This window comes from Lipingzhangella rawalii, assembly GCF_031628175.1.
Classification (GTDB): domain Bacteria; phylum Actinomycetota; class Actinomycetes; order Streptosporangiales; family Streptosporangiaceae; genus Lipingzhangella_A; species Lipingzhangella_A rawalii.
Map to the genome: position 1 here is coordinate 47,797 of NZ_JAVLVT010000008.1, position 57,671 is coordinate 105,467.

The window sequence follows — 57,671 nt, forward strand, 5'->3', positions numbered from 1 at the left end:
ACGCCACCCCCGACACTGACCTGCATAAACGAGGTTGTGTGAGTTCTGTGAGTTCTGCGCGGGGAGTGCGCACCAGCGAGGTCCGTAGGGGGTTCCACGGGCAGGTCCCCACCGCTGTCCGTAGACTGGTGCGCACCAACCCGAGACGAGAACCGAGGTCGACGTCAATGGGGTCAGTCACTCAGCGCGTAGAGGACGCCATCCGCGAACTCGTGGCATCCGGCGCACTCGGACCAAACGGGAAACTGCCGTCCGAACGGACGTTGTCGCACGACCTTGACGCTGGTCGGACCACGGTGCGCCTGGTACTCAGCAAGCTCGCGGCTGAAGGGATCATTCGGAGCGAACACGGCCGTGGGTACTTCGCTACAGGAGACGAGAGCATACGACGTGAGGATTCCTCCGAAGACAGTGGACTTCGCCCCTGGATAATCCGGGGTGAACGCACCATCTACGACAACCGTTGGGTTCGGCTAACGCTCATGGACGTAGAACCCCCCGGTGTGGAGCGCTTCGAACACCACGTCGTGAGGTTGCACCACGTTGCCATCGCGGCCGTTGTCGATGATCATGACCGGGTACTCATGCTCTGGCGGTACCGGTTCGTGCCCGACAAGTGGGGCTGGGAACTCCCAGGGGGCAACGTGGATGCTGGAGAAGATGCTGGGAAGACCGCTGCCCGTGAGGTCGAGGAAGAAACCGGATGGCGCCCAAATGGACCGTTGCAGCATCTCGTGACCTTCCAACCCATGGTCGGAATGGTCGACTCCCCGCACGACATCTATCTGGGCGAAGGCGCGCACTATACAGCGCCCCCAAGCGATGTCGAGGAGTCTGGTCACGTCGCTTGGATACCACTGGCAGATGTTCCAGAAATGATCGAACGTGACGAGCTGCTAGGTTCGGGAACCCTGGTCGCACTCCTGCATATCCTCGCTACACGTAAGCTCCTCACGCCTGACCAGTGAGACGCTCAATACGGTTTCGTTGTCGAACAGAACCAGTGCGATTGGCCAATAGTCTCGCTTTACCTAGCTGATCAGTGGCCTCGGAGTACTGACCCCACCGCAGGTGCGCCTGAGCCAGGTCAACGCGCAATCCGGCTTCGGCGCGAGTGAAGGTTGAATCCAAAGCATCGAGTGCTGCGTACAGTTCACCAACCGCCCCCGAGTCACCCACAAGCGCCAGAGAATGTCCCTTCCAGCGCAAGAGGTGTTCTTGCGTCAGGAAGATGCTGGGCATGTCCGGGTCGCGTAGCAAGCCGTCACCCGGCATGTACTGCTCCGCTGAGTCCAGTGCAGCCCGGCACTCGGGCTCCTGGCCGCACTGAGCATGGAACTCAGCCTTGGCCGCAAAGAGCCAGGAGGCCACGCGTGGCGGGACCTCAGACCCGGAGATGCGTAGTGCCTCGGTCACGAGTTCCACGGAAAGGTCAGGCTTCCCCGCATCTGAGAGTACATACGCCTGCTCTCCCATCGCATGCGCTAGATAGGCTGGTTTTCCAGATTCTCGGGCAGCGCTCTTGGCCTGCTCATAGTGCCGCCAAGCGCGTTCAGTCGCCCCGACATCGAGCGCTTGCCATGCCGCCAGTGTCGATGCTCCGGCCAAGGATTCTGCGATGGGCTGTCGCACGCTCGGAAGGACTGCGAAGGACAAGGAGTCCGTGAGGGTGTTGATGTGGGCAGTCATTTGATCGACAAGCTGAGCTGCTCCCATTTGGCGGTCAACGGTGCGGAGTAGCTCGGTCTGTTGGTTGAGTGTCTCCACGACGGAACTCGGTATGGAGTGCGTCGACTCGATCCGCTCAATTAGCTCACGATACCCGTCAACAGCGGGAACGCCAGGGCTCACCTCTTCGTAGAGCTCTTCGTCAGTCATCCCGAGGATCGAACGGAGGATCGCTGTATAGGGCGGCCCTACGGTCCGCTTCCCGTTCTCCCATTCCGAGACGTAGACACGAAGGCTTGCTGTTCCTGCTATCGGAGTTGCTTTGCTCCGTGCATAACGCTCGATCTCGCTTATCAGCCTGTTCTGCGACCAGCCACGTGAGGATCGCGCTTGACGTATTCGCTTCGACATGTTCCCCATCCCTTCGTTCGCAACTATGCGCCCAGTCGCGAGGAATCGCCAAACATCCAGCTCAGCAAGGGTTAACAGCGTCCCGTTAACGGTTGTTGGCTTCCGGAGTCCGTGGGATCTGGCGAAGCTGAGTCCATGAAAGTTCATCGGAGACCGCCAGAACCCTTGACACTGGTGCGCACCAGTTGGTGTACTACTGGTGCGCACCAGATAGGAGTCCCTGCTTCTATAGCCGCCGGCAGGGCCTCCCTACTCGGCGAAGGAGATGTCATGACTGTTGTGGTTGACCGGCCGACCTCTGCCCCGTCCGTCCCGATGGGTGAGCAGGTTGTTCGCCCGCTGACGGGTAAGGGGCTGGAACGCTACCTAGCCACGTGCGACGAGAACGAACTGCGCCAGTTGGTGCGGGAACTGACCCTGGACCAGGTTGACCTACTGGAACGGTTCGTTCCCAACGATGTGCAGGTGGAGGCCGACTACAGCGCCCTGACCGGTGAGGACGAGCCAGAGTACTTCGTTGCGGAGGAGCCTGTTTCTGCTGCCACAGAGCGACTGTCCCCTACCGGTGCTGGTGTCGAGGTCAACGTCGCCGACGCGTGAATTCGCCCCCGGCACAGTGCCCAATCCGCCAAGATCCGTCACTGCGCCGGGGCCTTCGCGTCACTGACGAAACAGCACGCTAGGACTCCATCTTGCCTTATCGCAGCCTCGATTCCCAGATCAGAGCACGCCCACGCGTGCGGCTGTCCCCTGCGAGACCACGGCGTCCCGTGAGGGTGGGCAGAGGTGCCCACCCCGGTGCCCAGCACCTGCCCACCCCGGGTCAACCGACACCCGCGCGGTTGCCCACCCGGGAGTTCCCCTTCCCGACTCACCACTCGGGGCGCATAGCCGCCACACAGCCCCGACACGCCCCCACCAGAACGGAGGAGACCATGCCCCCGACAACACCACCCAAGAGGCTTTACCGCATCGCTGAGGCCGCCCAGATCCTCTCGCTGGGACGCACGCAGATCTTCAAGGAGATCGCGCACGGGCGGCTCCGGGCCGTCGGCTGCGGCAAGACCCGTCGCATCCCCGCAGAAGCCATCGAGGACTACGTCGAACTACTCACGAAGGAAGCGGAGGCCGCCTGATGTCTGACCCCGAGGTCCCCAGCGAATGGCTGACGATCCCGGAGGTGCGCGAGGTGCTCCAGCTGTCCCTCGACGAATGGAACGAGCTGGACACCCAGGACCAGACCCCTGCCGGGGTGATCTGGCCCGACAACGTGATCCGCATCAGCCTGCACATGTTCGACCGTTGGATCGACTCCCTAACTATCGACCCCACCGAAGGGGAGGCATAAAGGTGGGTAAGAGCAGGCGCGCTGCGAAAGGCCGGTCATCCATCTACTACAGCGAGCGCGACGGTTGGTGGCACGGCTGGGTGTACATGGGTGTCAAAGATGATGGGTCACCGGATCGACGCCACCGCATGGCTGAGTCCGAGACTAGGGTCACCGAAAAGGTTCAGGAACTGGAAAGGGAGCGGGATAAAGGTACTCCCACCAAGCCAGGGCGTCCCCCTACGGTCGCAGACTGGATGACCACCTATCTCGACACCATCTGTGCCCCTCAGGTTGCCTCAGGCAAGATGGCGCCACGCACTCTTGATGACTACTGGAGCAAGACACGGAACTGGATCGTTCCTCGTCTGGGCAAGCACCGCCTTGACCGGCTCACCCCAGAGCATCTGGAACGCATGTATGCGGTGATGTTCGAAGTTGGCAAGGCGCCTTCCCATGTGCTCAAGGTGCACAGGATCCTGTCACGCGCTCTCGATATCGCTCACCGACGTGGGGCTGTATCCCGCAACATCGCCAAGCTCGTGGACGCTCCTCGCGCAGGGGGCGACGACAACGAAGTAGAGGCCTTCAGTCAAGAGGAAGTACGCGCCATCCTTCGGGAAGCCGCGAAACTCCCCAACGGGGAACGCTGGACCATTGGGCTTGCGCTTGGTCTACGCCAAGGTGAATCCCTCGGACTGTGTTGGAAGTACATCGACCTGGATCGTTGTGAAGTCCGGGTGTGGTGGCAGATTCAGCGCAACGCCTGGAAGCACGGTTGCCCCGACCCCGTGAAGTGCACCGAAGGCAAGCACCGGCGGGCGTGCCCGAAGGATTGCCAGCGGCACCGTCACAAGCCCGACTGTCCAGCCGGGTGCACCCGGAAGCGCCACGTCTGTCCCCCGGTGCCGAATCCATGTCCCCGGAACTGCACTGGTCACGCTCGAAGCTGCCCGCAACGTGTCGGGGGCGGGCTGGTGTTCCGACGGCCCAAGGGCAAGAGTCGCCGTACCGTGCCGTTCCCCGCTGAGTTGGTTCCACTACTCCAGGAGCATCGGGCAAGACAGGACGCTGTGCGAATTGCCGCCGGAGAGCAATGGCAGGACCACGACTTGGTGTTCTGTCGGGAGGACGGGCGCCCCATCGACCCTCGCCACGATTGGGAGGAGTGGAAGGGGCTGCTACGGCGAGCGGGAGTGCGGGACGCGCGGGTGCATGACGGGCGACACAGCACCGGTGCACTCCTGATTGAGCAAGGAGTCAACATGCGTACCGTCCAAGAGATCCTCGGGCACTCCGACATCCGAGTCACACAGCGTTATACACACGTAGCGTCCCCGGTCGCTCGGGAAGCCGCTCGCCAGATGGGCAGTGCGCTGTTCGGCCGCACCGACGCGAACTAACTGCAACTAGAACTGCAACTAGAGACGAACCAGGGCGCCCCCGAATCACGGGAACGCCCTGGTCAGCGGAGAGCCGCCTAGGGGAGTCGAACCCCTGACCTACGCATTACGAGTGCGTCGCTCTGACCGACTGAGCTAAGGCGGCGTTGCCGCGCCCAGTCTAACCCCTTGCGGAGGGTGCCCGGTTCCGTTCCGGCCACGACGATCCGTAGCGGTCCCGCGCCGCGGTGCTTCGCACCGGTGTTCACTGTGCGGGGCAGGTCACCCCCTCCTCGGGAGCAACACCGTCCAGAATGTAGGCGTCCACCTGCTCGTCCACACAGCCGTTTCCGGTGCCGTAGGCGGTGTGCCCATCCCCGTCATAGGTCAGCAGCACCCCGGAGTCCAGATCGTCGGCGAGTTCCTCGGACCAGGAGTAGGGGGTGGCCGAGTCGCGGGTGGTGCCCACCACCACAATGTCTGACGCGCCCTGGCCGGTCAGCTCGGCCGGGGACCGGTCGACCCCCACCGGCCACTCCGAGCAGATCAGCGCGCCCCACACCAGGGAGGCGCCGAACAGGGGGGCCTCCGCGGCCGCATCCTGCGCGGCCTGTTCCACCTCGGCCACCGACTCGGGGCTGGGCCGGTCCGCACAGTTCACGGCGTTCAACGCGGCCACCATGTTGGTGTAGTTGCCTCCCGGCTGCCGGTTGTACATCCGGTCCGCGAGCTCCAGCAGCCCAGCGCCATCCCCCGCGTAGGCACTGTCCAGGGCCGAACGCACCTGCGGCCAGCTCTGTTCGCTGTACAGCGAGGACGCCAGCCCCAGCTCCACCCGGGCCCCGTTCACCATCCGGTCGTCACCCTCCGGGCCGGGGAGTGGCTCCTCGCGGGCGTCGGCGATCAGCTCCCCGAGCTCGTCCACACCTTCCGGCACGGTATCGGCGGACAGAGGGCAGTCGGCCCGGTCGAGGCAATCCTCCAGGAACGCCTCCAGCGCGGTGTGGAACCCGCTGGCCTGCTGCGCACTCATCTGCACGTTGGTCAGCGTGGGATCCACCGCCCCGTCCAGAACCAGCGCACGCACCTGCTCGGGAAACAGCTCCGCGTAGTGGGCACCGATCAGGGTGCCGTAGGACTTCCCCAGGTAGGTGAGGCCCTCGTCGCCGAGGACCGCCCGCAGCACGTCCATATCCCGGGCCACATTGTCCGTGCCCAGGTGTTCCAGCAGGTCTCCGGCATTGTCGACGCAGCTGTCCACGAACTCCGAGATGCGCTGCTCCAGCTCCTGGCGGCTCTCGGAGGTGAGCGCGCCCGGAGAGTCCGGATCGGCGGGCTCCAGCTCGGCCCCCAGGTAGGCGTCCAGCTCCGACTCCTCCAGGCACTCGATCGGGTCGCTCTCGCCGACGCCGCGCGGGTCGAAACCCACCACGTCGAAGTTCTCCCGAACGTCCGGGCTGATCACGTGCGCGGCTGCGGCGGCATACTCGGTGCCGGAGCCACCCGGACCCCCGGGGTTGACCAGCAACGAACCCTCCGGGGCTTCGTCCTGCGCCGGCAGGCGCGTCAACGCGAGATGCAGTGTCTGGCCCTCGGGCTCGTCGTAGTCCAACGGCACCTCGACCTGGGCACACTCCAGCTCGCCCCCGCACTCCTCCCAGGTGAGGTCTTGCTCGTGGAACTCCCGCACCCCGGCCGCCTGGCCGGAGTCGTGCTGCTGTCCCTGGGCCTCATCCCCGCGCGGGTCACATCCGGTCCCGGCGAGCAGGACGGTCAGGGCAACACCCACGGAACCTATGGACACTCCGGCGCCGGCTCCGGCCGGACGCGTCGAGACGCTGTGGCGCATCCCGCCACTCTAGCCCCACGAATCGCCCCGTTTCGGGGGTTTCCCAGATTTGGGAACCGGCCAGCCTCGGCCTCGGGGATGCTGCCGCAGCTGCACGCCGGGGGCATCACCAGGCGCCTACCCCAGGTACAGCGCGGCCATGAGCGCTTCCAGGGCGATCTGGGGCTGGCCGTTGGCGGCGATGCGTCGACGGCACTCCATGATCGCGTCCAGGCGGCGCAGGGTGGCCTCCGGGCTGCTGCGCCGCGCCAGCTCCGCCGCCTGTTCCGGCTCGGTGCTGCCCTCGACCTGAGCCCCCAGTTGCAGGGTGAGCACGTCCCGGTACAGCGCCGCCAGGTCCAGCAGGGCCGCATCGTAGACGTCCCGCTTGATGCGGGTGGCACGCCGCTTCTGCCGCTCCTCCAGGTCCCGCAGTGCCCCCTGGGCGCCCCGGACCGCCTTGGTGACCCCCTTGCCGGTGGCGCCGTCCCCGAACGCGGCCTTGAGTTCGGTCCGTTCCTGCTCGTCCTGCTCGGTGGTGGTGGCCTTAGCCTCGGTCTCGGCGATTTCCTGGAGGCGCGCGGCCGCGGAGATGCCGGCGCCGAGCCCGTCCAGCTCCAGGGCGAGCCGGTGGATTTCCGCGCGGCGCTGGCGGGTCTCCTCGTCGGTGGCGAGGTGGCGGGCCCGTTCCACGTGTCCGCCGGAGGCCCGCGCGGCTGTGGCGGCAACCTCCGGGTCGATACCGTCGCGCTGCACCAGCATGTCCGCCACGGCGCGGATACTGGGGGTGCGCAGGTTCACCAGCCGGCAGCGGGACCGGATGGTCACCAGCAGGTCTTCGGGGGTGGGGGCGCACAGCAGCCACACGGTGCGCGGCGCCGGCTCCTCGATGGCTTTGAGGAGTGCGTTGCAGGCGGCTTCGGTGGCCCGGTCGGCGTCCTCGAACAGCACCACCCGGAACCGTCCGCCGGTGGGCGCGCCGGCAGCCTGACCGACCAGCCGTCGGGTTTCCTCCACGCCGAGGCTCAGCCCGCTGGGGCGCACGATACGCACATCGGCGTGGGTGCCGGCCTGCACCTGGTGGCAGGAGCTACAGTGCCCACAGCCCAGCTCGGGGCACTGGAGTGCGGCGGCGAAGGCGCGGGCCGCGGACGACCTCCCGGAGCCGGGGGGGCCGGTGAACAGCCAGGCGTGCGCCATGCCGGAACCCGGGCCGCCGGCGAGCAGATCGGTGGCGGCCCGGGTTGCCGAGGTCAGCTGCTCGACCACGGGCTCCTGACCCACCAGTTCCGTGAACACGCTCATCGTCGTCCAGCATAGGCGGTGCGGAGGCCACGCTTGCGCCGGCGCATGCGGCTGGTCGTGGGCACTGTCCTCCGGTCGGGGGCGGTGCCGGGGCAGGGTACGGGGTGTCGTCCCGCTCCCGGCGCGCGGCTACTCCCCGGCGGTGGTGTTCCCTGTGGGCCAGGGGCATGCCCGTTCGAAGGCCGCGCTCGCGGCCAGGACCCGGGCGTCGGCTGTGCGGGCCCCGACGATCTGGAGCCCCACCGGTAGCCCGGCCCGGGTGAAGCCACAGGGCACGCTGGCCGCCGGCTGCTGGGTCATGTTGAAGGGGTAGCTGAATCCGGCCCAGCTGGTCCAACGGTGGGCCTCACTGCCAGGGGGAACCTCGTGTCCGGCTTCGAAGGCGGGTATCGGCATGGTCGGGGTGAGTAGTAGGTCGTAGGTCTCGTGGAAGCGGCCCATGCGTTCGCCCATCGCCATCCGGGTGGCCATGGCGGTGAGGTAGTCCTGCGCGGAGTAGGTGAGACCCTCGGCGATGATCTCCTGGAGGCCGGGGTCCAGGTGCTGCTTCTGCTCCGGGCTGAGGTGGGCCGTGGCCTTGGCCGCCCCCGAGTTCCACAGGCAATGGAAATCCGAGGTGGGATCGCCGAAGCCAGGGTCGATCTCTTCCACCCGGGCCCCCAGCTCCTCGAACACCCGCACGGCCTGTGCCACCAGCGCGGCCACCTCGGAGTCCACGCTGAGGTAGCCCAGCGTGGGGCTGTAGGCGACCCGCATGCCCACCAGCGCCTCCTCCGGGGCGGCCACGGCGTCGGTGAAGCTCTCCTGCGGTGGGGGCAGCGCTGACCAGTCCCGGCAGTCCGGCCGGGACAGCACATCCATCATGAGCGCGGCGTCGGCCACGGTGCGGGTCATCGGGCCGGCGTGCGCGAGGGTGCCGTACGGGCTGGCCGGGTAGTGCGGAACCCGGCCGTAGGTGGGTTTGAGGGCGAAGATGCCGGTGAAGCTCGCGGGGATCCGGACCGAGCCGCCACCGTCGGTGCCGGTGGCCAGGGGGCCCATGCCGGCGGCGACGGCGGCCGATGCTCCACCGCTGGACCCGCCGGGGGTGCAGGACAGGTCCCAGGGGTTGCGGGTGATTCCGGTGAGGGGACTGTCCGTGACCCCTTTCCACGCCAGCTCCGGAGTGGTGGTCTTGCCGAGGAGGACCGCGTTGGCTTCCCGGAGCCGGGCCGTGCTGGGGGCGTCCTCCAGCCACGGGCCGGCCGGGTCGACCGTGAGTGAACCACGCTGGGTGGGCCAGCCCTGGGTGAGGAAAATGTCCTTGATGGAGGTGGGGACACCGTCCAGCTCGCCTTCGGGTGCGCCGCGTTGCCACCGCCGCTCGGAGGCGCGGGCCGCGGCCAGGGCCTCCTCGGCGTGTACCTGACAGTAGGCGTTGATGGCGGGGTTGTGCCGCTCGATCTGGTCCAGCACGGCCTGGGTGGCCTCAACCGGGGAGAGGCTGCCCGTGGCGTAGGCCCGCAGCAGTTCGGTGGCCGACATGGCGGTCGGGGAGCCCGGGCTGCTTGCTGCGGGGGTCGGTTCGTGGCCCCGGTGGGTGCCTGTGTCGGACCGGCCCGCCGCTGGGGTGTCGTCGGCGTGTGTGCGCACCAGCGTCCTCGCTTTCGCTCGCAGATTCCCAACCGTGGGCAGCGCGTGGCCGGGTCAGGCGCCGGAGACGTAGCCGCGCTGCTTATCGACGACGTTGCGCAGCTCGCGCCCGTCGAGGAAGTGGTCCAGATTGTCCAGGAAGAGCCGCACCAGCTCCTCGCGCCAGCCGATGACGTCGCCGGACATGTGCGGGGAGACGATTACGTTGGGCAGCTGCCACAGCGGCGAGTCCTCGGGTAGCGGTTCCTCGGCGAAAACGTCGAGGGCCGCACCGGCGATCGTGTTGGTGCGGAGGGCGGCGATGAGGTCGTCCTGGACCACCAGGTCGCCGCGTCCCACGTTGATCAGGCGGGCGGTGGGCTGCATGCGGTGCAGCGCCGTGGCGTCCACCATTCCGCGGGTGGTCTCGGTGAGGGGGGCGGCCAGGATCACGTAGTCGGCCGTGGGCAGCACCGCGTGCAGGTCGCTGGCGGCCACGATCTGCCCGAAGTCGCTGTCCTCGGCGCGGGCCACCCGGCCCAGCCCGGTGACGTGCAGTCCGGCGGCGGTCAGCTGGCGGGCGATCGCCCGGCCGATTGGCCCGGTGCCGGCGACCAGGGCGCTGCGTCCGGTGAGGCGTTCGGTTTCCCGGTGGCGCCACTCCCGGCGGCGCTGGAGGTCCAGGGTGGTGCCCAGATCCTTGGCGAAGGCCAGCACCAGCCCCAGGACGTACTCCGCCATTGGCTGGTCGAAGACACCGCGGGAGTTCGTGATCGTGACGTCGCTGCGCACCGCCGCGGGAAACATGAGGTGGTTGACGCCGGCCGTGGCCGCGTGGATCCAACGTAGTGCGTCGGCTTTCTCCCAGGCGTGTGTCAACGCCTCGGAGAACAGGTCCCACACGAACAGTGCCTCCGCCCCCGGCAACACTTCGGGGAGTTCCTCGGCCGTGGCATAGCGGACCGAGGCCAGGCGTGGGTCCCTGTCCACGGGGTCGATTCCCGGTGGGGTCTGTCCGGCGTGCAGCACGACGAGGTTCGGGCGACCTGGTGGCGTGGGCACGGGAGCGGCTCCTTCGCTGGGAGTCGAGGCTGCGGCGGCGGGGGGAGGCGCGCGGCCCCGGTCGTGCAGGTCATCGGGGGTGGAGTGACCCGACCCCAGGAAACCATTGACACGCTATGAACCAATCGTATGATTGTCAACAATCAGCGATCTATGCTGAACTGCCGTCTGGATCGCGTTGTCCGTATCCCGTCCGTTGTCCGTCGTTTCTCGCTCACCACGTCCCTGGGCGGTGCCGGTGGCGACTGCTCACCCCCGGGGCCGACCCCGGTGGGCGGATCCGGCCAGCCCCGTTGGGGCGCGGCGCGGACGGCCCGAGACCCCGCATCCCCGCACATCCCCGCACAACGAAGGGCAGACCCACCATGCCCAGATACATGCGCATCACTCTGGAGCAGCGCGGCGTCAGCTGCCTGGCCGAGCTGTTGGACAAGGACGCCCCCCGCACCTGCCAGGCCGTATGGGAGGCCCTGCCGCAGGGCGGAGACGCTTACCACGCCAAGTACGCCCGCAACGAGGTCTACACAATGGTTCCCCCCTTCGCCGATCCGGAGGTGGGCCAGGAGAACCCCACAGTCACCCCCATTCCCGGCGACGTCGTCTATTTCTCCTTTCCCGAGGGGATGCTGGACCGCGGCTTCAAGGAGGAGAAGGGCATCGACACCCTGCCCGGCGTCATCGACCTGGCGATCTTCTACGGGCGCAACAACCTGCTGCTGAACGGGGACGTCGGCTGGGTGCCCGGAAACGTCTACGCCACGATCGTCCACGGTCTGGACGCCATGGCCGAGGCGTGTCACGACGTGTGGCGCTCCGGCGGTATCGGCGAACGCCTGACCTACCACCGCCACGAGGAATGACATCGACGCGCAGTTCGGCACGGCCGCCCCACCAGCCCCGGCGGGCCGAAACCGGTCCCGCCGTCCCCCGCCCAGCCCCACCGTCGACCGGGCACCAGCGATCCGGCACGGCGATTCCCGCAGCAGTAAGGAGGTGAGTGATCAGTGCGGACCGAGCAGACTCCGGGGCAGGTTCTGGGCGAGCCAGGTCGGGACCAGCGGGTCATGATCCAGCGCCCCACCACGCCCACGGACCGGGCGGAGTTCGCCACCCCGGCCGAACCACCGGGCCAGTCCGGGATCGGGGTTGTCGCACCGTTCGACTTCGCGCTGGACCGGGAACTGTGGCGCTGGGCCCCGGACGACGTCTCCCTACACATGACCCGGCTCCCGTTCGTCCCGGTTCCGGTGACCGTGGATATGGCCGCGGCCCTGTCGGACGGGGCGGGGGTTGCCCGCGCCACCCGGGACGTGCTGGCTCCGGAACCGCTCGTCGTGGCCTACGCCTGTGCCTCGGGCAGCTTCGTGGACGGCGAGTCCGGCCAGCGGAGCCTGTGCGACAGTATCCTCTCTGCCGGCGCCCCCGCTGCCGTCACCACCTCCGGGGCACTGATCACGGCCCTGGCGGAGCTGCGCACGGACCGCATCGCCGTGGTGACGCCCTACGTGGACAGCGTCACCGAACGACTCCTGAGCTTCCTCACCGAACACGGGGTGCAGACCGTGTCCAGTGTGGGGTTGGGCCTGCTCAACCACATTTGGAAGGTCACCTACTCCGAGGTCGTGCAGGCCGTGCGGGATGTGGACACGCCCGAAGCCGAAGCCGTCTTCATCAGCTGCACCAACGTGTTGACCTACGACATCATCGAGCCGCTGGAGCGCATGCTCGGCAAACCCGTGCTGGCCGCAAACCAGGTGACCATGTGGGGCGCGCTGCGCGCCATCGGCCGCGACGCGGTCGGGCACGGCCAGTCGCTGCTCGACACCACCCGCCCCTAGCCCGGTGTCGGAGATGGAGGCGACGGTACCGGCCAGCCCGCTCCCCGCACGGGCATGCTGGCGGGCAGGACCTCGTGCGGCGGCCAGAGGGCTGTCCCCGCGGCGCACGACACCCGGACGTCGCCTCCGTGCCCCCATTGGCGTGGGGCCGCCCCCAGACGCCAGAACCGCCACGATCCCACCCTCACCACCGCTCGCGGCCACTGCGGCCGTCCGGGCCGCCGCCATCACGAAGCCACCCATCCAGCCACCCGGCGCGCAGCAAGGAGGAGTACGGTGTCCCATACGCCCGTGTCTGTCGGTTTCCTGTATCCCGGTTACAGTGCCGAGGACGACTACCCCGAATACCAGCGTCTCCTCGGGGACGCGGTCACGCTACGACTGGTCCACACCCTCATGCGGGAGGATGCGCACCGTGTGGACGCGCTGCTGGACGTCGGCGGTACCGACGTGCTCACCCCCGGAGCCCGGGAACTACGAGCCCAGGGCGTCGACGCCGTGGTGTGGGCCTGCACCAGCGGCAGTTTCGTCTTCGGTTGGGACGGGGCTGCCCAGCAGGCCCAGGCGGTGGGCGAGGCCGCGGGAGTTCCCGCCTCCAGCACCTCGTTCGCCTTCGTCCACGCCGCCCACGCGCTGGGGCTGCGCCGGGTGGCGATCGCCGCCACCTACCCGCGGGACGTCGCCGAGCGGTTCGTCGCGTTCCTCACCCACGGCGGCACCGAGGTGGTCGCCCTGGCCAGCCGGGGCATCGCCACCGCCGCCGAGGTCGGCACCCTGGATTCTGGCGCGGCGGTCGACTTCGTCGTCGCCAACGACCATCCCGACGCCGACGGTGTCCTGGTCCCCGACACCGCCCTGCACAGCGCCGGAATCCTGGCGAGCGTCGAACGCGAACTCGGTAAGCCGGTGCTGTGCGCGAACCAGGTGAGCGTGTGGGAGGGGCTGCGCCTGGCCGGCGCGACGCCGCGGGACGGCCGGGCGGGGCTGGGCACACTGTTCGAGACCGGGCGGGCGGCGGCGTGACCGGAACCCGGGCGTACGGGCGGTCCCGGTACGCGACAACGCACAAGGCACGAGGACGACACGATCATGAACACGCAAGGAGACCTGAAGCCGGTGCCCCGGAAGTCGACCGCAGCACTGATCGCGGACCAGCTGCGCTCCGCCATCATGTACGGTTCGCTGGCCCCGGGTGACCAACTCGGGGAGAGTGAGCTCGCCAACCAGCTCGGCGTGAGCCGCGGCCCGCTCCGCGAGGCAATGCAGCGCCTGGTCCAGGAGGGACTACTGCGCAGCGAGCGCCACCGCGGCCTGTTCGTCATTGACCTCGAACCCGAGGACGTTCGCGACATCTACACGGCCCGCCTGGCGGTGGAACGCACCGCCTGCCAACTGGTGATGCGGGGAAACCGGGGAGAGGCCCTGGTGCGGCTGACCCGCGCGTTGAACCAGCTGATCGAGGCCGCGAAGACCGGGGACCGGGAGGCCATGAGTGAGGCGGACCAGACCTTCCACCGCACCCTGGTCAGTGCCTCCGGCAATTCCCGGCTGGAACGCATGCTCCAGACCCTGCTGGTGGAGACCCGCATGGTGCTCACCGTGATGCAGAAGGTCTACCCGGAGCCCGGTGAGTTGGTCGAGGAACACCAGAAGCTCGTCGACGCCATCTCCGAGGGTGACGAGCCGCGGCTCCTCCAGCTGATCGAGGAGCACATGCTGGAGACGGTGCGCCGCATCAACGGTCCCCAGGCACCCAACTGATCCGCCCCTGCGGGCACCACCGCCGGCAGTGGCCCGCGCCGGCGGTCGGCGCCCGGGGCTTCCACCACCGGGGTCGTGGCCGGCACCCTCCTGCGGCCCGAGCCGTCCACCGCGGTCGGCTGGGCGCTGCTCGCCGGCTGGACCGGGGCGTGGGCCGGGCACCCAGTGTCGCCGCCTCCTGCCGTGCGAGCAGGGTCGGCCGCGCGGCGAATCCATCCCGGGGCTGCGCCGGCTGGCCGGCCCCGGGATGGCCGCGGAGCGTCAGCTGACGCCGCCGATGGCGACGTACTTGAGCTCCAGGAACTCCTCGATACCGACCTGGCCGCCCTCACGTCCCAGACCGGACTGCTTGACCCCGCCGAACGGTGCGGCCGGGTTGGACACGATGCCCTGGTTGAGGCCGACCATCCCGGACTCCAGGCGCTCCGACACCCGCAGTGCCCGGCTGATGTCCTGGGTGAACACGTAACTCACCAGGCCGTACTCGGTGTCGTTGGCAGCGTTGAGGGCTTCCTCCTCCGTGGTGAACGGGGTGATCGGTGCCACGGGACCGAAGATCTCCGTGCTGGCCATCTCGCTGCTCTGCGGGACGTCGGTGAGTACGGTCGGCTGGTAGAAGTAGCCGGGTCCGCTGCCGGACTCCCCACCGGTGAGTACCCGCGCGCCGCGACGGGTCGCATCGGAGACCAGCCCGGCCACCTTCTCCTGGGCCTTGGCGTCGATGAGCGGCCCGACCTGCACCCCGTCCTCGGTGCCGGGGCCGACCCGCAGCGCGGCCATCCGCTCGCTGAGGCGGCGCGCGAACTCCTCGGCCACCCCCGACTGCACGTACATCCGGTTGGCGGCCGTGCACGCCTCCCCGATATTGCGCATCTTGGCCTGCATGGCTCCCTCGACGGCCGCGTCAAGGTCGGCGTCGTCGAACACCAGGAAGGGGGCGTTGCCGCCGAGCTCCATCGAGGTCCGCAGCACCTGGGGTGCGCTGAGCTCCAGCAGTTTGCGTCCGACGCCGGTGGAGCCGGTGAACGACAGTTTCCGGATCCGGCCGTCGGCCAGGAGGGGTTCGGAGATGGCACCGGGGTCGCTGCCGGGAAGCACGCTCAGCACACCCTCGGGAAGCCCGGCCTCGCGCAGGATATCGGCCAGTGCCAGGGCACACAGCGGGGTCTGCTGGGCGGGCTTGAGCACCATGGTGCATCCGGCCGCGATCGCGGGGCCGATCTTGCGGGTGCCCATCGCCATCGGGAAGTTCCACGGGGTGATCAGCAGGGACGGCCCCACGGGCTGGCGCATCAGCAGGAACCGGGACTGGCCGTTGGGGGCTGTGGCGTAGTCCCCGTCGATGCGCACGGCCTCCTCGGCGAACCAGCGGAAGAACTCGGCGGCGTAGGCGATCTCGCCGGCGGATTCCGCCACGGGCTTGCCCATCTCCAGGGTCATGAGCAGCGCAAGCTCGTCCTTGCGCTGCACGAGGAGCTCGTAGCCGCGGCGCAGGATCTCGCCGCGTTCCCGGGGAGCCATGCGGGCCCACTCCGGCTGGGTGGCGTGTGCCGTCTCGAGCGCGGCGATGGCGTCGTCCCGGCCCGCATCCGCGACCTCGCACAGGACGGAACCGGTGGCGGGGTCCTCGACCTTGAAGGTCGCTCCGGAGGCGGCGTCGCGCCACTGGCCACCGACGAAGAGTTGCTTGGGTACCTGTTGGACGACGTGCGCCGCGCGGTTGTCAGCGGTCAAGTCGTGCTCCCTTCTGGATCGTGCTTCGGTCTGGGTCGGGCTGGACGCGGACCGGAGCATGATCCCGTTCTCGTCCCGTGGGTGGGTGTGGTGCCGGGGTGCCGGATCGGGGGTGGGGCACACCTGAATCTGGACACGACCCTCCCCAGGATGATTGCATTACCGGGCAGATTGTCAACAATCCTACGAAAGAGGTCCGAGTATGGCTGGCCAGTCAGCCGAACTCTCCCCGCTCCTGAAACAGGCGACCCCCGTCCTGGCCGCGCGTGGTTCGGGCGTGTACGTCTATGACGAGGACGATCGTCGGTTTTTGGACTTCACGGCCGGAATCGGCGTCACCAGTACCGGTCACTGTCACCCCAAGGTTGTCGAGGCGGCCCAGGAGCAGGTCGCCACACTCATACACGGCCAGTACACCACGGTCATGCATCGCCCGTTGCTCCGGCTCACCGAACGGCTCGGGGACGTGCTTCCCCAGGGTGTGGACCGACTGTTCTACGTGAACTCCGGCAGTGAGGCGGTGGAGGCGGCACTGCGGCTGGCGCGCCAGGCCACCGGCCGGCAGAACGCCATCGTGTTCCAGGGATCCTTCCACGGCCGCACCATGGGTGCGGCGTCCCTGACCACCTCCGGGGTCAAGATCCGTGCGGGCATCGGGCCGCTGGTTCCTGGGGTGGCCGTGTCCCCGTTCCCCTATGCCTACCGGCTGGGGATGAGCGAGGACGAGGCTGTCGACTACGCGCTACGGGAGCTGGACTACCTGCTGGCCACGGTGAGTTCGCCGCGGGACACCGCTGCGATCTTCGTCGAGCCGGTGCTCGGCGAGGGCGGATATGTTCCGGCACCACCGGCGTTCCTACGCGGACTGTGGGAACGTGCCGACGAACACGGGATCCTGCTGGTCCTCGACGAGGTGCAGACGGGTTTCGGTCGGACCGGCACGTTCTGGGGTCACGACCACGCGGGGGTCCGTCCGGACGTCGTGATCACAGCCAAGGGTCTGGCGAGTGGTTTCCCCCTGTCCGCGATCGCGGCCCCGGCCGAACTGATGGAGCGCGGCTGGCCCGGATCGCAGGGCGGCACCTACGGGGGCAACGCCGTGGCCTGCGCGGCTGCCCTGGCCACCCTGGACGTGATTGAGGAGGAGGGGCTGGTCGACAACGCTGCCGAGCAGGGGGAGCGGCTGCGTAAGGGATTGCAGCAGGTTGCCGACCGCAGCCCGGCGATCGGGGACGTGCGGGGGCTGGGCCTGATGCTGGGCAGCGAGTTCACCACACCCGACGGGGCCCCGGACGCCGAGACGGCCAACCGTGCGCACCGGGCCGCCGCAGACGCCGGGCTGTTGCTGCTGACCTGCGGTCCGTACGGCAACGTGGTACGGATGATTCCGCCGCTGGTGGTCTCGGCCGACCAGGTGGATGCCGCTGTCGAGATCTGGGGCGACGTGATCGACGGCCTGGACTAGTCACCGTGGACTAGCCCGGACCACACTGTGGGCTGGAGATGCGTGCCCCCGCATCACCAGCCCGCACCACTACCGTTCGTATTCATCGTGCTGAAGTGCTGACCTGCACGGACGGTGCGGGCGATCGTTGATCTGGGCATACGCATCCCGATATTCATCCCATGATGGGATGTAAATTCTTCCGGTTTGTCACTAAGCGGATTCCATATCGGCGGGGTCGCAATGGCCCACTCGAACTATCCCAGAAATGGGCCTATTGGGGTCTGTTGGGCACGTCCCAGAATCCGTAATTTCATCCGTAACCGGTTGCGGGAAAGATCGCGCGTCGATCCCTCCACCCCTCATGAGGCTCATCCGGACACAGCGGGCAGCGGCCGAGCCCGTGCGTCCACTGGATCTCTCCCGGGCCGGGAACGCCGACGTCCGCGCCCGTCGGCAGCGCTCCGAGCGAGTGACACGTTTCGAAAAACACATGATGATCTGGGAGTGGGGCAGCATGTGGAATGAGGACCTTGCGGTCCATGCAAAGTGCCGGGAGATCGACCCCGACGCCCTGTTCGTTCAGGGGGCCGCTCAGAACAGGGCCAAACTGATCTGCCGGGGCTGCCCGGTCCGCACCGAGTGCCTTGCCGAGGCCCTCGATGCGCGAATCGAGTTCGGTGTGTGGGGGGGTATGACCGAGCGTGAACGCCGCGCCCTGCTTCGTCGGCGACCGGACGTCAAGTCCTGGTGGAAGCTGTTGACGCAGGCCCGGGAGCGCTACGCGGAGCAGGCCGAGCAGCCCTCGTCCGCGCAGAACAACGCCCAGGCGTCCGCCAGCGTGTGATCCAGTCACCACGCCGGACAGGATGTGCAGAGGTCCCAGACATCCTGTCCGGCTTTGTCGTGTGTCGGGCCGGGGAGAGGCGGGCGTATGGCCGTCCTCCAGGTCCCGCCCCTCCTGGGTCCGGCATCCGGGTTCCCCCCGCACCTCCGACGATGTGCAGCGGAAGATCCCTATGGACGACTAATGACATCGTGTATAACATGACGCCATGTCTCACAGTGCTGTGGCTCAGGACACAGAACACGCCGGCTTCGTCGAGATGCAGCGGCTCGCCTACGCGGGTGCACAGGCGGTCGCCGCCACCCTCGAACCCGGGGTGACCGAACGCCAGGCCGCGCGGCGACTCCGCGACTGGCTCCACGACCACGGGGTCCAGGACTGGTTCCACACCCCCTTCGCCTGGTTCGGTGACCGCACCGCCTTCCGCAACTTCCGAACCCCACTCCAGTTCTTTCCCTCGAACCGGCGTCTCGAGGACGGCATGCCCTTCATCCTCGACTGCGCCCCCGTCCGGGACACCTACGTCGCCGACATCGGCTACGCCGGCCGCATCGGCGACAACCCGGTCCACGACCAACTCATGACCGACCTCGCCGAATACCGCACCCTCATCCTCGAGCAGGTGCGCCAACGGCGCCCCCTACGCGAGATCTACGTGGAGGTGGACGCTCTCATCACCCGGCAGGGCTACGACAACCGGCACCAGGTCTACCCCGGCCGGGTCATCGCCCACCAGGTCGCGCGCGTACACTCCCGCCTACCGCAGGCCATCGTCGCCGGCTTCGGTGTTCGGGCCCTCCAGACCCTCCTGGGAGACCTGCTGGTGGAACGGCTGCACCACCGCTCCCCACTGTGGGCCGACGGAAAGATCTCCCAGCACGCCCCCACCCCCGGCCTCTGGGCGGTGGAGCCACACATCGCCTTCCGTGGCGTCGGCGTCAAATTCGAAGAGATGCTCGTGGTCACCGAGGACGACGCCTACTGGCTGGACGACGCGGTACCCCACGTGCAGCGCTGGAGAGGAACCACATGAGCGCACCACAGCGAGTCCACACCGCCGACGGGCTACGCCTGGCCGTGTACAGCCACGGCACCCCCACCGCCCCCACCGTGCTCTGCGTGCACGGCTACCCCGACAACTCCGCCGTGTGGGACCACGTACTTCCCCATCTGCGCGAGAACTACCACGTCGTCACCTACGACGTGCGCGGCGCCGGCCGATCCCCCGCCCCCAAGGACCGCTCCGGCTATCGGCTGGATCGGCTCGCCGACGACCTCGCGCGTGTCGCCGCCGCCGTCAGCCCACACCAGCCGGTGCACCTACTGGCCCACGACTGGGGAGCCATCCAGGCCTGGCACGCCATCACCGACGACACCCACGCACCCCACTTCGCCTCCCTCACCTCCATCTCCGGTCCCTGCCTGGACCACGCGGCACACTGGATGCGCTCCGGGGCGCTCCGGGGCGCCCGCCAGGCGGTCCGCTCCAGCTACATCGGCTTCTTCCAAACCCCGATGCTTCCCGAGCTGAGCTGGCTCAGCGGCGCCGGCGGGCTCGTCCTCGCCGGACTCGACCGCATCACCGAACCACGGCGACACCGCCGCCGAACCCACCGCGAGCTACGCGACCACCTCAACGGCCTCAACCTGTATCGGGAAAACATGGGCCAGCGCATGGCCCGCCCCGGACAACGACACACCGACCACCCGGTGCAGGTGCTCGCCCCCACCCGCGAGATCTTCATGACCGAAGGCACCCAGGCCTCCGCCGCACACTGGGCCCCGAACTTCCGGTTCCACCGGGTCGACGGCGCCCACTGGCTGCCCCGCAGCCGTCCCGACGTGGTGGCCCGCCGCGTCGACGAACTCATCCGCGAGGTGACCACCGCAACCCCCACCACCGCGTCGAGCCCGGCCCGCTCCCCACGACGCACCGCCGGCCCCTTCGCCGGACAGCTCGCCGTCGTCACCGGCGCCGGAAGCGGCATCGGCCGCGCCACCGCCTTCGAACTCGCCGAACGGGGCGCCCGCGTGGTCGCCGTGGACCGGGACCGCGAGGCGGCGCTGCGCACCGCCGAGCTGGCCACACTGCTCGGCCCCTCCGCCGGTGCCTGTCAGGTCGACGTTGCCGACGGCCAGGCCATGGAACAGCTGGCCAACCAGGTCCGCGACGAGTACGGAACCCCCGATATCGTCATCAACAACGCGGGCATCGGCGTCGCCGGCGCATTCCTGGACACCACCACCACCGACTGGCAGCGGGTGCTCGACGTCAACCTGTGGGGTGTCATCCACGGCTGCCGCGCTTTCGCCCCGCTGCTCGTGGCGGGGGGTGGTGGCCGCATCGTCAACACCGCATCGGCCGCCGCGTTCCTGCCTTCCCGCGCCTACCCCGCCTACGCCACCACCAAGGCCGCAGTCCTCATGCTCAGCCGCTGCCTGCGCGCGGAACTCGCCGACCACGGTGTGCGCGTCACCGCCGTGTGTCCCGGGCTGATCAACACAGGCATCATCGCCAACACCCACTTCACCGCCGCCCACGGCGACCGTTCCACGGCGGTGCGGGAACGCCTCACCCGCCTGTACCAGCGGCGCGGCTACTCCCCGGAACGCGCGGCCCGCCGCATTGTCAACGCCATCGACCGCGGCCCCGAACTGCTTCCGGTCACGGGCGAGGCCCACGCCGGGCTCCTGCTCTCCCGCCTCGCCCCTGGGGTTCTGCGCGCCGGCGCCCGCCTGTCCCCACCCGTGTCCTGAGCCCGTGTCCTGAGTTCGTGACCGTTTCCCGTGTCTCCTGGAGGACCGATGACTACCCCCGGCACCCCCGCCGTGGACGATCCCGCGCCCGCCGAACCGCAGCACCTCGCCCTCCACTAGCTCCCCCATCGGCCTTTCCCCGCCCCCATTGTTTGGGGGTCAACCCCCAGATGCCAGAGCCGCCGCACCCCAACCCCCACAGGGCGCAAGGAGCACAGGTGAAACACAGCGCGGAGTACTACGCCAACCCGGCGTTCCCCCGAACCCGGCCCGGGTCCCGCGCGCCCGACCGGCTGTGGCGAGTGCTGGACCGGATCGCCCCGCACGTGGAGCTGTGGACGGGGCGGCTGCCCGGGGGCCAACGAGGCGCAGCGGGCTCGGACGGGGACATTGACGTGGTCGTGCACGAGGTGCACCATCCCGCCACCGATGTGGCGGCCCTGACCCTGGTAGCCGCCGACGGGGGCCGGCTACCGCAGTGGAGTCCCGGCTGCCACGTGGATGTGCTGCTTCCCTCCGGGCAGCGACGCCAGTACTCGCTGTGTGGGGATCCGGAAGACCGGTTCCGGTACCGCATCGCGGTGCGCCGGATCCCGGACGGCACCGCCTCCACCGAGGTGCACACCCTGCCGCCCGGGGCGCGGCTGCGGCTACACGGTCCCCGCAACGCCTTCCCGTTCGCGCGGTTCGACCGCTACGTGTTCCTCGCCGGCGGGATCGGCATCACCCCGCTGCTGCCGATGGCCCGGGCCGCGGCCCGCTTGGGCGCCCCGTTCCGCTTCGTCTACACGGGGCGCCACCGGGACAGCATGCCGTTTCGTGCGGAGCTGCCCACGAGCGGGTCCGGATCGGTGGAGATTCGCCCGGACGACGAGTTCGGTCCCCCACAGCCCGGTCAGCTACTGGGGACGCTGCGCCCCGGGACAGCCGTGTACTGCTGCGGTCCACCACCGCTGGTGGACGCCGTGCGGGACACGGTGCCGACCGATTCGGGAGTGGCACTGTTCTCGGAACGGTTCTCACCCCCGCCGGTGGTGGACGGGGCAGCGTTCGAGGTGGAACTGCGCCGCACCGGGCGGGTACTGACGGTGCCGGCGGAGAGGACGGTGCTGGACGTGGTGCGCGACGTGCGGCCAGACGTGGCATTCTCCTGCCGACAGGGGTTCTGCGGCACCTGCCGGGTGCCGCTGCTCTCCGGCACGGCCGAGCACCGTGACCAGCCCACGGGCGGAGCATCGCGGCGTGCCGAGTTCGCCGTGTGCGTCTCGCGCTCCACCGGGCAGCGGCTGGTCCTGGACCTGTGAACCGCCGGATACGGTGGCAGGGACGACGTTGCGGGAGCAGCGGGCGCTCTCGGCACCAACGAACGGGGTAGCGGAAGACACTATGAACGGTCCTGCCCCCACCCACAGGGCGACGGCCCGCGGGCGACGGCCACGGCGGATGTCGCCGCAACAGCGGCGCGCCGACCTGATCCGCACCGCACTGGACGTGTTCTCCCGCACCTCCCCGGACCAGGTGACGATGGAGGACATCGCGACCACCGCGGACGTGTCCCGCGCCCTGATCTACCGGTACTTCCCGAACATGGCGGAGCTGCGTGCGGCCGCGGTGAACGTCGCGATGCGGGAACTGGCCCAGCGCCTGGTCCCGGACGCGAACCTACCGCTGCTGGAGCAGCTCCGCGCCGCGTTGGGGGAGTTCATCGCCTTCGCCGAGGAGTACGCCCCGGCCTACATCTCCCTGCTACGCGGCGGCTCGATCGTGGCCACCGAGCAGACCGAAGCCGAGATTGACCAGGTGCGGGCCCAGGTGCGGCGGCTCCTGCTGGAACGCAGCGGAGTAGACGAGCCCTCGGCCCGCCTGGATCTGGCGCTGCGCTGCTGGACCGCCGTGGTCGAGTCCGCCGTGCTGATGTGGCTGGAGGAACGCAGCATGTCCCGCGCGGAACTACAGAGCTGGCTGCTGGACCAGCTGCTGGCCATGGCCGGTGCGAGCGGCGCCGGGGATGCGGAGACCCGCACCCTGGTTCGCGGCATCGTCCCCGACTCCCACGAATAGCCACGAACCGGCCCGTTCCGAGGCTGTCCCACACTCCCGCTGGACCTGCCCGGCGGATCCTCCCACCGCCCCGACACGACGTCCCACGGGTTGTGGCGTGGGGCGTAGTCGGGGGATCACTCTCCGCCCGGACCTCCACATTCCTCGCCGGCCGCCATACCGAGGGGCGACCCCACTCCCGCAGCCACCCCCGCACCCCCGTTGGCCGGGGGCTCCACGCCTAGGTCAGGGGAACGAACACTCCTCCCGGTTCGCCCGAATCACCTGGTTCGCGCCACACCGACCAGTTCACATCCTCTGGGATCACCTCAGTGCATCCTTTGCATAGACCGAGGGGGATTATATGGAACTTCGCGGAGCAGCTATTATTCTGTGAATAAATGCATGCAAATAAATATATTATGCATCCTCAAGTTCGTTCCATGTGTCTGGAAGTCCATGTTTTGACAAAAAAATTCCAAGTCCTGTTCCTGTCTCTCTTGATATTGGTTCGTCGGTGCGCCATAGCGCCTCACATTCTATGCATATCCATAGAAGTTCCTGTGTCACTCGAAATTTCTGCAAAATAACTGATCCATGGCCACATTCTGGGCAGTATCGACGATTCACGGAATTCTCCTTATGGGATAAGCAGTAACGATAGTTCGCATGTCATTCTTGGTTGATATGAGAACATTTGTTTCTCCTCTGGTTCCAATTTGAGTCCCCATGTCGATAACGAAGTTATGATTCCCCCTTCTCTGTCCCAGGTAGCGGCCGTGGGTGTTTCGCATGCTCCAGGCTTGGTCGACTATTTGCAGTGCTCTGGTTCTGTCTCCTCCCACATTAAATACAGTGTGGTTGGGCTTACTGGGGTTGGGTCGTGTATGGTCCAATATATGGTCGATCCGATGTCCTTCCCTTGCGCCTGGACCGAATATCAATCCGCTCGGACTCCGATACCGGTTCCCGGGAAGAGTCTGGAATCCCTGAGGGAGGACCACACGAGCACCCGGTGGGAAGAATCGACCCAGGGCCACGATCGTGGCGGCGTAGGCGAGGTCGGCGGGGGTTCCGGTGCGGATGGCGTTGGCAAGATCACGTCCGCTGGCTGCGATTCCCGCGCCTAGGGAAGCCCATCCCAGTGCACCCCAGGCTCCAACCCCAGGAATCAGTAGGAGACCGGCCGCAGCACCACCGATGATGAGGGTTTGTTCGAGGGGGTCCAGACCGTGCCACCAGTCGGCCAAGGCTTCCAGCCGCGGCGCGAGGAATGCCTGTGACCCAGCGTCGACCAGGATGGCCGGCAGGAGGAAGGTCGCTGCGAACAGCACCACCAGTAGCGCGGCGGTGATCCCGTGCAGAAAGGAACCGGTCGCCCACATTCGGCCTCGTGGCGGGTCATCTCGCCGTGGCCGGCCGGCCGCACGATGGATGCCATAGGCCAATTCCCGCCGACGGCGTACGAACATCATGGAACGCGGATGGTACGGCGGGGCGCGGAACAATGTCCGTGTCTGGAACCGAAGATCGCTGACAATGTTGGAGACGACAGCCAGTGACACCGTCCTCGGAGGCTCGCCAACATGCGGAATTGGCGGGAGCTGGCTGTGGTAGTGAACCACGACCCGGTAGTCCAGATAGACGCCAAGCAAGACCAGGACGAGCAGGGCAGGACGCGCGGCCATCCCAGAGCCGGTAAGTTCGTGGATCAACCCCAGCTCAGGTGGGAGGAGGGTTCCGAGGCTGACGTGGTCGTTCCACGCCATGTGGTCGAGCGTCACCCAAGCCAGCACCAGCATTGGCAGGGGAGCGAACAGGACGGGCCGGTAACGCACCATCAGCGCGATGCCACCGGCCACCAGGCCGGTCCATACTGCGTGCCCAGAAGACTCTACGACGTGGTCCCCGGCCCAGCCAGGAAACAGCGTGAACAGCGAGTAGTTGTGGGCCGCAGCCTCTGAGAGGTCCGTAAAGGCCTCCCAGAACCCAAGGGGGAGAACTCCCTGCTCCACCGTGCCGCGCACCGCGTTTTCCGCGACCCCGAACCCGGCACCGCAGGCCGCTCCCAGCAGGGTGTGGTCCACCACCCCGAACCGTCGGGCGCGATTGCGGGCGAAGATCAACAACGCCAGCAGCGGGACGAGCTTCAGGGGTTCTTCGGTCGGCCCCGCGATGAAGACACTCGACTCAACGTCGCGGGACTGCCAGCCCAGCCACGCCATGAGTACCCACTGGACCGCGAAGATGACCGGTGCCCACAGCGTGCCAACGACCACCATGGCCAAGTAGCCGCGCAGCGGAACGCTGCGCGAACGCCCGAGTAGGGCGAGTTGGAACGCCAGGGTGAACACACCTAGCCAGATCGGGATCGCGCCCCTGGTGTCGGGTACCAGGACCAGCATCAGCACCAAGATCCCGATGCTGAGCCAGGTGATCAGGTAGTACAGCTGGCTGAGGAACCGGCTAGTACAGGGAAACAGCCTCGTCAGGCGTGCCAGGAATCGCGCCAGGCGTTCCGCAACATCCGGTGGTGGTCCGCGGTGCCCGCGCGGTTGCGGGCCGCTCGACGGCAGGGCCGGTAGTGGAGGTTGGCCGCCGGGCGGTGCGGGGTGCCCCTGCCCGGGTGGGGTGCCGCCCGAATGCCAGCCGCCGTGGCTGTGTGGGGGTTGCCAGGCTGGTGGACCGTGCGGTGCGTCACGGCCATGTCTGGGAGGCCATGCCACCGGAAGATCATCCTGTTCGGAACAGAAATAGAGCATCGGGGGAATGTGGCGATTACCGTAACAAGGGCGCGAGAACGATCATGTCTGGGATTGGGTTATCGAAAATCCGACATGGCTTCCCGTTGGCCTGTGATCTCGCTGTGGAATCCCGGGGCGGAAATGATTATCTTTGTGTGTCCTCAGTGGATTCTGATCGCTCTCGCCGGGGATCCATGATCATCTGGTGTTCATGATCGCTAGCAGCTGTAGATCGTGATGATGCTGGACGGAGCGGGTGCGCGCATGACGGCCACCGTCGATCATGGCGATTGTGCTGATCAACAATGGGACCGTGGCCGCGGGCCACAGCATCGACGTTGCCCGCTGGCGCGGTGGCTTCGATGACCTGATGGGACGAATCGCGGGCCGCTTCGCCCGCGTGGAGCCCCGGCGGCGAGCCGGGCGGCTGGTCCAGGGCCTGTTGGCGGACCCGCCCCGCAAGAACTGCGGGACGATCGCGGAATGGGCCGGAGCGGACACACCACACCCCATGCAGCACCCGTTGAGCAGGGGCTCGTGGAACGCCGATGGCGTACGCGAGGACGTGCAGCGCCAGTACACCGGCACGGTGCATCCCGGACCGAAGCACCACCCGGCATCGGGGGTGCCCCGGTCAGTGCGGAGCACCCCCGCGGCCCCGCGGCCTCGGGGCCGCGTCGGCCTCAGCGGTTGGCGGACTCGGTCCGCAGCGCAGCGATCTGTGCGGGACGGCGGCGAACCGGCCGGTAGGGGCCGGGGTGGCGTACGGGCCACGCCGCGCCACGAGAGATGAACTCCTTGACCCGCGCCGCCTTCCGGCCGGTGAGGACGCGTCCGGTCACAGTGTCGTCGGCCCGCACGAGCTGGACGAGCCCGTCGTTGCGACCCAGGCTGACGCACTGGCCGAAGAACCGGAACCAGAACGTTCCGGGCCGACGTCCGGTCAGCCGGGCGGCGATCACATCCGCGGCCTTCCCTGCCATCGGGCTCCCGGCCGCGCAACACATCCGTAGTTCGGCCCCGCCCGGGCCCGCCACCGCGGCCGCGTCCCCAACCGCGTACACCTCCGGGTGCGACCGGGACCGCATGGTGGCGTCCACCTGGATGCGTCCCGTGGGTGTCACGGCCAACCCGGCCTCCCGCGCGATCTCCGGCGGCCGGAAGCCCGCGGCCCACACCGTCGTGTCTGCCGGGATCTCCGTGCCATCGGGGGTGATCAGGGTCTCCGGATTTACCGTGCTGACACTCGTCTCGTCGCGCACCTCCACGTCGAGGCGATCCAGGACACGCCGCAGGTGCCGCTGCGCCGGTGTCGAGAGCCACCCGCCGACCCGGCCGGCGTCCAGGAGCATCACCCGGTGCTCCGGGTAGCTCTCGGCGAGCTCGGTCGCGGTCTCGATCCCGGTCAGCCCCCCACCGACTACCGCCACGGCCTGGGCCTCCCGCTCGGCGAGACGCTGGCGCAGTGCGGCGGCGTCTGCGGCGCCCGACACTGACCAGGTGTGCTCGGCGGCCCCGGGTACCGAACCGGTGTCGGTGACGCTGCCCAGGGCGTAGACCAGGGTGTCGTAGCCAAGCGTGCGTCCGGCGCCGTCTGCCGCCAGCTCTACCTCGCGGTGTTCCACGTCCAGGCGGACCACCCGATCGACAACCAGCTGCACGCAGGTGCCGTGCAGGAGTTCCACCAGCGGGCGGCGCGGCAGCTGCTGGTTGGCAGCCACCTGATGCAACCGGATCCGTTCCACGAAGTCCGGATCGGCGTTCACCAGGGTCACGTCCACGGTTTCGGCCCGGAGCTGGGCGGCGATTCGCTTTGCCGCGATCAGGCCGGCGTACCCGGCTCCCAGGACCACGATGCGATGACGCATGAGCAGCCACCTTCCGTTGTCAGTGGCGCCCCCGGTAGGCCGGGCGACGCCGTCTGGTGCGTCACCCCCTGAACCGAGCGCGGCGGCGGTTCCTGACAGTACGGGATGGTGATCTGAGTCACAGAGAAGGGGTGGGTTAGGCCTCGACTCGCCACAGCGGCATCGGTGCCGCCACCTGCTTCCACTGTCGGTCCACGAATGCCAGTTTCTCCGGGTTGGCGGTGGTATGCATGGTGGTGACGATTCCGTCGTGGACCTCGAGAGTGCTCACTGCGATCACCGATCCGTCCAAGGTGATGAGCAGCGCGGGTCGGGCGTTGGCCTCCGTGGCGTGGGCTTCCAGCGTGCCGTGGCCGATGTGCGCGGCGACCTGCGGCGGGAGCCGATCGACGAGGCCGCGCAGGAGCCGGGCCACCTTGCTCGCCCCCACGACGGGCCGGCGGGCCGCGGCGACCCGGCCGCCACCGTCCGCCCACGAGGTCACCTCCGCGGCCAGCAGCGCCTCAAGCTGAGAGGGATCCTCGCCGCTGGCGGCGGCGAAGAACCGTTCCACGATGCGCTGGTGTTCCGGTTCGGCAGCGGAAAAGCGGCGAGGTCCGTTCTCGGTGACCCGCTGGCGCGCGCGCCGATACAGCTGCTGGGCGTTAGCCTCGCTGACCCCGATGGTCTCCGCGACGGCGCGGTGGCTGTAGGCGAAGGCCTCCCGCAGCACGAACGCGGCGCGCTCCGGCGGAGTGAGCTGTTCCAGCAGCATCAGCAGCGCCATGGACACCGACTCGCGTTGTTCCACGGTCTCCAGGGGCCCCAGCGCCGGATCCGGGGTGAGCACTGGTTCCGGCAGCCACGGACCGACGTAGGCCTCCCGGCGCGCGCGGGCCGAGCCCAGCCGGTTCAGGCACTGCCGGGTGAGGACTGTGGCGAGCCAGGCCTCGGGGACCTCGATCCCGTCCCGGTCGGCCGCCGCCCAGCGCAGGTAGGTGTCCTGGACCGCGTCCTCGGCCTCCGCTGCCGAGCCGAGCATCCGGTAGGCGAGTGCGAACAACCGTGGCCGCTGCCGCTCGAACTCCGCGGCAGCCGACTCGGCTTCGGGGGACGGTGGGGCCACGGGCCCAGGCTAGCCAGCGCCGCGGCTCGCGCACAGGGGCTGCCGCGGATTCCCGCGAAGTCTGGGGCAGAGTCGCTGGGGCTCGGCAGCGTCCGGGAGTGTGCCCGGGCCGCGTTGGCGCGGCTAATGCCCCCGCGGCGTCGGGGTTTCGGCGGGGACGAGGTCCCGGACTACGCGGCTGGGCTTGCCGGTGAGGCTCGTGGCGATCAGGCGTCCCACCCCGGGCAGCGTGGCGATGTTGAGGAACAGCCGGCGCAGCCACAGCCGTACCGGGTCTGCGGGCAGGAACCACGAGGTGCCCGTGCGGGCGGCACGCTGGCGCTCGGTGACCACGGGCCGCCACCTCTGCTCGTAGCGGTGCAGTGCCTCGGGCACGGACGCGGACCGCGCGAGCTCCTCGGCAAGCACGAAGGCGCCGCCGACCGCCAAAGACGCACCCTGCCCCGCCAGCAACGACACCGCCTGGCAGGCGTCCCCCAGCAGCACGGTCCGACCCTGGCTCCAGCGGTCCATCTCGATTTGGGCGACCTGGTCGTAGTAGACCTCGTCGCCCGGCGGGCACAGCTCCAGCACGTCGGGAACCACCCAGTCCAGCCCGGCGCATGCGCTACGCACGGCCTGGCGGGCGTCGCCTGGCAGGGTCGCATCCGCAGTGCGGTGGACGGTGAACGCCGCCACGCGGTCGTCGTCCAGCGCGTAGAGGCCCAGCTGCGCACCGAGACTGTCGGTCATCAGGAAGCGCCCGGCCGTGGCGGCGTGGATCCGGGCGTCGCGGAACTGGAACGCGGAGGTGTGGAAGCCAAGGAAGCGGAGATAGTCCCGCTCGGAGCCGAAGACGAGACCGCGCACTGTGGAGTGGATACCGTCGGCGCCGGCGAGCAGTTCGGCGTCCAGAGTCTCGCCACTGGTCAGCTCGACGCGGACGGTGTCGGCGTCCGCGCCGTCGGCGACCCGCACCGGGGCGGTGCCGAAGCGCATCTCCACGCGTTCGGGTAGCGCCTCGCGCAGGGCACGTTCGAGGTCCGGGCGCATGAGCGAGACGAGGCCGCTGTCGAGGGATCGGGCGAACTGCTCGAAAGCGATGGCCGCGCGCCTGCGTCCGCGTTCGTCCACGAGTACCGCTTCCTGCACGTCGTGCCCCAGCTCCCGGATCCGGGGCAGGAGGCCCATGGCCGCCGCGGCGTCGTGCCCCGGACCGAAGAAGTCGATCATGTAGCCCTGGGGTCGGGGGCCGGGAGCACGTTCCACAACGGTGACGTGCCAGCCGTGGGTGTCCAGGCGGTTGGCGAGGGTGAGTCCGGCGATTCCGGCGCCGACGACGATGGCCCGGGGCGCCTGCTTCGACTGGGGCGTGGTGTCGCTCATTCGGGCTCCTCGGTGGGTTGTGCGAGGTGACTGGTGACGAGGCGGCGCAGGACGGACGCGGCAGCTGGCGCGGTCAGCTGCGGATTGGTGGCCCGGTGGAGCATCATGCCGTCGATGGCGGCGGCGAGAACCCCGGCGGTCGCGGCGGGTTCGGCCACACCGTGGGCTTCCAGCCAGCCTGTGAGGGTGTCGCGGAACCGCCCCAGGATCTCGGCGATGCTGCGGTGAAGTTCCGCGTCGCGGGTCGCGGCGAGTACGGCTTCCAGAAAGAGCTGGCTGGTGGGGTCGTCCCCCGGGTAGGTGTCCAGTTCCGCCAGCAGCCCGTCGATGCCCGCCGTGAGCGTGGTTCGGGTGTCCAGGTGGGCGCTGAGGTCGTGGGCGACGGCACTGATGACCCCGATCGCGGCCTCCCGTAGCAGGGCCGACACCGAGGCGTAGTGGTAGTGCACCAGCCCCGGCGTGACCCCGGCCCGGTCGGCCAGTGCCCGGGTACTCACCGCGGACCAGCCGCGTTCGGCGATCAGCTCGACCGCGGCCCCACATAGCCGTTGCCGCACCTGGCGTCCCTGTTCCGTCGCCGTTTCCACCTGGAACCCCCACCCTTGACCTAGACGATCGCCTTGGGCAATTGACCAATCACGAGTATGGCACATCCCAGCGATCCGTGGCGGCGCGCGGCCGGCTGCGTAGCGGCACCGAGGCACAGCTGCCGGAGACCCAGGCGTGGCGCCGGGCCGTCACCCGGCTGGGCGTACGGCCCACCCAGTACCGATGCGCGGCGGAGTCGCTGTTGCGGCGGTTGCGCCGAGGCGGTGCACGACCCCGGGTGCATCCGGTGGTGGACCTGTGCAACGACGCCTCGGTGTACTTCGCGATCCCCGTGGCGGGGCTCGACACTGCCCGCGTCACCACGGGAATCGAGGTGGGCTACGCGGCGGGCACCGAACACTCTGTGCCCCTCGGTGGTGAGACGGAGCATCCCGAGCCCGGCGAGGTGAGTTTCCTGGACGCAGCCGGCCGGGTGCACGCCCGTCTCTGGACCAACCGACAGAGCGGCCATTTGGTGGTGCGTCCGGACACGCGCGAGGTGCTGACCGCCGCCGAGGCCCTGCACGGCTTCGCCCGCGACCGTGACCACGAAGACCGATACCGGACTGTGACTTTCAGCTCGTGCGTGCCGCTTCTTCAGCAGCTCTGCGTATGATCGTCGCAGGTGGGGGCACATGTTGCGTTCCTGCGGCTCTGTCTGTACATGCCCTTGCGTGTGCAGTGCACACGCACTGCGTGTGGTTTGCGTACGCAGCGGTCTTGCGCTACTTCGATTGCTCCCCCTATGTGCCCGGATTGCGGTCGCGACGCTGGTTAGCGGCGATTGATGAGCGATGCCGCGTGCCGATGGAGGGGGATCGCCAGGTCGTCGTGGTCGCCGCGTTCGATGCGCAGCAAGAGCCGGGTGATGGCGTAGAGCTGTGCCCGGATGCCGTCGGGGGTGTCGAGCTGTTCGGCGAACGCCTCACGGACCCGTGCGGCTGTTTCCGGAACCAACAAGCTGTGGCAGTACAGGGTGGCGGCGTCGAGTCCGGCAGGAGCGGTTCCCCAGCTTTCCCAGTCCAGGATGCCTAGGTGCGGGCCGATCAGGTTGTTCCAGTGCAGGTCGCCGTGGGCGGTGGTCCATTCGCTCACGGTCGGGTCGATGGCGTCGCCGAAGAAGACCGACAGTCGGCGGGTGATGGTGGCCTGGTCAACGGCCACGCGGCTTGTGGGGGTTGAGGCAAGGTGATTGAGTGCCTGGTGAAGGTCGTCCCACCATGTGGGGGGGAGGTCCAGGTCGTTGCGGAGTTCGTTGGTGGGCGAGCAGACGTCTCCGCAGAGCAGGGTCATGACTTCGGCGCGCAACCGGTTGGGGGTGTCGTCCCATTCGTAGACGTCGAGGACGGCGGGTTTGGGCACTCCGGTGATGGCGGTGGCGTCGGCGTTGCCGGTCCAGTAGTTGCCGCTGGCCCAGCGGAAGTTTTCCGAGGTGACACGCAGCCAGCGCTCGCCGTGCGGGCTGGTGGCCCGTGCTCCGATGGTGCGGTCGTGCCATCCGAACAGCGGCGGGTCGCACAGGGTGAGGTGGAAGTGTTCGGCGGCGTGGCTGAGTGCCTCGTGCAGATAGGCACGGTGGCGCTGGTTGGCGAGGGCTTGTGCGGTGCTCATGGGTCGATGAGGTGCCGGAGGTACTTGTCCGGGTTGGCCAGGTAGCGCCGCCAGTGGTCGACCAGCTCCAGGCGGTCCCAGGTGGTGTGCCGGGCGCCGTGCCCGCCCACTTCGATGATGTCGGCGCCGGGGGTGGCGGCAAGGATCGGGCTGTGGGTGGCGCAGATGATCTGCGATCCGTTCTCGCCCAGCTCGTGCATGAGGTTGACCAGACGCAGGCACGACATGAACGACAGGGCGGCTTCCGGTTCGTCCATGAGGTAGAGGCCGGGTCGGTCGAACATGGCGTTCAGGATGATCAGGAAGCCTTCCCCGTGGCTGTGCTCGGTGAGGTTCTCCTCCCAGTAGCCGTGCATTCCGGAGACGACTTCGGCGAAGCCGAACGTGGTTTCCGCCCGCAGGAAGTAGCCCTGCTTGTGGCGGCGCCCGGCCCGCATCTGCCGGGCGCCGTCTACGGTCAGGTCCAGGCGAAGAGCCTCGCCCAAGGGGGTCTTGGGGCGGTCGTTGGCGTACTTGCGTCCGGCGCGTCCCCCGCGTGCGTCCAGCCCGTAGGCTTCGGCGATGGCCTCCACGATGGTGGACTTGCCCGAACCGTTCTCACCGACCAGGAACGTGACCGGACGGCGTAGCTCTAGACCATCGGTCAGGATGTCGTGGACGGCGGGCACCGTATAGGGCCACTGGTCACGGTCTAGGGACAGCAGTCCGTCCGGGATGTCGACGCCTTGGACAAGCACGCTGCTCCTCTGCTCAGTTACTCGTAGTTCGGGGCGCAGGTCCCGGCGGGAATGCAGTCTCCCTTCGGCTCACAGGCCGGGCTGCACGAGGGACCGCACTGCGGGTCGCACATCTTGGGTACGCACACCGCGCGGTGGGTGAACTCTTCTCGTAGCTGCCCTACCACGGTAGCCATTCGATCGCTGCCGAGGATGGCGTCCAGCGATTGTTCGCGCACGTTGCCGACCGAGAGCCAGCGCGTGAACACGCACGGCCAGACCGTACCGTCCGGGGCGATGGCGAGGTTGCCGTGTGCGTAGCGTCCGCACAGCACCGAGGTGTCCGGTGGGCTGGTGTCGGGGGCACCGCGCCCGACACCGCGTAGATCGTCGTAGCGGACCTCATCGACCCCGAGCGTGGTCAACTCCTGCCGTGCCTGGTCGCTGCGCTGTGCCCCCAGAACTCCAATAACACCGACGCGCAAGGGGATCTCGCGGCGCTTGGCTTCGGCGATGTTAGCGCGCGTGCGGGCATGGGTGGGTCGGCCGGTGACGGCGGCGTGTTCCTGGGGATCATCGGAGTACCAGCTCGTTGCCAGACGAACGCCGGGGCGGTCGAACACCTCCCACAACTGGGGCGGAACGTGGACCAGGTTGGAGAACACCTCCACCTCCAGTCCGCAGGACAGCGCGTGGGTCACCAGTGGTTCGAGATCGGGGTGCAGGGTCGGCTCGCCGCCGATGAACTGCACCATGCCCGCGCCGCAGGCTGCGGCCTGGTCGATGACGCGCCGCCAATCGTTGCTGTTCATGGTGCCGTGGGTGCCGTCGGGGCCGCTGGATGCGTAGCAGTGCGAGCACTCAAGCTGACATTTTCCGGTGATCTCCAACCAGACAAACCGTAGCGGCTCAACCCTAGTGCTCGTCGGGGTGGTGGGTGAGGGGGAGGTGTGCTGATGTGGCGTGTGTCCCATGGCAACAGCCTTTCTCGCGTGAGGGACATGGATATTCTCAATGCACGGAGGCTTATGTAGAACGTAGTTCGAAGAAGTGGAGTGCTCGGACTGCACGAAAGGCAGTGGCGTAACTGCGAAGTGGCCTCCGATAGTCTGTGAACATACACCGCGACGTTTTGAAGTTCGCGATCGCCCGTTCGATGACATAGCCAATCTTGTTGATATTCGTGGTAAATTCTTCTTGTCAATCCAAGAGCTCGCCTCCCTGTGGCTTTCGGAACGGCGTTATTGGGTCAACATCGATGTATCCTTTATCGCCGATGGAGTTGCTTGAGTTCAGGATCGTGTTAAGTACAGATTCGCCAAAGGCTTTAGCGTCATGTGTACTTCCGGGAGACGGGTAAGACACGTGGAGGAGTTCCCCGGACAGATCGCAGGCGAACTGGTGGTTGTGGCCCGTGGTCTTGTGATTGCCGGAGTAGAGCTCGGGTGCATCCGACCATGACCAGGAAGGACACAGCGGCCCATCGACCACGCCAACCCGCCCGTCAACCTCATCGGCCGGATCAGGAACGAACTCGTGTAGCACATCGGCGATAGGTTCCTTGAGTTCACAGATAGCGCGAGAAATTGTTGCCTGATCGACGAAGAGTAGCTCTGCAATCAGTTCTACGCTGACGTTCGTCTTGAAGTACATGACAGTGGCTTTTGTCGCCTGCCGAAGGGTGAGGACTCTTGGTCTTCCGGTGCCCTTGTCTCACAAGATTCGTCGACCAAGACGATCGACAAGTTCGTTGAACTGATCGGACGTCAAACCTGTGCTAGAATTGATGTGCAATGACCTCTCCGGGTGGCAAGATTCTTTGGTTGGAACCTTTTCATTGTCCCGTAGGGGTCATTGCTTTGTCTGGTGAATCCGAAATCTGCGTCCACTTCAGTGGGACTTTTGTATAAGCCTCTATGTTCGCTGAATGGTCATATTTCCCGCATGGTCCGATTGGCTGCTTTCGTTCCGCTTCAAAGTCACTGGGATCAGCGCACTGCATCAGGTCGTGGAAGAATGTCTCGAACGCTTCGCCGTGGAGCTGGCTCAGTTTGGTCTGAAGCATGAGGCGGAGCAGCCCCTGTTTCCACGGATCCACACGCACTCCATAACCTGCACTCCGGATTTTTCCTACGCACTCCCAGATATCACGTGGTTTTGGTGGCTGGGTAGAGGTGGGTCGTCACGTCCTTACTGACCAGGGACGATCCGGTAAATGATCATTCTGCATTCAAGATCATTTTCGGTGGTTTCGCGTTTCCTGCCTACGCACATCTAGCTGCGAACCCGCGCAGCTGGCCCACCCGCGCCGGTCTCGTGCCACGATGGGGGCACGTTCGCCCAGCCGCCCCGGAACGCACGCGAGGAGCCCCGGATGACCGCCCCCACGGCCGCATCGCAGACACCCGAGGTTGGGGCCCTGGTGGAGGTGCGCGGGCAACGCTGGGTGGTCGCCGACCGGCACCCCGGCAGCGACACCACCACCCGGCTGGACCTGCAAAGCGTGGAGGACGGCCGCTACGGCGACACGCTCCCGGTGATCTGGGAACTGGAACCGGGCCGGCAGGTGCTGCCCGCCCGCTCCCTGCCCGAGGTCACCCCCGCCGGCTTCGACCCGCCGGAGCACCTCGCCGCGTTCCTGGACGCGGTGCGCTGGTCCGCGGTCACCTCCGCGGACGTGCGCCGGCTCCAGGCCCCGTTCCGCAGCGGCGTGACCGTGGAGGGCTACCAACTGGAGCCGGTGGCGCGCGCGGTGGAGGCCCCGCGCGTGAACCAGCTGCTGTCCGACGACGTGGGCCTGGGCAAAACGATCGAGGCCGGGCTGGTCGCGCTGGAGCTGGTGCTGCGGCACCGCGCGCACCGCATCATGATCGTGTGCCCGGCCGGGCTCACCCTCAAGTGGCGCGACGAGATGCGCGACAAGTTCGGCCTGGACTTCACCGTTGTCGACGCCGCACAGCTGGCCACGCTCAAACGCAGCCACGGCTCGGCCGCCAACCCCTTCCACGTCTACCCCCGCACCATCGTGAGCCTGCCGTGGCTGCGCGGCGCCCGCGCGCAGCGGCTGCTGAACGAGGCCCTGCCCCCGGAGTCCGAGCCCACCACCCGGTTCTTCGACCTGCTGATCCTGGACGAGGCCCACCATGTGGCCCCGGCCGCACCCAAGCAGGCCTACGCCGTGGACTCCCAGCAGACCAAGCTGCTACGGCGCCTCGCCCCGCACTTCGAACACCGCCTGTTCCTGTCCGCCACCCCCCACAACGGCTACGCCGAATCGTTCACCGCACTGCTGGAGATCCTGGACGACCAGCGTTTCGCCCGCGGCGTGGAACCAGACCCGGCCGCCCGCGCCGAAACCGTGGTGCGGCGCCTGAAACGCGACATCGTGGAGCCGGACGGACGCCCCCGGTTCGCCGAACGCGACGCCCAGGCGCTGGCGGTGGAGTATCCCGACGACGAGCGTGCGGCGCACGCGCTCGTGGAGGAGTTCGCCGCCGCCCGCCGGCAGCGGGCCACGAAAAAAGCGGGCCGGCGCGCCGCGGACCTGGTGACCCTGCTGTTGAAGAAGCGCCTGTTCTCCTCCCCGCGCGCCTTCGGGCATACCGTGGGGGTGTACCTGGACACGCTGCGCGCCCGCCGCCCCGGCGGCGGAGTCCCCGGCCCAGCCTCGGGCGGCGGCGCGGACGACGACACGGTTCCGGACTGGCTGCAAGACCATCTCGACGACACCGCGGTCCTGGACGACGAGGCGCTGGAGGAGGCCGAACAGGACGCGCTGGGCCGCTCCGCGCGGCTCCAGGAGCCGGCCACCGACCCGGAGGTCACACTGCTGGAGCAGATGCGGCAGTGGGCCGAGCGGCACGAGGCCCAGCCCGACGCCAAAGCCCGCCGGCTCATCGAGTATCTGACGGCGGTGTGCCGCCCAGACGGCAGCACCTGGACCAACGAGCGCGTCATCGTGTTCACCGAGTACCGCGACACCCAAATGTGGCTGGTGGACCTGCTCACCCAGGAGGGCCTGGGCGCCCAGCGGCTGGAGCAGCTCTACGGCGGCATGGACCCGGCCGAGCGGGAACGGCTGCGGCTGGCGTTCCAGGCCGACCCGGACGAGCATCCGGTGCGGATCCTGGTGGCCACCGACTCCGCCAGCGAAGGCATCGACCTGCAACGGCACTGCCACCGGCTGGTGAACTACGACATCCCGTTCAACCCGAATAAGCTGGAGCAGCGCATCGGCCGCATCGACCGCTACGGCCAGCAGCATCCCCCCGAGGTGCGGCACTTCATGGGCGTGGGCGGCGGCCCCCAGGACGCCGATATGGAGTTTCTGGCGCGGGTGGCGAACAAGGTGTCCCGCATGGAGGAGGACCTGGGCCGGGTGAACGCCGTCCTGGCCGGGGCGGTGCAGCAGCGCATGCTCGGCCAGGTCACCGATGTGGACATCGAGGGCGCGGTACGGCAGCACGGCTCGCCCGGCACCCGCGGAAACCGCAGCACCCAGCTCGCCGCGGACACCAACGTGGGCGAACAGGTGCGGCGGCTCACCCGCGAGCTGGACACCGCCGTGCAGCAGCTACGCATCACCCCGGACAACATCCGCCGCGTCGTGGACACCGCCCTGGATCTGGACGGGGAACAGCAGCTCACCCCCCACCTGGACGAGCGGCACCTGGCCGAGGGCATGTTCGACGTGCCGCCCCTCACCCGCTCCTGGGCGCGGGCCCTACACGGGCTGGACCATCCCCTGGACCACTACCAGCGCCCGATCACCTTCACCCCGGAGGTCGCGCGCGGCCGCGACGACGTGGTGCTGGCCCACCTGGGCCACCCGCTGGTGACCATGGCCACCCGACTGCTACGCGCCGCGGTGTGGAACACCAACGCCGGGCTGCACCGGGTGGCCGCCATCGTCAGCGACGACCCCGAGCTGGAACACACCCTCGTCGGCGCGTTCAGCCGGTTCGTGCTGGTGGGCGCGGACGGCATCCGGCTGCACGAGGAGATCCTGCACGCCGGCGGCTGGCTCCCACCCACCGGTCGGTTCCGCCGCCTGGAGAACCTCACCACCCTCGGCGGGCTGCTGGACCGGGCACTGACCCACGGGCAGGCCGCCGCCCCGCTGGTGCAGGACCGCCTCGTCGAGTCCTGGCCGCAGGCCCGCGACGGGCTGCTGCGCGCCATCGACTGGCGCACCCGCGACCGGCAGGCCTCCCTGGAACACAAACTCGCGCAGCGCGCCGAGAGCGAACGCGACCGCATCATCAGCAACTTCGACCGCTTCGCCGCCAGTCTGCGCACCGCGCTCGCCGATGACGAGGACGAAGGCACCCTGTTCAGCCGCGCCGAGGCCGCCAAGGACAGCAAAGAGCTGGCGCAGTACCGCCAGGACCGCCAGAAGTGGCAGCGGCGGCTGGACGAACTCGACGCGGAGCGCGACCGCGAACTCGCCAAGGTCGCCGCCCGCTACACCGACCCGCAGCCACTGTCGTTCCCGGTGGCGGTGGTGTTCGTCGTACCGGCACGGGAGGCAACGCGATGAGACGGCGGTTCGGCCCGGGCACCAGCTCCACCGACCGGAAACGCGCCCACCTGGACTGGCTGGACCTGGTGGAGGTGAACGGCCCCTTCCTGTCCCTGCCGGTGCTGGTGCGGCACTGGCCGGACCTGGAGGCGGTGGACAAACCCACCCGCGACCGGCTGCGGCTGGAGCACCGCCAGTGGCAGGACACCGGCCAGGCCCGCGACTGGATCGACTTCGTGCTGCGGGACCTCCTCGGCTGGGGCGACGACGTGCGCTTCGCCGACCAGGACCCCGAGGCGTTGGAGCCGCTGGCCACCGAGGTGCCCGAGCACGAGACCACGCTGCGGCCCAGCTTCGCGCTGCTGGAGCCCGGCAGCGCGAACCCGCTGCTGCTCGGCACCATCAGCGACGGCCCGCCCACCCGCCGCATCCCCGGCTCCTCCTGGGCTGCCACCCCCGCCGACCGGCTGGCGCACCAGTGCCGCCGCCACGGGGTGGAACTGGGTCTGGCCACCGACGGCCGTTGGTGGACCCTGGTGTGGGCCCCACTTCGCGGGGTCACCACCACCGCCACCTTCGACGCGGTGGACTGGCCTACGGTCGCCGAACGCGTCGTGGTGCGCGCCTTCGTGTCGCTGCTGCAACGCCGCCGGTTCCTGACCGTGCCCGCGGAACAGCGGCTGCCCGCCCTGCTGTACGAAAGCGTCAACCAGCAGGAAGATCTCACCGAGCAGCTCGGCGTGCAGGTGCGCCAGGCGGTGGAGATGCTGGTGGCGGCGGCCAGCCACGCCGACGTGCAGGACCGGCACCGCGGCGGTCCGGGCCTGCGGGACGTGCCCGCCCACGAGGTGTACCGGGGCGCGGTCTCGGTGATGATGCGGGTGGTGTTCCTGCTGTTCGCCGAGGAACGCCGGCTGCTGCCCTCGGACAATGAGCTGTACGCCGAGGCCTACTCGGTGGTGCGGCTGTACGAGCAGCTGGAACAGCGGCTGCGCGACGCCGGTGGCAACGAGGGCGAGCTGGAGCACACCTACCGCGGCTGGCACCGGCTGCTGGCCCTGTTCACCGCCGTGTACCAGGGTGTGGACCATCCGGACATGCCGCTGGCCGCGCACGATGGCTCCCTGTTCTCCCCGGAGCAGTTCCCCTGGCTCGCCGCGGGCATAGCGGACCGGCCGCTGCCGGTCAACGACCGCACCGTGCTGCGCATGCTGCGCGCGGTGCGGCACGTCACCATCGGCGCCGAGCTGCGCACCGTCACCTTCCGCACCCTGGACGTGGAGGAGATCGGCTACGTCTACGAGGGGCTGCTGGACCACGAGGGCTACCGCGCCACCGAAACCATGGTGGGCCTGATCGGCAAGCCCGGCATCGAGGACGAGGTGCCGCTGGCGCAGCTGGAGGAGCTCGCCAGCACCCACCCCCAGCCCGAGGACCTGGCCGCGCAGCTGGCCAGCCGCTTCAAAGACTCCAAGATCGGCACCCCCAAGGCGCTGACCGCGAAACTCCAGCCCCTGGACGAGGCGGAACACGCCGAGGCGCAGAACCGGCTGCGCGAGGCCGTGCCGGACCCCGAACTGCGCCGGCGGCTGCTGCCGTTCTACCGGATCATCCGCCAGGACCTGCGCGGCGCACCGCTGGTGGTGCTGCCCGGCGCGCTGTACATGACCGAGTCCGCGCTGCGCAAGAACACCGGCACCCACTACACCCCGCGCCACCTTGCCGAAGAGGTCGCCGAGGGCGCGCTGGAGCCGCTAGTGTACCGGCCCGGGCCGCTGGACACCGCGGACACCAGCCAGTGGCGGCTACGCCCGGCCAGCGAGATCCTCAGCCTGAAGGTCGCCGACATCGCCATGGGCTCGGCCGCGTTCCTCGTGGCGGCCTGCCGCTACCTCGCCAACCGGCTCGTGGAGGCCTGGGCCGAGGACGGGGACGAGCACGCCCGCGCCTGGCGGGAGAACACTCCGGCCAGCGACATCGAGGTGGACGTGGCCGCCGACCCGGTGGTGGTGACCGCCCGCCGGCAGGTGATCGAGAACTGCCTGTACGGCACGGACATCAACCCGATGGCCGTGGAGATGGCGAAACTGTCGCTGTGGCTGGTGTCTATGGACCCCGGCCGCCCGTTCACCTTCCTGGACGACCGGCTGGTGCCCGGGGATTCGTTGCTGGGCATCACCTCCCTGGACCAGCTGGAGGTGATGGACCTCGACGCCAAGCGGGGCCGCGAGCAGCACGAGAACACCGCGCTGGACTTCACCGCGGGCGTGCGCAGCCTCGTTGCCGAGGTGGCCGCGGACCGCCGCCACCTGGCGACCCTGGACGCCGACACCCTGGATGCCCTGGAGCAGAAACGCCGCCTGCTCGCCGCCGCCCAGGAGAAGACGGCCCGCACCGGGCTGTTCGCCGACCTCGCCACGGGGGCGGTGCTCGCCAGCTCCGGCGCCAACGCCCGGGAACAGCGCCGCACCGTGCTAGAAGCCGCCAACTATGCCCGGAAGGTGGCCGAAGCCACGGAAGACACAGCGGCCAATGCCGAGGCCGACGCGCAGGACCAGGCCCAGCGCTGGCTCGCCACCGACCTCCCCAGCGACGGCCTGGACCGCGACCCCCTGCACTGGCCGTTGGTGTTCCCCGAAGTGTTCGACCAGCAGCGCCCCGGGGGAGCGGGGTTCGACGCGGTGATCGGGAACCCGCCGTTTTTGGGGGGAACGAAGATCACAGAGCCGCTTGGAACTGCTTACCGGGAACACATCATCGAGATAATCGCCCGGGGAGTCAGAGCCGGTGGGCGCTGTGACTTGGTGGCATATTTTGCACTCAGAGCCCATTCGTTGCTCAACGGTGGCGGGCAGACCGGGCTGATCGCCACCAACACCCTGGCCCAGGGCGACACCCGCGAGGTGGCCCTGGACCAGCTCACTGAGCGCGGGGTCACCATCCGCCAGGCCACCAAGAGCAAGCCGTGGCCGTCCAAGTCCGCCGTGCTGGAATACGCCGCCGTGTGGACCAGCCGGGCCAAACTCGCAGACGAGGCGCCCCGGACCGCCGATGGGATGACGGTGCGGGGAATTACCCCGAGCCTGGACCCCGCGTCCCGGGTGAGCGGGAAGCCGGAAAAGCTCGCTGAAAACAGAGATCTTGCCTATCAAGGGTCGAAATTGGATGGAGTTGGTTTCACCCTGGCTCCCGTCCGGGCCCAGGAGATGATGGACGAATCCCCTGGCAACCGAGAAGTGCTCTTCCCCTATCTCAACGGCCAGGATCTCAACTCCCGCCCGGACTGCTCCGCCAGCCGCTGGGTGATCAACTTCCACGACTGGCCGGAGGAGAAGGCGAAGGAGTATCCAGACCCGTATGCTCAAGTCTTGCGTGAAGTCAGGTCAGCGCGAGCCAAACATGGAGAGAAACGTACACGGGAGTCCTGGTGGCTCTACCAGCGGGCCCGCCCCGAACTCTACGCAGCCATCTCCGGCCTGGACCGGGTGATTGTGCTGACGTTGGTCAGCAAGTCCGTGATGCCGGTGCTGGTGCCGACCGGGCAGGTGTTCGCGCACAAGCTGGGCGTTTTCGCCAGTGAGGACACCGGGATGCTGGCCCTTCTGTCCAGCGCACCGCACTACTGGTGGGCGATCAACTGGACCTCCACACTGGAATCTCGGATCAACTACTCACCCTCCGACGTCTTCGAGACCTTCCCCCGTCCGGAGCTCAGGGACGGACTTCGCTCCCTCGGCGAGCACCTGGACTCTCACCGCCGGGAGCTGATGCTTTCCCGGCAGGCGGGGCTGACCGCCACCTACAACCTGGTGCATGACCCGAAGAACCGGGACGCCGATATCGCCGAGCTACGCGAGATCCACCGGCGGATCGACGAGGAGGTGGTGCGCGCCTACGGCTGGTCGGATCTGCTGGACCAGGGCCTGGGGCACGACTTCCACGAGACCCGACAGGGCACCCGCTACACCGTGGCCCCGGCGGTGCGCATCGAGATCCTGGACCGGCTGCTGGAGCTGAACCACGAGCGCTACGCCGCCGAGGTCGCGGCAGGGTTGCACGAGTCGACGAAGGGCAGCCGGAAGAAGCGGTCCGGCCTGCCCCCGGCCGAGGGGGACACCCTGTTCTGAAGCTCCCACCCGAGTCAGTAAACCGCCCCGTGCGGTAGCTGAGGCCTGGCTACAGCTCCCCGGTACGCACCGCCCCAGGAAAGCCACCCACTCCTGTCGCTGCACTCTGACCTGGCCCAGGTGCCGGTGCTGGGCATCGCGCAGGTCGACACTGTGGGGGTTTTCGCGGACCTCGACGCATTCTTGGTGTGCCGCTCCGCTGTAGCTGCTCCTGTGCCAGGTGGGGTGGGGCATGGTGTGGTCTCCCGGGGTACGGGTGGGGGTTGGTGGGTGTGTACCCCGGGGTGTCGGTGGCTATAGCTCGTGGGTGCGCACGGCGTTGAGGAAGGCGGTCCACTCGGTGCGGGGCACGGTGAGCTTGCCGAGGTGGCGGTGTTGGGTGTCGCGCAGGTCGACAGTGTGGGGGTTTTCGCGGACCTCGACGCAGTCCTGGTGTGCGGCGGCGCTGTAGCTGCTCTTGTGCCAGATGCCGAACTCAGTCATGGTTCAATCCTTCCAACTCAGCACGAACCAGAGCTAGGGACTCTGGCGGAGACAGCGCGATTGCTTGGAGGTCACCCAGTAGCAGACGGAACTGATGCACCTGTAGCGAATCGTCGATGATGTGTCCCGCGTGCGCGGACTCGACGTACACGACATCGGGTGCCGCTGGGGACGTTATCAGCTTAAACGGTCCTATCTGGCCCGGGTGACAGCCGGCCTTCACGATCTGGAGTGAGATGCGGTCGCGCTCGATCAGGTCCACGAGATGGGACAGCTGCTTGGCTGTTGCCTCCCGGTCGTCGAGATGCCTGCGGACGATCGATTCGTCCAGTACAGCTCGATATGTCGGATATTCGGACGAGGTGAAACGCTCGGCGCGTTCGATCCTGGAATCGATGCTCTCTTTGATTTCTCCTTTTGTCATCCATGGAGACGTCGCCCGGATGACAGAAGCTGCATACTCGCGTATCTGAAGCAAACTGGGAATAACGCCGATCTGGGACTCCGCTAGGGTGATGGCTTCACGCTCAATGTTGGCCAGGTCATCCAGCCATGCGGGTTCACGCACGTTGGTTAGCTGGCTCCAGAGTCGCTCCAGACGCCCTTCTGCTTCCAGTTCACGGTCAAGTGCAGCAACGAGACGTAGGTCGGGGGAGCGATCGCCGCGCTCAAGGTTGCCGATGTGCCCTTGGCTGCACTCGACCGACCGAGCCAGGCGGTCCTGAGTAAATCCAGACAATCTACGCAGGCGACTGAGCTCTCGTCCAAACCTCAGGTCCGCTTCCTGCTTCTGGTATCCCATGGTCAAAGCATAGTGCTGAATATTCAGTGTCAACACGGTCGATTTCAAAACCTGTTGATAACTGATCATCTCTAGCTTTGTGGCTAGGGATCTTGCAGTGTGGGGCCATCCGAACAAAAAGAGCCCCGGCGAGTGCTAGTCCCACTCCCCGGGGCGTGGCCCACCTGGGAGGTGTCCAGATGGATGTGTACATGGTAGTTGCGGTGCGGTTGGTGCGGGGGTATCGCGCGTCGGTTGGCCGGGGGTGGCTGGTGCGGCCGTATGTGTTGGCCGCGGAGTTGCGGCGGGCGGAGGCGAATGCGCGGCGGGAGTTGGCGGGCCTGGTTGGCCCGCAGCTGCTGGGTCAGCTGGTGCGTGGGGGAGGTGGTGGGCGGTGATTCCTGCTCCCCGAGACCCCGAGTGCAGCCCTGGGAACGCGGAGCCGGGCGGGCTGGCGCGGCGGGCGTGGGCCGCGGTGGATGACGAGCATCGCAATGTGGCCCTGGCCGTGGCGGGCACGGAGTTCGTGTTCTCGGCCGGGGCGCGGGATGTGGCGGACTCGGTGGGTCTGCTGCGGCGCCTGGCCGCCGCTGCGCACTTCGCCGCCGGAGCGCTGGAACAGTGCCACCGCGAGCTTCAGGCCCAACAGGAGGCCCTGGAACGCGCCCAGGCCCGCCTGCCCCGCTGCGGCCTGTGCACCCACCCCACCACCGGCCAGAGCCCCACCTGCCCCTGGTGCGGACACCCCCAACCACCCACCCCCTGAACCCCGTGATCCCGGAGAACTGGCCCATCCCCCGTTTGCCACCGCATGGCCGGAGCGCGTAAACCGGCTGAGTCCACTGTTGGCCGCGGTGCGGTTGGAGCACCGTCAGGTGCGACCCCGCCCGCGGCCCCACTGTGGTCGGAGGGGGTGGATCGCTGACACGATGCTCTACATACCCCACCCACTGAACATTTGGATCTAGGCCACTCCCGAGCCCCCGGCGGCTGCGAGGTCCGGTCGCGGATCGGGTGGTCGCGACTCGTTGAACAGGGAAAAGAGTCGAACTTGTACGGGGAACGCCTCTCTTTTTACCGGACGTGAGGAGTCAGTCCGATACGGCTGACCCAGCGGTGGGAGGTGTGCTCGGCGGAGAAGAAGGTTTGGGCTCCGTCGTGGACAAGGCTGACGGTGAAAAGGTGGCGACGAAGCCCGGCTCGAGCTGGAGCGGTTGGTGCCATCCCATTCCTCGGCGAGTTCCCGAGCGAAGACCTGGACAACGTCCTGGCCGGGTTCGACCTCGCCGGAGGGCAGTTCCTCGATGCCGGGCAGGAAGCTGTCCCTGCCACTGCGGCGCAGGATGAGCACGTGCACACCGTTATGGATTACGGCGCCGCCCACGTGGTCGATCCCATCGTGGTCGGCGTTCCAGATCAGGCCATTGAGGTCGTGGTCTATGGGAGCGACGTTAGCGGGCCACGGGCGGGATAAGGGCGGTTTCGAGTGACTCGGCGAACGTGTCGTCTGTCCAGAGCCACATTGAGTCCGACACTGATTGCTCTGGAATTACTGGAACATGCCTGAGCTCAGCCACTTCGGGCAGCACCGAGCACCCTTGCCGCAATCGAAGAGGCGACCGACGATGCTACCGCGTGAGATCGGATGGACGGGGAGATCTGTTGCTCTGATCATCGCTGCATCGCATGCCAGATCCACCGTTCGCCGGCCCCGCCTACCCCGAGCCGCTTGATAGGGCATTGCAGAATCCTGGGACATCAGTGTGTGTTGGGGGAGATGCCCGGGTCCCCGCTGTGGACATTCTGCCCGGTGCGCGGGCTCGTAGGGTCTCGGCGAGTGCGGCGATGCGGTGGAGCGGGGCCAGGTTCGCCTCGGGGAAGGGTGCTTCGTCCAGGAGGGTCGCGATCGCGTAGCGAATTGCGGTGGACAGGGGTGAGTCTTCCAGGACCTCGTCGTAGATCAGGTTGGTGTCGCGCTCGGCGGTGAGCCGGTGGTGGTTGCGTTCCAGTTGCCATCCTCCGGGGGCGGTGACGGGTTCAAGGTGCAGGGTGAAGCGGGTGGTGCCGGCTTCCAAGCGGACGTTTCGGTGCCGGTCGTCGGCGGTGCGGATCTCGCGGCGCCAGGGTGGGCGTGGTTGTGGGGCCGTTCCGAGCAGGATGCTGGGGCCGAGGATGGAGGAGGCGAGTTCCAGGCGGGTGTGGTTCCCGCTGGGATGGTTGAGGGTGGTGCGTTCGGTGAGGGCGGCGACGAAGAGGCGGGGGTCGTAGGTGGCCCAGAGTTCGGCCTGCTCGGGGGTGGAGGCGAAGTAGGCATCGGCGAGGGGGGTGGGCAGAACGCGGGACAGTACGGCGAGCATATGCAGCCATTCGTATCCCAGGACGCCGTAGGTGCGGTCGATGAACCGTCCGTTGGCGATGTCGGCGGTGCGGTCCTTGGTGAAGGTGATCGCGGCGTGAGTGATGGGCGCCTGGCTTTCGAATTCGGCGATGAGGTCGGTGAAGGCGGGCAGGACCGTGGAGTGCTGGTACTGGTCGTTGACCAGGACGCGTGCGAGAGGATAAGCGGCCAGCAGGCCGGTGAACTCCTCGATCTCGTTGCCCTGGCAGGCGGGTTTTTCCAGGAGCACGCGGGCGGTCGGGTTGTGGTTCAGCACGGCTCGCAGTACCGGCATGTGGTCGGCGGTGGGACAGCAGATGGACCACAGGTCGACTTCGGCGGCTCGGGTGGTGGGCAGGTTGGCGACGTCGTGGGGGAAGGAACGGTGGTCTTTAGGCAGGTCCTGGTGTTTGGGGTCGATGACCGTGATGTCCGCGCCCAGCTCGTTGAGGATCCGGGTGTGTAGGCGGCCGGCGTTGCCGTAGCCCACGACGCAGGCGGTGATCTGACGGCGCTGGCGTGTTGTCATCCCCGCGGCTTGCGAACGGTGGGTGGGATGGGCGAGGTAGCGGTCGTAGTAGGCATCGAAGAGCCCGGCGGCCTCGATCGCCGCGTCGGCAGGGTCGTGGTGTAGGCCGGGCGGAACCCGGTCGGTGTTGGCACACAGGTGTTTGGCGGCGATCAGGGCGCTGGCGCGGTAGGCGTCGTATCCCTGGTTGGGGATGGAGTCGGCCTCGAAGAGGTTCATTGAGCGGCCGTCGCCGAGCAGCACCGCCGTATGGTCACCCGCGAGGTGGATGTGGCATCCGATGCCGGGGATATCGGAGACGGGCCGACGAGTCTCGGCCAAGATCGAGAAGTCGCGGGTGGCGAAGGGGGCCAGGAGCACACCGTCGGGTAGGAGGCACAGTTCGTCCTCGGTGAGTGCTTGTTCGCCGGTGGTTCCTATGACCAGGAACGGGGCGGTGGTCTGCAGGGCGGCTGCGGTGCTGCGGTGGGTGGGGTATCCGGCTTCGGCGGCGGCGATGAGGGTGGGCAGGTCGGTGTCGACCACGTCGACGCGGCAGCCCAGGGAACGTAGCGCCGGTGCCAGGCGGCAGCCGAGGGTGCCGTAGCCGATGAGGAGGACCTGGCGGCCGATGAACTTGCGGTCACCGATGAGGGTGCGCAGGCGGCGCAGGCAGGAGTCGGCGATCTCGGGGTAGCCCAGCAAGGTCTTGGTGCGTGAGCGAGCCATGTTCAACACCGGGATGCCCAACGGGCCGGCCTGGGCGATGCGCTTGATGCCGCTGACGGTGAGTTCGATCGCCGCATCCACCCGCCGCTCGGCGTTGGTGGCTCCGTAGCCGTGGGCCAGCAGGCCGCCGTCGTCGACGACGAGCACCTTGCGTCCGGCGGCGTGTGCGGTGTCGATGAAGGCGTCGATGTCAGCGGTGGCTTCGGCCAGTTTGGTGCTGTGGGCGTGCGGTGTGTTGATGGCGGAGTTGTCGAGAAGGCCGCTTTGGTACCCCCGTGCGAGGAAGGTGGCGTGGATCCGTTCCCGGTTGTAGGTGCGGTCGCCTTTGGCCAGGGCGTAGATCCACTCTGCGGGGATGCCGGCGCTTTCCATGGCCAGGACGAAGCCGACACTGTGCTCCAGGTAGTGGTCGCGAAACAGCAGCGCCCAGTCGCTGAAGGCGGGCTCGGCGCTGCTGTAGTGCGCCAGGAGGGGCATCGCGGTGGTGATGCTCTCAATTTCGGTGTCGGTGTAGGGAAGGCGCAGGGTATCCAGGCGTTGGCTCAGCTCGTGGGCTGCATCCGGAGTGCAGCTGGGGCCGGACTGGATGAGGATCTCGCGTTGGTCGGGCGGTGTGAGCTGGTAGCCCACCGTGTGGGGAGGCTGGGGCGGCAGTGGTTTCCAGAGCACGCTCACCGCTGGGGAGGCCATATCGGTGGCAACGAGGTGGATCGCATCGTCGCTGTTGTGGTGGATGGTGAGGTTGTGCCGGGCGGCAACGTCCTCGGCGACGCTGAGGATTTGGGGCGGGGTGACCGGTCCGCGCAGCACATGCCACGCGTGGCGGGGCGCCTCGGCTGGGGGGCGAGTCATGAGGCTCCTCGGGTGGGTGGTGCGGGGGTTGCCTAGTACCGTCGCGTGATCTGGTCGAGGGCTTCCTCGGCGGCCTCCAGGTGGTCGAGTAGTTGGGTGCTGGCGCGGTGGCGCAGCAGCCAGAAGTCGTCTAGGTCCTTCTGGTGCAGGCCCGGTTTGCGGTAGTGCTGCTTGACCCCGTACAGGCTCGTCAGCAGTTGCAGCAGGGCCACCCGGGCACAGGCGCGCACATCCTCGCCACGCACCGCGGGGTGGGTTTCCAGGTAGGCGGCGATGAGCCGGGAGGCTGCGGTGATCCAGTCGGCGTCGAGGACCACGGTGCGTGGGTCGAAGGCGATGCGGCCGAGTTCGTAGGCGATCAGGAACGGCTGGGGTGGGCGGAAGTCAGTCACCGCGCTCAGGTGGTTGCCGTCGAAGAGGAGGTTCACGGGGCTGTAGTCGCCGTGCAGCACCTGGGTGGTCAGCGTAGGCAGCCCGTCGAGCAGGGTGGGCACCTCGCGCAGGGCCTGGCGCCGTTCGGTGAGGGTCTGTTCGGCCACCTGGTCGAAGTCGTCGCGCTGGTCACGCTGGGCGATGTGGGTCAGCAGGTCGGCAATCGTGGTCTCGATCCTGGCCAGGTCGGGGTTCAGCCAGCTCTCCAGATCCGGAGATGTCGCCGTGCTGTTGGGGTGGTTGGCGAAGGCGCGGTGGATGCGTCCCAGCGCTTGGCCGGCGGCGTTCTGCTGGGTGGGGCTGAACCCGTCGGTGATGGGACAGCCGCGTGCCCATTCCCAGACCGAGATCGCTGTGGTGCCGCGGCGGCTGATCGCCTGTCCTGCGCGGGTGCGCACCAGAGGTGGTGTGGGGACCTGGTGGTGTGCGGCGCGTTCGGTGAGGTCGATCGCCTGGGTCTCGGCCTCCAGGTCGGCCTCGAGGGGGTAGTGCTTGACGAAGTAGTCGCGTCCGTGCCAGTCGGCCCGGTAGTTCACCGTGCCCTGCCCGATGGGCAGCCGGGCCAGGGTGGTGTCTTCCATGGCGTAGTCCTGGGCCAAGGTCGCGGTGATGGCCTGGTGTGCCTCGGTGGTGGTCGGCTCGCTCGTCACCGGTGGTCCTCCGGATGTGGTTCTGGATGATCGGGTGCTCACGCTAACGGTGGGGTGTTACGGACGGCAGTGTCCTCGCTACGTCAAGGTAGGCCGCCATGACGGTGCTCCAACCCTGGGACCGTTCGGGGGCGGGTTGTGGCCAGGTGTGCTCCTCGGCGGCGGCGAGCGCCGATCCCGGCCCGGTGGTGGGCGGGTACAGGAGGCACGGGTGGTGCTCGGTGATCTCGCGGATGGCGGGCAGGTCGGGGGCGATGACCGGGGTGGCGAACTCGACCGCGGTCGCCACTGACGAGGGGTACAGCACGCGGGAGAAGAACTCCCAGGGCCCGTCAATGCGGTAGGGGCACAGGGCAGCGTCCGTCGCCCGGTACAGCGCACCGAGGTGCTCGGGCGCAACACGTTCCAGGTGTAGGTGCACGCGGCCGTCACTGTCGTGGGCCCGTGCCAACAGCTCTTGTGCCAGGTCGCCCTGGGGGCAGGGCCCGACGATGAACAGCCGAGCGGAAGGGCTGTCGCCCAGGAAGGCGTCGACGACGCCGCAGGCGTCCTTGTAGGGCGCCAGATTGCCCAGCATCAGCACCGACAGGGGGCCGCTGGCCATACGTTCGGCCAGTTCCGCAACAGGGGTGGGCGGAGGGGCCGGTGGGGCGATGGCGCCGCCCCAGCCGGCCACGGTCACCGGCGTGTCACTCAGCCGGCCGATGTGGGCGGCGTCGGCGCGGGTGTGGGTGACGACCGCATCGGCCAGATCGAGGACACCACGGGCGGCCCGACGATCAGCCTCACCGGGAGGGGCCCCGTCGATCGGGAGCAGGTTGTGGATGGTCCACACCAGGCGCCACCCGCCTCGGCGTAGTTCGACCAAGCGCTGCAGCATAAGCTCGGTGCCCTGTACCGTCGGTGTGCCGTCGCTGGTGCGGTAGAGGCGTTTGAGGCGGTGCAGGTTGACCACACCCGCGCCGCTCTGCGGCAGTCGGTCCAGGTCGGGCGTGAACTCCAGGGCGAGTTCAGTCGGGGCGTGCCGGGCCATCGCGGCGAAGTAGGGGCTGGACCAGGCCGGATAGGAGGTGACGACCACCCACGGCCGAGCCGGTCTGATGCTCATCGCGCCCGACCTTCCTAAGTGCGTCCCGGCTGGTGGCGAATCCGGACCCACCACGCCAGGGCTGAGCGGTAGTGCTCCAGGCACGCCTGGGGGGTGCGGTCGGGGCCGGTCCACTCCAGCGCCACCTCCATTGCCTGGCCGCAGGCCATGCGGTGTGCGGCCAGCGCGGCGATCTCCTCCCGCGCAGGAGGTGCTACCAGACCCGCGCCGTCATCGGAGAGGTGGAGGACCGTCGACCACTCCAGGACCGCGGCGGCCACGTCGCGGTTCCCCCCTTGGGTCAGGGCAGCGCCGAGCTGGGCAGTATCGGCCAGCACCCGCACATGCCTGTGCTGGCGCATCAGAGCCTCAAGGGCGGCGAAGGCATCAGGATGCAACCACCTGGGGTGGTGGAGTTCGACCAGCAACGGCACAGCCGGGGCAGGAAGGACCGATTGACACTGGAATTCGGGGAAGCGGGCGAATGGGACGCGAGCGAGCAGGCGTACCCAGTGTGCTTCCAGGCGGTCGGCCGCTGCGCTCAGCCGGTGCACCCGGTCGCAGGCGCCCCTGCGGGTGGGCTCATCTCCATCGACCAGCTCGGCCAGGTCGACATCGGCCGTTATCCCGGTGATCGGCACGCTGCGCAGCGCCTTCTGCCGCCAGCGCTCAAGCTGATCGGCAGAACAGTGAGCGAGGTCGAAGCCCCGCGGGCCGCCCCGCAGGTGCAGGAAGGGGATGGCATTCTCGAACGCCCACTCCAGCAGTTCCTCCACGTCCAACCCACGCACCGAGATGCTGTACAACCCGATCGGAGACGACTCAGGCATCGCAGCTCCAGTCGAAGAGGATCACCGGCTCCGGCAGGCGGCGTTCCGGTTCGGCCAGGGAGGCGAACACTTCGGGGGCGCGGTGACCGGGGACTGTCCGGCACCACGCGGCGACGAGCCCCGAGTCCAGTTCGGCGGCCAGCCACCCGGCCACGGTGGCATAGGCATCCTGGTAGCGCCCGGGGTGGTGGTCGGCGAGTTCGTGCATGCCGACCACGGTCCACCCTTGGCGGTGTGCTTGCGCAGCGGCGATGGTAGCCGCCTCTTCGGGGGTTCCCAGCAGTCCGAGGACCCCGCCGGCAGCGAGCATCGACACCGCACGCTGGGGATCACCTGCGGCGTCGATAACCAGGTGTGCGACCCCGCTCTGGGCCTCGATACGCGTTCCGGGGACGCCTTCGATGGCTGCCTTGCGCCGCGCGGTGCACACGTGGATCGGGCGGGCACCCCGGCGGTGCAGCTCCAACGCACATCCCACAGCGACCGGGCCGGAGCCCAGCACCACAGCCCCGTCCAGCTCCACGCCCACGGGGAGACGGTCCAGGCCAAGCAGGGCCATCTGCTGGAATCGGGCCAGCGCCGCCACCTCAACCCGCGTTCCCGGCGCACAAGCCACGATCCCCGGGTGATCCGGATCGAACGCGGCGCCATGGGGAACCGGCGCCACCATCCAGGCGTCGTCGCCGCCGCGCCCCAGGCTCATGTATCCCGCCTCACGCGCCCGGCCGAAGGCAGTTGTGGCCAGGTGGCGGCGTTCGGTCCCTGGGCTGAGAACACTGAAGTACCCGGCAACGGCCCCCGGCGGTGTCGGGTGGGCAGGTAGGAGTTCTGCCTGTCCGTCGCACAAGACGACACGAGCGCCAGGATGCCGGGGCACAGGACAGGTACTAGAGACCATAACGCTGCTCCAGGTAGGCCGGTAGCTCGGCAAAGCGTCGGATCACCCCAACCCCAGGGTCGAGGGCGGCTACCTTCTCGGGCGGGGCGACCAGGACCGCTTCCATGCGGTGGGCCCGCGGTCCCTGCACATCCTTGGCGGGTGTATCGCCCACGAAGACGATCTCCTCGGGCTCTCGCCCTGCCGCCGCGATCACCGTGGCGTAGAACCGCGGGTGAGGTTTGCGCCACCCCAGTTCGCTCGACAGCACGACAGCGTGGAAGCACGCGCCGATGCCGGCCTCCTCAAGGGTGCGGCGGCGAACCGCCTCCGGACGTTGGGAGTCACACGCCAGCACACACCTCAGCCCTGCGGCGGAAAGGCTCTGCACGGCACCGGCCGCCTCGGCGTCGACCTGGCCGTCGGGCAGGCTGGAGAACACGACCTCGCTCGCACGGTCTGGGTCAGGCAGATGGACACCGCACCCGTGCGCGGCCATGGTCAGCACCCGGGAGAACAGGGTATGAGCGCCGCTGGCCCGGTCATCCTGCCAGGCGTGGCGATGGGCGATGTCGAACGAGAGAGCGAACTCTTCGGGCAGTCGCAGGCCGAGGCTCCCGCTGAGCACGCGCGCCACTGTGCGTCCTTCCACGCGGGGGGTGGAGTGGGCCAGCGTCCCGCCGAAGTCGACCGCGAGTGCGCGAATCCTCGCCATGTCGATGGTGCTCTCCCCTCAGCTCCTTTGGGTGGCCAGGCGTTCCACCTGGTCGGCAACCCCCGCGGGGGAGCCCCAAATGGCGGACACGGGCACCGTTCGAGCAAGTGCGCGAACAAGCCCTGTACGGTGCCGCGCCGCGGCGACGTCCTCGACCTCGCGTAGCACCGTGTCCGACTCCTCCAGCACACGGTCGAGAAGATGCGCACAGGCCCGAAGCCACACCGTGGCAGCCGTGTGAGCAGCGACCCGCTGCAGGTAGCCGTGGTTCACGGCCGGGTCGCCGTCCACATCAACCACGGCAGCGGCCCCCACCCGCTTCGGCATAACGGCTCCATTCCCGCCGACGGAATGTGCACATCCGGACAGGTCGAATTTGTCTGGCCCGTCCGCCCCTACTCCCAACTGTGGGAACCATCGCCGAACCGGTGCCCGGCGAACCACGAAAGCGCTGGTGCCACCACGCACCCGTGGCGTGCTTCCAGACGGTGCGATGTCGAGCAGAGCGACGTCACCAGCCAGAACGCGCCAACCGCGCAACGTCAACGCCACCGCGGTCAAGGACTTACCGCTTCCATGTCCCCCCAGCAGCAGAACCGCCTCCCTGGTGTCGGGATGCTCCAAAGCCACGGCATGCACGCTGAGCGTGTCGTGATCCAGGTGCAACCGGTGCAGCGAGGCGTTGATCAACCGCCGCATGTCTTGCGAGCCAAGTCCGGCGGGAACGGTGAGGTCGGCTTCCGTGCCGGCATATGGGGCGATTCCCTCAGGGGTGGCTCCGGGGATGTGGGCGCTCATCTCCGGCCACCAGGTTGCGAGCTGGCCGGGCGCCACCATGGTCAGTGTCCGGCTGGCGCTGTCCACATAGAACAGGTTCCCCATTACCGCTCCCCGAACTCCGACAGCAGCGGCGCCAGAACTTCCCACACCGGTGCTCGCGCGAATCCAGCCATGTCTCCGACGGTGAGGAGCACGGCGGGCACCTGCCAAGACGTTTCGGTCCCTGCGACGGGCTCCCCGCCGGAGCCGGAACGTGGGCCGCCCATCAGACCGACCAGATCGCTCACGAACAAGTGTTGCGCGGGCACATCGGCGGCCGTTACCACGAAGCTCTCGCGCGAACAGCCAGCCAGAACGCTCGCGCGCAGGGGGTCAGTGGCGGATTGGTCGGACTGTATGCATACCAGGGCCCCCAGCGGCACCGGCGGCGAGTACTCTATGCCAGATACGGAACGGTGTTCGACTGGCGTGAACGCAACCCGCCTGCGTTGTCCTATTGCTGGCATGAGACCAGAGGTCTCGTCGGCGTTCCTCACCAGCTCCGCCGGAACAGCAATCCGGGTCGGCCAGCCCACCACCATCCCCTCGGCTGAGATCAGCACCAGGTCATCCGCGAGAAACCCAGCACCAAGCTCTACGCAGGCGCGATGCGCGAGTGTGGACTTTCCTCCCTCCTGATCGGCAAGAAAGAGCACCGCTGTGCCGTCGAGTGCGATTGCCGAGGCGTGGAGCATCCGCCAACCGTCGGCCAGCATCCGCGATGCGAAGAACACCCGTGCCGCATAGTCGGCCCACCTCACCGCCTGCGGCTCGTCAGCGGGTATGAGGAGCCGCGTGAGACACTCGCCTGCGCGCACCTCCATGCGCACCGGAACGCTGTCTGGCCGATACCGTCCAACTGCCCGCAGTAGCCCTGCCGACTCCTCCACGATGGCGAGCTGTGGCCCGCCATGCGGGAAGGACAGCACGGGCCGATCGGCGAAGACCTTGTCGACCTCATCACCAGTCAGCGCGACGGTGTTCTCCAGCCACAGCCCCCAGTCTGGACTCGAGGCCCAATGCACCTTCTGGCATGGCGGGGCCACTGTCGATGACACATGTTCAACCAGGTGGCTCGATTCGGAAGAGACTCTCAAGCATGAATCAGCGAGGGCTAGGTCAACCTCATGCATAGGAAGTGGTCTCCCGGTGCACACGGTGCCGCGGACGCGTCACGACTCCCGCTCCGTTCCCACCGGGGCAGGAGTCAGGTCGGAAATCCGCCTGACCTTCACCCTGCCCGTCTGCCTAGGACCTGGGGTGGGTAGCATTCGTGGAATCTCGAACTCCCACACGCCCCTCCGGAGCTGTCCATCGGCACCGTTTCGGCTATCGGCGAGATTGTGGGGCGCTATGGAGGGCGCAACGAGCTGCATTGCGCACTCCTCCTCGGTAGGGGGTAAGGATGTGCGACTCTTCGGTTCACTCCGAACCTCGACCACCTGTCCGTCAGGTTGACGTCGAGCCTGGTCAGAGGAATAGGGGTGGCGGAAAGCTTCGTGTTGGAAGTTCTCGGATCTATACACCACACGCAGAGTGACACGTGCTTGCGGACTCTAAAAGGACTTAATTGGGGTGTTTAGAGGAAGTTTTTAGGACTCATTGTTTGTCTGTTCGTCCGGTTTAAGGCGGGACTCACTGGCGTGTGCACGGTGTAGCTCGCCTAGGATGTCCACCGTGATTCGCGCAGTGGTGTTCGATGTAGGCGAGTGTCTGGTGGACGAGACCCGTGAGTACGGGATGTGGGCGGATTGGCTTGGGGTGCCGCGCCAGACGTTTTCCGCCATGTTCGGCGCAGTGATCGCCCAGGGTCGTGACTATCGGGAGACCTTCCAGGTCTTCCAGCCCGGCTTCGATCTCACTGAGGCCCGGGCCAAGCGCGCTGCCGAGGGGGTGCCGGAGAGTTTCGGGGAAGAAGACCTGTACCCCGACGTTCGTGCTTCCTTGCAGGAGCTACGCAGGCGTGGGCTATGGGTGGGGGTCGCTGGGAATCAGACGGCACGGGCCGGAGAGATCCTACGGTCGCTGGATCTACCCACGGACATGATCGCCACCTCTGATGATTGGGGAGTGGCCAAGCCCGACCTTGCATTCTTTTCCAAGGTCGTGCAGGCAGCACCCTACGAATCTGATGAGATTCTGTATGTCGGGGACCGGCTGGACAACGACATCCGTCCGGCTGTGGAAGCAGGTCTACACACTGCACTGATCCGTCGAGGCCCCTGGGGCGTAATTCAACAGCATGATCCCGAGGCCGATCGCCTAGCAACGATGCGCATCGACTCGCTCACTGAGCTTCCCGAGCGAGTTGCCGTATTCAACGCCGAAGAGCCCTGACTGTCGTTTGCCAGTCGTACAGTCGATCATCGAGCCGGTGTACGGCTTCGGAGCCAGCCCAGGGGTGCAAGGCATCCCGGACGTGCAGGATGCGCTGCATACCGGTGGCGTACCAGGTCGAGTTGAGCTCTTCGAGTGCCATCGTGGCGTAGGTGCAGGCTGTCTCGGGATTGCCTGCGGCTACTTCCACATGGGCGAGGTCAGCGAGTGTGACGGCGCGCTGCTTTCCGTTGTCAGTCGGAAGATCCTCCAATACCTGGCTGAGCGTGGTGCGGGCCTGGGAGGCATATCCGGCCATGAGTTCCGTATTGCCTTTGAAACCGCGCAACCGTATCTCGGTGAACCACGTAAACCACTCGGGGACGGGAACCTCTGTGGGGTCACCCAACCGCTCTTCAGCGCCGGCAATGATTCGCAGCGCCTCCTGGGGGTAGCCACACCGGGTCTCGCACTCGGCCTCAACGGCATCCAGCCAGGCCAGAAACTCCGCAGGCGTATTAGCCCGTCGCGCATACGCGCGAGCGGCACGCATTCGCTCGGCGGCTTCGCTGCGGCGCCCTACCCAGCCAGGGATGAAGGCGGAGTGCGCGAGAATCGCAGACCCGAGGAGCGCGTCACCGGCTTCACCGGCGACCTGAAGCGCGCGAAGCAGCGTTTCATCCGCATCCTCCGCCCGATCGAGATCGAAGAACTCCAGGCGCCCGACCAGGAGAAAAGTTTCGGCGAGGGCTTGTGCCAGCGAGGGGCACCTTTCTCCTGGCGCCGACTCGAGTAGTCGAAGCCCCAGCGCGGCATGTGCCTGAGCAGCCGCGTGGAGAGAGGCCGGTTCCGCAACCGAGTAAAAGCGACGGTGTACGGCTGTCACTTCGGCGAAGTCCGTACCGGCCGTCGCAGGCAGCTCAACATCCGTCTTCCCGGACCAGTGTAGGGAGAGTCCCGGAGCAGCGCGAGATCCACTATGTCGAGACCGAGTATCGGAGTGCGCCGTCTGCGCCTGTGGGCTGGTCTCCCATGGGGGAGCAAAGCCGAGGTCTTCGATGCGCTGGTGCAGTAGTCGTGTAAGCAGTTGTTGATACTCATTCCGCGGCCAGGGTGGTGTAGCCGACTCCCAACGCCGAACCTGCCGCAGGCTCACCTCGATGGATAGACCCAAGGCTTGCGCCACGCGATTCAGGGCATCAGCGAAGGCACGCTGCGACGAGTACCCAGCATGCTGGCGGGCTGCCTTGAGCCGCGTGTTGCCAGCCACCTGCGGTGGCATCCAACCCCCTCAGCGTCCCCAAACCTGGAAGCGGTCCCCAACGAATCTGCATAGTAACAGGTCCCTATAGAGGACTCTTAACGACCTCATTATGGACATGTAAGCTCGACTATGCCCCCCGGACTTCGCAGCGATGTTTCCTCCGCACCGCTACCGCCGGTCTGGGCATTGGTGGACAGGTTGAACCCGGTGCTCCCGGAGTCTTCGATTCCGGTCTCTCCCTCGGACCCGATGACCGACTTGAGCGCGGCAACTTCCGAGGCCGCGCCTGCT

At 67.8% G+C, this 57,671-nt stretch carries 48 protein-coding genes, 1 tRNA gene and 2 pseudogenes; 22 read left to right on the plus strand and 29 right to left on the minus strand.

What is annotated here, in order from left to right; translation table 11 throughout:
• Positions 1-167: 167 nt before the first annotated feature.
• The gene (locus RIF23_RS15810) at positions 168-968 is read left to right on the plus strand and encodes an NUDIX domain-containing protein (protein WP_310913327.1); all 801 of its coding nucleotides are present in this window, start codon (positions 168-170) and stop codon (positions 966-968) included.
• Here the strand turns inward: RIF23_RS15810 and RIF23_RS15815 are convergent.
• Positions 952-1,878, minus strand: coding sequence for an XRE family transcriptional regulator (locus tag RIF23_RS15815; protein WP_310913328.1), 927 nt, complete (start codon positions 1,876-1,878; stop codon positions 952-954). The two genes, RIF23_RS15810 and RIF23_RS15815, sit on opposite strands and share 17 nt — an antisense overlap.
• Before the next feature lie 471 nt (positions 1,879-2,349).
• On the opposite strand from RIF23_RS15815, the gene RIF23_RS15820 reads away from it, so the two are divergent.
• From RIF23_RS15820 to RIF23_RS15835, 4 genes are all read left to right on the plus strand, one after another.
• Positions 2,350-2,679, plus strand: a complete 330-nt coding sequence (locus RIF23_RS15820) for a hypothetical protein (protein ID WP_310913329.1) — start codon at positions 2,350-2,352, stop codon at positions 2,677-2,679.
• A 335-nt stretch (positions 2,680-3,014) separates the two neighbouring features.
• On the plus strand, positions 3,015-3,215 hold the full coding sequence (locus tag RIF23_RS15825; protein ID WP_310913330.1) for a helix-turn-helix domain-containing protein: 201 nt from the start codon (positions 3,015-3,017) through the stop codon (positions 3,213-3,215).
• Positions 3,215-3,427, plus strand: coding sequence for a hypothetical protein (locus RIF23_RS15830; RefSeq protein WP_310913331.1), 213 nt, complete (start codon positions 3,215-3,217; stop codon positions 3,425-3,427). The genes RIF23_RS15825 and RIF23_RS15830 overlap by 1 nt, the downstream gene beginning before the upstream one ends.
• A gap of 128 nt (positions 3,428-3,555) precedes the next feature.
• The gene (locus tag RIF23_RS15835; RefSeq protein WP_310913332.1) at positions 3,556-4,809 is read left to right on the plus strand and encodes a tyrosine-type recombinase/integrase; all 1,254 of its coding nucleotides are present in this window, start codon (positions 3,556-3,558) and stop codon (positions 4,807-4,809) included.
• 71 nt (positions 4,810-4,880) lie between these two features.
• On the opposite strand, the gene RIF23_RS15840 is transcribed toward RIF23_RS15835, so the two are convergent.
• From RIF23_RS15840 to RIF23_RS15860, 5 genes are all read right to left on the minus strand, one after another.
• Positions 4,881-4,954 (minus strand) — tRNA-Thr (locus RIF23_RS15840).
• 99 nt (positions 4,955-5,053) lie between these two features.
• Complete coding sequence (locus tag RIF23_RS15845; RefSeq protein WP_310913333.1) at positions 5,054-6,592, minus strand: alpha/beta hydrolase; 1,539 nt, start codon at positions 6,590-6,592, stop codon at positions 5,054-5,056.
• Positions 6,593-6,754: 162 nt separating this feature from the next.
• Complete coding sequence (locus RIF23_RS15850; protein ID WP_310913334.1) at positions 6,755-7,921, minus strand: DNA polymerase III subunit delta'; 1,167 nt, start codon at positions 7,919-7,921, stop codon at positions 6,755-6,757.
• 129 nt (positions 7,922-8,050) lie between these two features.
• Positions 8,051-9,553, minus strand: a complete 1,503-nt coding sequence (locus RIF23_RS15855) for an amidase (RefSeq protein ID WP_310913335.1) — start codon at positions 9,551-9,553, stop codon at positions 8,051-8,053.
• A gap of 54 nt (positions 9,554-9,607) precedes the next feature.
• Positions 9,608-10,594 (minus strand): D-2-hydroxyacid dehydrogenase, encoded by a 987-nt coding sequence (locus tag RIF23_RS15860; RefSeq protein WP_310913336.1) that lies wholly within the window; start codon positions 10,592-10,594, stop codon positions 9,608-9,610.
• Positions 10,595-10,971: 377 nt separating this feature from the next.
• Here RIF23_RS15860 and RIF23_RS15865 point away from each other — a divergent pair, with 377 nt between their 5' ends.
• The 4 genes from RIF23_RS15865 (at position 10,972) to RIF23_RS15880 (ending at position 14,193) form a co-directional block, all read left to right on the plus strand.
• Positions 10,972-11,454, plus strand: a complete 483-nt coding sequence (locus RIF23_RS15865; RefSeq protein WP_310913495.1) for a DUF3830 family protein — start codon at positions 10,972-10,974, stop codon at positions 11,452-11,454.
• 204 nt (positions 11,455-11,658) lie between these two features.
• Positions 11,659-12,432: a maleate cis-trans isomerase family protein gene (locus RIF23_RS15870; protein WP_407659489.1), complete on the plus strand. Its 774-nt coding sequence runs from the start codon at positions 11,659-11,661 to the stop codon at positions 12,430-12,432.
• Positions 12,433-12,708: 276 nt separating this feature from the next.
• Positions 12,709-13,455, plus strand: coding sequence for a maleate cis-trans isomerase family protein (locus RIF23_RS15875; protein WP_310913338.1), 747 nt, complete (start codon positions 12,709-12,711; stop codon positions 13,453-13,455).
• A 66-nt stretch (positions 13,456-13,521) separates the two neighbouring features.
• The gene (locus RIF23_RS15880) at positions 13,522-14,193 is read left to right on the plus strand and encodes a GntR family transcriptional regulator (RefSeq protein ID WP_310913339.1); all 672 of its coding nucleotides are present in this window, start codon (positions 13,522-13,524) and stop codon (positions 14,191-14,193) included.
• A 261-nt stretch (positions 14,194-14,454) separates the two neighbouring features.
• Here the strand turns inward: RIF23_RS15880 and RIF23_RS15885 are convergent, their stop codons facing one another.
• Entirely contained in the window at positions 14,455-15,927 is a 1,473-nt protein-coding gene (locus RIF23_RS15885) for an NAD-dependent succinate-semialdehyde dehydrogenase (protein WP_310913340.1), read from the minus strand.
• 202 nt (positions 15,928-16,129) lie between these two features.
• On the opposite strand from RIF23_RS15885, the gene RIF23_RS15890 reads away from it, so the two are divergent.
• The 6 genes from RIF23_RS15890 to RIF23_RS15915 all read left to right on the plus strand — a co-directional run bounded on the left by RIF23_RS15890 (position 16,130) and on the right by RIF23_RS15915 (position 23,036).
• Positions 16,130-17,392 carry an aspartate aminotransferase family protein gene (locus RIF23_RS15890; protein WP_310913341.1) on the plus strand — a complete coding sequence of 421 codons (1,263 nt, stop codon included), beginning with the start codon at positions 16,130-16,132 and terminating at the stop codon, positions 17,390-17,392.
• A gap of 496 nt (positions 17,393-17,888) precedes the next feature.
• Positions 17,889-18,218 carry a WhiB family transcriptional regulator gene (locus RIF23_RS15895; RefSeq protein ID WP_310913342.1) on the plus strand — a complete coding sequence of 110 codons (330 nt, stop codon included), beginning with the start codon at positions 17,889-17,891 and terminating at the stop codon, positions 18,216-18,218.
• A 208-nt stretch (positions 18,219-18,426) separates the two neighbouring features.
• On the plus strand, positions 18,427-19,251 hold the full coding sequence (locus RIF23_RS15900) for a M24 family metallopeptidase (RefSeq protein WP_310913343.1): 825 nt from the start codon (positions 18,427-18,429) through the stop codon (positions 19,249-19,251).
• Complete coding sequence (locus RIF23_RS15905) at positions 19,248-20,975, plus strand: SDR family oxidoreductase (RefSeq protein WP_310913344.1); 1,728 nt, start codon at positions 19,248-19,250, stop codon at positions 20,973-20,975. Before RIF23_RS15900 ends, RIF23_RS15905 begins: the two co-directional genes overlap by 4 nt.
• A 218-nt stretch (positions 20,976-21,193) precedes the next feature.
• Positions 21,194-22,279, plus strand: a complete 1,086-nt coding sequence (locus RIF23_RS15910; protein WP_310913345.1) for a PDR/VanB family oxidoreductase — start codon at positions 21,194-21,196, stop codon at positions 22,277-22,279.
• Between the two features lie 139 nt (positions 22,280-22,418).
• Positions 22,419-23,036 (plus strand): TetR/AcrR family transcriptional regulator, encoded by a 618-nt coding sequence (locus RIF23_RS15915; protein WP_310913346.1) that lies wholly within the window; start codon positions 22,419-22,421, stop codon positions 23,034-23,036.
• A 605-nt stretch (positions 23,037-23,641) separates the two neighbouring features.
• Here the strand turns inward: RIF23_RS15915 and RIF23_RS15920 are convergent.
• Entirely contained in the window at positions 23,642-25,420 is a 1,779-nt protein-coding gene (locus RIF23_RS15920; protein WP_310913347.1) for a PrsW family glutamic-type intramembrane protease, read from the minus strand.
• Between the two features lie 652 nt (positions 25,421-26,072).
• Between RIF23_RS15920 and RIF23_RS20850 the strand changes: the two are divergent.
• A pseudogene (locus RIF23_RS20850) lies at positions 26,073-26,432 on the plus strand (IS701 family transposase); the annotation flags it as partial.
• A 10-nt stretch (positions 26,433-26,442) separates the two neighbouring features.
• On the opposite strand, the gene RIF23_RS15930 reads toward RIF23_RS20850, so the two are convergent.
• The 4 genes from RIF23_RS15930 to RIF23_RS15945 form a co-directional block, all read right to left on the minus strand.
• On the minus strand, positions 26,443-27,627 hold the full coding sequence (locus tag RIF23_RS15930) for an NAD(P)/FAD-dependent oxidoreductase (RefSeq protein ID WP_310913348.1): 1,185 nt from the start codon (positions 27,625-27,627) through the stop codon (positions 26,443-26,445).
• A gap of 136 nt (positions 27,628-27,763) precedes the next feature.
• On the minus strand, positions 27,764-28,732 hold the full coding sequence (locus tag RIF23_RS15935; RefSeq protein ID WP_310913349.1) for an RNA polymerase sigma-70 factor: 969 nt from the start codon (positions 28,730-28,732) through the stop codon (positions 27,764-27,766).
• Positions 28,733-28,855: 123 nt separating this feature from the next.
• On the minus strand, positions 28,856-30,097 hold the full coding sequence (locus RIF23_RS15940) for an FAD-dependent monooxygenase (RefSeq protein WP_310913350.1): 1,242 nt from the start codon (positions 30,095-30,097) through the stop codon (positions 28,856-28,858).
• Positions 30,094-30,684: a TetR/AcrR family transcriptional regulator gene (locus RIF23_RS15945; protein WP_310913351.1), complete on the minus strand. Its 591-nt coding sequence runs from the start codon at positions 30,682-30,684 to the stop codon at positions 30,094-30,096. Before RIF23_RS15945 ends, RIF23_RS15940 begins: the two co-directional genes overlap by 4 nt.
• Before the next feature lie 41 nt (positions 30,685-30,725).
• Here RIF23_RS15945 and RIF23_RS15950 point away from each other — a divergent pair, with 41 nt between their 5' ends.
• On the plus strand, positions 30,726-31,301 hold the full coding sequence (locus RIF23_RS15950; protein WP_310913352.1) for a phenylalanine--tRNA ligase beta subunit-related protein: 576 nt from the start codon (positions 30,726-30,728) through the stop codon (positions 31,299-31,301).
• A 158-nt stretch (positions 31,302-31,459) separates the two neighbouring features.
• Here RIF23_RS15950 and RIF23_RS15955 read toward each other — a convergent pair whose 3' ends face one another.
• The 4 genes from RIF23_RS15955 to RIF23_RS15970 form a co-directional block, all read right to left on the minus strand.
• Positions 31,460-32,296: a phosphotransferase gene (locus RIF23_RS15955; protein ID WP_310913353.1), complete on the minus strand. Its 837-nt coding sequence runs from the start codon at positions 32,294-32,296 to the stop codon at positions 31,460-31,462.
• On the minus strand, positions 32,293-33,033 hold the full coding sequence (locus tag RIF23_RS15960; RefSeq protein ID WP_310913354.1) for an AAA family ATPase: 741 nt from the start codon (positions 33,031-33,033) through the stop codon (positions 32,293-32,295). The genes RIF23_RS15955 and RIF23_RS15960 overlap by 4 nt, the downstream gene beginning before the upstream one ends.
• Positions 33,034-33,050: 17 nt before the next feature.
• Entirely contained in the window at positions 33,051-33,902 is an 852-nt protein-coding gene (locus RIF23_RS15965) for a radical SAM protein (RefSeq protein WP_310913496.1), read from the minus strand.
• 310 nt (positions 33,903-34,212) lie between these two features.
• The gene (locus tag RIF23_RS15970; protein WP_310913355.1) at positions 34,213-34,665 is read right to left on the minus strand and encodes a transposase family protein; all 453 of its coding nucleotides are present in this window, start codon (positions 34,663-34,665) and stop codon (positions 34,213-34,215) included.
• 721 nt (positions 34,666-35,386) lie between these two features.
• On the opposite strand from RIF23_RS15970, the gene drmD reads away from it, so the two are divergent.
• Positions 35,387-38,551: a DISARM system SNF2-like helicase DrmD gene (drmD, locus tag RIF23_RS15975; RefSeq protein ID WP_310913356.1), complete on the plus strand. Its 3,165-nt coding sequence runs from the start codon at positions 35,387-35,389 to the stop codon at positions 38,549-38,551.
• Complete coding sequence (locus RIF23_RS15980; RefSeq protein WP_310913357.1) at positions 38,548-42,660, plus strand: Eco57I restriction-modification methylase domain-containing protein; 4,113 nt, start codon at positions 38,548-38,550, stop codon at positions 42,658-42,660. Before drmD ends, RIF23_RS15980 begins: the two co-directional genes overlap by 4 nt.
• A gap of 84 nt (positions 42,661-42,744) precedes the next feature.
• On the opposite strand, the pseudogene RIF23_RS15985 reads toward RIF23_RS15980, so the two are convergent.
• From RIF23_RS15985 to RIF23_RS15995, 3 genes and pseudogenes are all read right to left on the minus strand, one after another.
• A pseudogene (locus RIF23_RS15985) lies at positions 42,745-42,894 on the minus strand (DUF397 domain-containing protein); the annotation flags it as partial.
• A gap of 60 nt (positions 42,895-42,954) precedes the next feature.
• Positions 42,955-43,143, minus strand: coding sequence for a DUF397 domain-containing protein (locus RIF23_RS15990; RefSeq protein ID WP_310913358.1), 189 nt, complete (start codon positions 43,141-43,143; stop codon positions 42,955-42,957).
• Complete coding sequence (locus RIF23_RS15995) at positions 43,136-44,014, minus strand: helix-turn-helix domain-containing protein (RefSeq protein ID WP_310913359.1); 879 nt, start codon at positions 44,012-44,014, stop codon at positions 43,136-43,138. Before RIF23_RS15995 ends, RIF23_RS15990 begins: the two co-directional genes overlap by 8 nt.
• Positions 44,015-44,124: 110 nt before the next feature.
• On the opposite strand from RIF23_RS15995, the gene RIF23_RS16000 reads away from it, so the two are divergent.
• Together RIF23_RS16000 and RIF23_RS16005 are read left to right on the plus strand one after the other, a co-directional pair.
• Positions 44,125-44,322 carry a hypothetical protein gene (locus RIF23_RS16000; RefSeq protein ID WP_310913360.1) on the plus strand — a complete coding sequence of 66 codons (198 nt, stop codon included), beginning with the start codon at positions 44,125-44,127 and terminating at the stop codon, positions 44,320-44,322.
• A complete protein-coding gene (locus RIF23_RS16005) occupies positions 44,319-44,690 on the plus strand; it encodes a hypothetical protein (protein WP_310913361.1) in 372 nt (123 codons plus the stop codon). Before RIF23_RS16000 ends, RIF23_RS16005 begins: the two co-directional genes overlap by 4 nt.
• Positions 44,691-44,888: 198 nt before the next feature.
• Here RIF23_RS16005 and RIF23_RS20855 read toward each other — a convergent pair whose 3' ends face one another.
• The 9 genes from RIF23_RS20855 to RIF23_RS16050 all read right to left on the minus strand — a co-directional run bounded on the left by RIF23_RS20855 (position 44,889) and on the right by RIF23_RS16050 (position 54,858).
• Positions 44,889-45,308: an NUDIX domain-containing protein gene (locus tag RIF23_RS20855; RefSeq protein ID WP_407659486.1), complete on the minus strand. Its 420-nt coding sequence runs from the start codon at positions 45,306-45,308 to the stop codon at positions 44,889-44,891.
• A 331-nt stretch (positions 45,309-45,639) separates the two neighbouring features.
• Complete coding sequence (locus tag RIF23_RS16015; RefSeq protein WP_310913363.1) at positions 45,640-48,390, minus strand: Gfo/Idh/MocA family oxidoreductase; 2,751 nt, start codon at positions 48,388-48,390, stop codon at positions 45,640-45,642.
• Positions 48,391-48,422: 32 nt separating this feature from the next.
• The gene (locus RIF23_RS16020; protein WP_310913364.1) at positions 48,423-49,472 is read right to left on the minus strand and encodes a phosphotransferase enzyme family protein; all 1,050 of its coding nucleotides are present in this window, start codon (positions 49,470-49,472) and stop codon (positions 48,423-48,425) included.
• A 43-nt stretch (positions 49,473-49,515) separates the two neighbouring features.
• A complete protein-coding gene (locus RIF23_RS16025; RefSeq protein WP_310913365.1) occupies positions 49,516-50,580 on the minus strand; it encodes a glycosyltransferase in 1,065 nt (354 codons plus the stop codon).
• A 14-nt stretch (positions 50,581-50,594) separates the two neighbouring features.
• Positions 50,595-51,389: a hypothetical protein gene (locus RIF23_RS16030; RefSeq protein ID WP_310913366.1), complete on the minus strand. Its 795-nt coding sequence runs from the start codon at positions 51,387-51,389 to the stop codon at positions 50,595-50,597.
• Complete coding sequence (locus tag RIF23_RS16035) at positions 51,382-52,092, minus strand: hypothetical protein (protein ID WP_310913367.1); 711 nt, start codon at positions 52,090-52,092, stop codon at positions 51,382-51,384. The genes RIF23_RS16030 and RIF23_RS16035 overlap by 8 nt, the downstream gene beginning before the upstream one ends.
• A gap of 184 nt (positions 52,093-52,276) precedes the next feature.
• Positions 52,277-52,981: an HAD family hydrolase gene (locus tag RIF23_RS16040; RefSeq protein ID WP_310913368.1), complete on the minus strand. Its 705-nt coding sequence runs from the start codon at positions 52,979-52,981 to the stop codon at positions 52,277-52,279.
• A gap of 18 nt (positions 52,982-52,999) precedes the next feature.
• Positions 53,000-53,863 (minus strand): hypothetical protein, encoded by an 864-nt coding sequence (locus tag RIF23_RS16045; RefSeq protein ID WP_310913369.1) that lies wholly within the window; start codon positions 53,861-53,863, stop codon positions 53,000-53,002.
• Entirely contained in the window at positions 53,863-54,858 is a 996-nt protein-coding gene (locus RIF23_RS16050) for a hypothetical protein (protein ID WP_310913370.1), read from the minus strand. The genes RIF23_RS16045 and RIF23_RS16050 overlap by 1 nt, the downstream gene beginning before the upstream one ends.
• Positions 54,859-55,468: 610 nt before the next feature.
• Between RIF23_RS16050 and RIF23_RS16055 the strand changes: the two genes are divergently transcribed.
• On the plus strand, positions 55,469-56,137 hold the full coding sequence (locus tag RIF23_RS16055; RefSeq protein ID WP_310913371.1) for an HAD family hydrolase: 669 nt from the start codon (positions 55,469-55,471) through the stop codon (positions 56,135-56,137).
• Here the strand turns inward: RIF23_RS16055 and RIF23_RS16060 are convergent.
• The gene (locus RIF23_RS16060; RefSeq protein ID WP_310913372.1) at positions 56,118-57,386 is read right to left on the minus strand and encodes a transcriptional regulator; all 1,269 of its coding nucleotides are present in this window, start codon (positions 57,384-57,386) and stop codon (positions 56,118-56,120) included. The two genes, RIF23_RS16055 and RIF23_RS16060, sit on opposite strands and share 20 nt — an antisense overlap.
• Positions 57,387-57,671: the final 285 nt, after the last annotated feature.

Coding starts and splice junctions, on each gene's coding strand:
- RIF23_RS15810 (WP_310913327.1), top strand. CDS start 168: ATGGGGTCAGTCACTCAGCGCGTAGAGGACGCCATCCGCGAACTCGTG.
- RIF23_RS15815 (WP_310913328.1), bottom strand. CDS start 1,878: ATGACTGACGAAGAGCTCTACGAAGAGGTGAGCCCTGGCGTTCCCGCT.
- RIF23_RS15820 (WP_310913329.1), top strand. CDS start 2,350: ATGACTGTTGTGGTTGACCGGCCGACCTCTGCCCCGTCCGTCCCGATG.
- RIF23_RS15825 (WP_310913330.1), top strand. CDS start 3,015: ATGCCCCCGACAACACCACCCAAGAGGCTTTACCGCATCGCTGAGGCC.
- RIF23_RS15830 (WP_310913331.1), top strand. CDS start 3,215: ATGTCTGACCCCGAGGTCCCCAGCGAATGGCTGACGATCCCGGAGGTG.
- RIF23_RS15835 (WP_310913332.1), top strand. CDS start 3,556: ATGGCTGAGTCCGAGACTAGGGTCACCGAAAAGGTTCAGGAACTGGAA.
- RIF23_RS15850 (WP_310913334.1), bottom strand. CDS start 7,921: ATGAGCGTGTTCACGGAACTGGTGGGTCAGGAGCCCGTGGTCGAGCAG.
- RIF23_RS15865 (WP_310913495.1), top strand. CDS start 10,972: ATGCGCATCACTCTGGAGCAGCGCGGCGTCAGCTGCCTGGCCGAGCTG.
- RIF23_RS15870 (WP_407659489.1), top strand. CDS start 11,659: ATGATCCAGCGCCCCACCACGCCCACGGACCGGGCGGAGTTCGCCACC.
- RIF23_RS15880 (WP_310913339.1), top strand. CDS start 13,522: ATGAACACGCAAGGAGACCTGAAGCCGGTGCCCCGGAAGTCGACCGCA.
- RIF23_RS15890 (WP_310913341.1), top strand. CDS start 16,130: ATGGCTGGCCAGTCAGCCGAACTCTCCCCGCTCCTGAAACAGGCGACC.
- RIF23_RS15895 (WP_310913342.1), top strand. CDS start 17,889: ATGTGGAATGAGGACCTTGCGGTCCATGCAAAGTGCCGGGAGATCGAC.
- RIF23_RS15900 (WP_310913343.1), top strand. CDS start 18,427: ATGTCTCACAGTGCTGTGGCTCAGGACACAGAACACGCCGGCTTCGTC.
- RIF23_RS15905 (WP_310913344.1), top strand. CDS start 19,248: ATGAGCGCACCACAGCGAGTCCACACCGCCGACGGGCTACGCCTGGCC.
- RIF23_RS15915 (WP_310913346.1), top strand. CDS start 22,419: ATGTCGCCGCAACAGCGGCGCGCCGACCTGATCCGCACCGCACTGGAC.
- RIF23_RS15920 (WP_310913347.1), bottom strand. CDS start 25,420: ATGCTGGTCCTGGTACCCGACACCAGGGGCGCGATCCCGATCTGGCTA.
- RIF23_RS15930 (WP_310913348.1), bottom strand. CDS start 27,627: ATGCGTCATCGCATCGTGGTCCTGGGAGCCGGGTACGCCGGCCTGATC.
- RIF23_RS15940 (WP_310913350.1), bottom strand. CDS start 30,097: ATGAGCGACACCACGCCCCAGTCGAAGCAGGCGCCCCGGGCCATCGTC.
- RIF23_RS15955 (WP_310913353.1), bottom strand. CDS start 32,296: ATGAGCACCGCACAAGCCCTCGCCAACCAGCGCCACCGTGCCTATCTG.
- RIF23_RS15970 (WP_310913355.1), bottom strand. CDS start 34,665: ATGTACTTCAAGACGAACGTCAGCGTAGAACTGATTGCAGAGCTACTC.
- drmD (WP_310913356.1), top strand. CDS start 35,387: ATGACCGCCCCCACGGCCGCATCGCAGACACCCGAGGTTGGGGCCCTG.
- RIF23_RS15980 (WP_310913357.1), top strand. CDS start 38,548: ATGAGACGGCGGTTCGGCCCGGGCACCAGCTCCACCGACCGGAAACGC.
- RIF23_RS15990 (WP_310913358.1), bottom strand. CDS start 43,143: ATGACTGAGTTCGGCATCTGGCACAAGAGCAGCTACAGCGCCGCCGCA.
- RIF23_RS15995 (WP_310913359.1), bottom strand. CDS start 44,014: ATGATCAGTTATCAACAGGTTTTGAAATCGACCGTGTTGACACTGAAT.
- RIF23_RS16000 (WP_310913360.1), top strand. CDS start 44,125: ATGGATGTGTACATGGTAGTTGCGGTGCGGTTGGTGCGGGGGTATCGC.
- RIF23_RS16015 (WP_310913363.1), bottom strand. CDS start 48,390: ATGACTCGCCCCCCAGCCGAGGCGCCCCGCCACGCGTGGCATGTGCTG.
- RIF23_RS16025 (WP_310913365.1), bottom strand. CDS start 50,580: ATGAGCATCAGACCGGCTCGGCCGTGGGTGGTCGTCACCTCCTATCCG.
- RIF23_RS16030 (WP_310913366.1), bottom strand. CDS start 51,389: ATGCCTGAGTCGTCTCCGATCGGGTTGTACAGCATCTCGGTGCGTGGG.
- RIF23_RS16035 (WP_310913367.1), bottom strand. CDS start 52,092: ATGAGCCTGGGGCGCGGCGGCGACGACGCCTGGATGGTGGCGCCGGTT.
- RIF23_RS16040 (WP_310913368.1), bottom strand. CDS start 52,981: ATGGCGAGGATTCGCGCACTCGCGGTCGACTTCGGCGGGACGCTGGCC.
- RIF23_RS16045 (WP_310913369.1), bottom strand. CDS start 53,863: ATGGGGAACCTGTTCTATGTGGACAGCGCCAGCCGGACACTGACCATG.
- RIF23_RS16055 (WP_310913371.1), top strand. CDS start 55,469: ATGTCCACCGTGATTCGCGCAGTGGTGTTCGATGTAGGCGAGTGTCTG.